33 protein-coding genes (2 of these 33 only partly in view) are annotated in these 57,671 nt (G+C 67.9%); 7 read left to right on the top strand and 26 right to left on the bottom strand.

Annotated features, from left to right (window positions below):
- The 3 genes in view from DFS13_RS08740 to DFS13_RS08730 are tightly spaced (at most 9 nt apart) and all read right to left on the bottom strand, a layout consistent with a single transcriptional unit that may run on beyond the window.
- On the bottom strand, positions 1-889 hold the 5' portion of the coding sequence (locus tag DFS13_RS08740; protein WP_046337228.1) for a GNAT family N-acetyltransferase. Its footprint begins 149 nt before the window's first position; 889 of the gene's 1,038 nt are visible here — the first part of the coding sequence; it begins with the start codon at positions 887-889; its stop codon lies off the left edge, out of view.
- Positions 879-5,888, bottom strand: coding sequence for a non-ribosomal peptide synthetase (locus DFS13_RS08735; RefSeq protein ID WP_111441638.1), 5,010 nt, complete (start codon positions 5,886-5,888; stop codon positions 879-881). Before DFS13_RS08735 ends, DFS13_RS08740 begins: the two co-directional genes overlap by 11 nt.
- Positions 5,889-5,897: 9 nt before the next feature.
- Positions 5,898-15,566, bottom strand: coding sequence for a non-ribosomal peptide synthetase (locus DFS13_RS08730; protein WP_111441637.1), 9,669 nt, complete (start codon positions 15,564-15,566; stop codon positions 5,898-5,900).
- Positions 15,567-15,840: 274 nt separating this feature from the next.
- Here DFS13_RS08730 and DFS13_RS08725 point away from each other — a divergent pair, with 274 nt between their 5' ends.
- On the top strand, positions 15,841-17,586 hold the full coding sequence (locus DFS13_RS08725; protein ID WP_006499077.1) for a cyclic peptide export ABC transporter: 1,746 nt from the start codon (positions 15,841-15,843) through the stop codon (positions 17,584-17,586).
- Positions 17,587-17,777: 191 nt separating this feature from the next.
- Here DFS13_RS08725 and DFS13_RS08720 read toward each other — a convergent pair whose 3' ends face one another.
- From DFS13_RS08720 to DFS13_RS08690, 7 genes are all read right to left on the bottom strand, one after another.
- Positions 17,778-18,806: an ABC transporter substrate-binding protein gene (locus DFS13_RS08720; protein ID WP_111441636.1), complete on the bottom strand. Its 1,029-nt coding sequence runs from the start codon at positions 18,804-18,806 to the stop codon at positions 17,778-17,780.
- On the bottom strand, positions 18,803-19,603 hold the full coding sequence (gene fhuF / locus DFS13_RS08715; protein WP_111441635.1) for a siderophore-iron reductase FhuF: 801 nt from the start codon (positions 19,601-19,603) through the stop codon (positions 18,803-18,805). Before fhuF ends, DFS13_RS08720 begins: the two co-directional genes overlap by 4 nt.
- Positions 19,600-21,690, bottom strand: coding sequence for a Fe(3+)-hydroxamate ABC transporter permease FhuB (fhuB, locus tag DFS13_RS08710; protein WP_048986560.1), 2,091 nt, complete (start codon positions 21,688-21,690; stop codon positions 19,600-19,602). The genes fhuF and fhuB overlap by 4 nt, the downstream gene beginning before the upstream one ends.
- A complete protein-coding gene (locus tag DFS13_RS08705) occupies positions 21,687-22,535 on the bottom strand; it encodes an ABC transporter ATP-binding protein (RefSeq protein ID WP_006486076.1) in 849 nt (282 codons plus the stop codon). Before DFS13_RS08705 ends, fhuB begins: the two co-directional genes overlap by 4 nt.
- A complete protein-coding gene (locus tag DFS13_RS08700; RefSeq protein WP_111441634.1) occupies positions 22,535-23,542 on the bottom strand; it encodes a TauD/TfdA family dioxygenase in 1,008 nt (335 codons plus the stop codon). The genes DFS13_RS08705 and DFS13_RS08700 overlap by 1 nt, the downstream gene beginning before the upstream one ends.
- Positions 23,543-23,587: 45 nt before the next feature.
- The gene (locus DFS13_RS08695) at positions 23,588-23,830 is read right to left on the bottom strand and encodes an MbtH family NRPS accessory protein (RefSeq protein ID WP_006476052.1); all 243 of its coding nucleotides are present in this window, start codon (positions 23,828-23,830) and stop codon (positions 23,588-23,590) included.
- Positions 23,831-23,915: 85 nt separating this feature from the next.
- On the bottom strand, positions 23,916-24,584 hold the full coding sequence (locus DFS13_RS08690) for an RNA polymerase factor sigma-70 (RefSeq protein ID WP_006486089.1): 669 nt from the start codon (positions 24,582-24,584) through the stop codon (positions 23,916-23,918).
- A gap of 293 nt (positions 24,585-24,877) precedes the next feature.
- Here DFS13_RS08690 and DFS13_RS08685 point away from each other — a divergent pair, with 293 nt between their 5' ends.
- Positions 24,878-25,123, top strand: coding sequence for a hypothetical protein (locus DFS13_RS08685; protein WP_006491479.1), 246 nt, complete (start codon positions 24,878-24,880; stop codon positions 25,121-25,123).
- A gap of 46 nt (positions 25,124-25,169) precedes the next feature.
- Positions 25,170-25,307 (top strand): HHHH-motif protein, encoded by a 138-nt coding sequence (locus DFS13_RS40260; protein WP_006486072.1) that lies wholly within the window; start codon positions 25,170-25,172, stop codon positions 25,305-25,307.
- 75 nt (positions 25,308-25,382) lie between these two features.
- Here DFS13_RS40260 and DFS13_RS08680 read toward each other — a convergent pair whose 3' ends face one another.
- Both DFS13_RS08680 and DFS13_RS08675 read right to left on the bottom strand, forming a co-directional pair.
- Positions 25,383-26,762, bottom strand: coding sequence for an ATP-binding protein (locus DFS13_RS08680; RefSeq protein ID WP_048986562.1), 1,380 nt, complete (start codon positions 26,760-26,762; stop codon positions 25,383-25,385).
- Complete coding sequence (locus DFS13_RS08675) at positions 26,759-27,424, bottom strand: response regulator transcription factor (RefSeq protein WP_006486077.1); 666 nt, start codon at positions 27,422-27,424, stop codon at positions 26,759-26,761. Before DFS13_RS08675 ends, DFS13_RS08680 begins: the two co-directional genes overlap by 4 nt.
- Positions 27,425-27,717: 293 nt before the next feature.
- Here DFS13_RS08675 and DFS13_RS08665 point away from each other — a divergent pair, with 293 nt between their 5' ends.
- Together DFS13_RS08665 and DFS13_RS08660 are read left to right on the top strand one after the other, a co-directional pair.
- Positions 27,718-28,245: a DedA family protein gene (locus DFS13_RS08665; RefSeq protein ID WP_034201948.1), complete on the top strand. Its 528-nt coding sequence runs from the start codon at positions 27,718-27,720 to the stop codon at positions 28,243-28,245.
- 42 nt (positions 28,246-28,287) lie between these two features.
- Positions 28,288-29,052, top strand: coding sequence for a class I SAM-dependent methyltransferase (locus DFS13_RS08660; protein WP_006499084.1), 765 nt, complete (start codon positions 28,288-28,290; stop codon positions 29,050-29,052).
- 178 nt (positions 29,053-29,230) lie between these two features.
- On the opposite strand, the gene DFS13_RS08650 is transcribed toward DFS13_RS08660, so the two are convergent.
- From DFS13_RS08650 to DFS13_RS08610, 9 genes are all read right to left on the bottom strand, one after another.
- The gene (locus DFS13_RS08650; RefSeq protein WP_111441633.1) at positions 29,231-30,580 is read right to left on the bottom strand and encodes a calcium-binding protein; all 1,350 of its coding nucleotides are present in this window, start codon (positions 30,578-30,580) and stop codon (positions 29,231-29,233) included.
- An 84-nt stretch (positions 30,581-30,664) separates the two neighbouring features.
- Positions 30,665-31,690 (bottom strand): fimbrial protein, encoded by a 1,026-nt coding sequence (locus DFS13_RS08645; protein WP_006486070.1) that lies wholly within the window; start codon positions 31,688-31,690, stop codon positions 30,665-30,667.
- On the bottom strand, positions 31,687-32,433 hold the full coding sequence (locus DFS13_RS08640; RefSeq protein ID WP_006486088.1) for a molecular chaperone: 747 nt from the start codon (positions 32,431-32,433) through the stop codon (positions 31,687-31,689). Before DFS13_RS08640 ends, DFS13_RS08645 begins: the two co-directional genes overlap by 4 nt.
- Before the next feature lie 15 nt (positions 32,434-32,448).
- Positions 32,449-34,902, bottom strand: a complete 2,454-nt coding sequence (locus tag DFS13_RS08635) for a fimbria/pilus outer membrane usher protein (RefSeq protein ID WP_111441632.1) — start codon at positions 34,900-34,902, stop codon at positions 32,449-32,451.
- Between the two features lie 122 nt (positions 34,903-35,024).
- Positions 35,025-35,537: a fimbrial protein gene (locus tag DFS13_RS08630; RefSeq protein ID WP_069352048.1), complete on the bottom strand. Its 513-nt coding sequence runs from the start codon at positions 35,535-35,537 to the stop codon at positions 35,025-35,027.
- A 523-nt stretch (positions 35,538-36,060) separates the two neighbouring features.
- A complete protein-coding gene (locus tag DFS13_RS40255; RefSeq protein WP_154641320.1) occupies positions 36,061-36,297 on the bottom strand; it encodes a hypothetical protein in 237 nt (78 codons plus the stop codon).
- Between the two features lie 102 nt (positions 36,298-36,399).
- Positions 36,400-37,860 (bottom strand): efflux transporter outer membrane subunit, encoded by a 1,461-nt coding sequence (locus tag DFS13_RS08620; protein ID WP_111441713.1) that lies wholly within the window; start codon positions 37,858-37,860, stop codon positions 36,400-36,402.
- Positions 37,860-41,000, bottom strand: coding sequence for a multidrug efflux RND transporter permease subunit (locus tag DFS13_RS08615; protein ID WP_006499092.1), 3,141 nt, complete (start codon positions 40,998-41,000; stop codon positions 37,860-37,862). The genes DFS13_RS08620 and DFS13_RS08615 overlap by 1 nt, the downstream gene beginning before the upstream one ends.
- A gap of 15 nt (positions 41,001-41,015) precedes the next feature.
- Positions 41,016-42,218, bottom strand: coding sequence for a MexX/AxyX family multidrug efflux RND transporter periplasmic adaptor subunit (locus DFS13_RS08610; protein ID WP_111441630.1), 1,203 nt, complete (start codon positions 42,216-42,218; stop codon positions 41,016-41,018).
- Positions 42,219-42,369: 151 nt separating this feature from the next.
- Between DFS13_RS08610 and DFS13_RS08605 the strand changes: the two genes are divergently transcribed.
- A complete protein-coding gene (locus tag DFS13_RS08605; protein ID WP_006499094.1) occupies positions 42,370-43,017 on the top strand; it encodes a TetR family transcriptional regulator in 648 nt (215 codons plus the stop codon).
- A gap of 337 nt (positions 43,018-43,354) precedes the next feature.
- Positions 43,355-44,626, top strand: coding sequence for a M23 family metallopeptidase (locus DFS13_RS08600; RefSeq protein ID WP_111441629.1), 1,272 nt, complete (start codon positions 43,355-43,357; stop codon positions 44,624-44,626).
- A 142-nt stretch (positions 44,627-44,768) separates the two neighbouring features.
- Here the strand turns inward: DFS13_RS08600 and DFS13_RS08595 are convergent, their stop codons facing one another.
- The 5 genes from DFS13_RS08595 to DFS13_RS08580 all read right to left on the bottom strand — a co-directional run.
- On the bottom strand, positions 44,769-46,511 hold the full coding sequence (locus DFS13_RS08595; RefSeq protein ID WP_111441628.1) for a ShlB/FhaC/HecB family hemolysin secretion/activation protein: 1,743 nt from the start codon (positions 46,509-46,511) through the stop codon (positions 44,769-44,771).
- Positions 46,512-46,543: 32 nt separating this feature from the next.
- The gene (locus DFS13_RS08590) at positions 46,544-47,044 is read right to left on the bottom strand and encodes a contact-dependent growth inhibition system immunity protein (RefSeq protein ID WP_111441627.1); all 501 of its coding nucleotides are present in this window, start codon (positions 47,042-47,044) and stop codon (positions 46,544-46,546) included.
- A 100-nt stretch (positions 47,045-47,144) separates the two neighbouring features.
- The gene (locus DFS13_RS39835; RefSeq protein ID WP_134163137.1) at positions 47,145-47,573 is read right to left on the bottom strand and encodes a hypothetical protein; all 429 of its coding nucleotides are present in this window, start codon (positions 47,571-47,573) and stop codon (positions 47,145-47,147) included.
- Between the two features lie 2 nt (positions 47,574-47,575).
- Positions 47,576-57,274 (bottom strand): hemagglutinin repeat-containing protein, encoded by a 9,699-nt coding sequence (locus DFS13_RS08585; RefSeq protein WP_111441626.1) that lies wholly within the window; start codon positions 57,272-57,274, stop codon positions 47,576-47,578.
- A 349-nt stretch (positions 57,275-57,623) separates the two neighbouring features.
- On the bottom strand, positions 57,624-57,671 hold the 3' end of the coding sequence (locus DFS13_RS08580; protein WP_060211526.1) for an amino acid ABC transporter permease. The gene runs 678 nt beyond the window's last position; only the last 48 of its 726 coding nucleotides appear in the window; the start codon falls outside the window, past its right edge — the gene reads right to left on this strand; its stop codon occupies positions 57,624-57,626.

Raw genomic sequence — 57,671 nt, 5'->3', positions numbered from 1 at the left:
CGACCGCTTCGGTACGCAGGTCGTCGAGAAACAGGTAATGCACGACGGACGGCAGCCAGCCGGCCACGCGGTGCGGGCCGCGCCAGCGCGACTCGCCGACCAGCATCCGCAGCCCGCGGTCGTAGTCGCACGCCGCGACGTGCGGCCCGAGCGCGTCCTCCTTCAGCCAGAACGCCTCGAAATACGCGAACGGCTCGCCGTCGAAACAGCCGATCAGCGGCGTCACATGCGGATCGGCTTCCTGCGGCTGCCGGTCTTCCGCGCCGCGTTGCGCGGGCGGTGCGCCCGGCCAGCCGTCGCGCACGCGCGGCTCGTCGAACCAGCGGGCGAGCCGCTCGGCGTCCTCCGCCGGCTGCCAGCCGCGCAGCGTGAAGCGCACGCCGAGCGCCGGCAGGTCGCGCGCGTAGACCTCGCCGCGCGGCGCGGGCGGCCGGCGCGGATGACGCCGGCCGTCGGTGATCGTCGGCAGCGTCGCGCACGGCAAATGCAGACCGACGCGCCACAGGTCGGCCTGTTGCGCCCAGCCATCGCGCAGGCAGCGGCCGCCGTCGGCGAGCACGCCGCTCGCACGCAGCGCGTCGAGCGCGACCGCCGGCCAGGCGGCCGGGTCGAGCCGGATCGCCGCGTGGCACGCGCTGTCCGAAAACGCCGCGGCCAGTGCGGCCAGCAGCGCCCGCCGCTGGTCGGCCGGCGCCGCGCGATGGTTGTAGGCGACGAGGCGCAGCGCGCCGTCGTCGCCGAGCTGCGCGCGCAGCAACTGCGCGCCGATGCCGTCGCCGTGCGCGACGCGGATTTCCGCGCCGTCGCGCACGGCGAACAGGCCGTCCGCGAACGCGAGGCGGTAGGTATCGAGCATCGTGAATCCGTCCGGACGGACTTCAGCCAGCATGGCGCGCCTCCTGTCCCGTTTCCGCCTGGGCATCGAGCCGCGCGCCGAGTGCCGCGAGCGTCGGCGCCGCGAACACGTCGGCGACCGTCAGCGCATGGCCGGCGCGGCCGGCCGCGTCGACGAAGCGCACGACGTCGAACGACGTCGCGCCGGCTTCGAACAGATCCGCATCGGGCTCGGGGGCGGCCGTCGCGAACGTGTCCGACCACAGCGCGGCGAGCACGGCGGCCGCATGCGACGGCATGGCGTCGGGCCGCGTTACCGCGTTGGCGTGGGCGCCGAACGCAGCCTGCGCGGCTGCACGGGCATCGGGCGCGCCGAGCGCCGCTTCCGACGCGCCGGCGAAACGCGCGACTTCGTCGTGGTACAGCTCGACGAGCGCCTCGACGAAGTCGCGCGCGAGCAGTTCGTCCGCATACGAGAACGCGGCGCTCACGCGGCCGTCCGGATGCTCGACGACGTCCAGCTCCAGCGTGAACACGACGCGATGGCGCACGTCGTCGAATTCGGTCAGCGACAGGCCGGCCCAGTCGCGTGCGGCGGCACCGGTCGGGCGCAGGTAGTTGAACATCACCTGGAACAGCGGATTGGCCTGCGCGGCGCGCGGCGCACGCAGCGCGGCCACGACGTCGGCGAACGGCACGTCGGCATGCGCATACGCGGCGAGCGCCATGTCGCGCACCTGCGCGAGCACGTCCGCGCGGCGCGCGGCCGGGTCGATCCGCGTGCGCACGACGACCGAGTTGATGAACAGGCCGAGCGCCGCGCGGGCCGCGTCGCCGGTGAGCTCGCGCGTCGACGCGAGCACGCCGACCGGCTGGTCGGCCACGCCCGTCGCGCGGAACAGCGCGGTGTTGAGCGCCGCGTGCAGCAGCATCGGCAACGTCGCGTGCGAGGCCGACGCGGCGTCGCGTGCCGCGCGAATCAGCTGCGCATCGAATTCGAACGCGATGCGGGCCGCGCGCCATTGCGGCACCGCCGGCGCGTCGGCGCGCTGTGGCAGCACGCGCGACGGCAGATCGGCGAGCGCATCGCGCCAGTACGCGACACGCGCCGGATGGCACGGCGCGGGGAGCACGAGCGGGACGGCCGGTTGGACGGCCAGTTGGACGGCCGGTTGATCGGCTTCGTCGGCCGGCACGGCGCTGCCTTGCACGCGGGCGACATAGCGGGCGCGCACCGCGTCGAGCCACAGCTCGATCGATTCGCCATCCGACACGATGTGGTGGATCGTCACCGACAGCACGTGATCGTCCGCCGCGAGCCGCAGCACGCGGGCGCGCCACAGCGGCGCGTCGGTCGCGAGGTCGAACGGCGCGAGCGCATCCTCATCGGTCAGCGCGGCCGCGCGGGCCAGTGCATCGGCTTGCGTCGACAGGTCGATCACCGGCAGCGCGACGGCAACGTCTGCGTCGATCCGCTGGCCCGGCAGCGCGCCGTCGCGGACGACGAGCCGTGCCCGCAGCGCCGGATGCCCGGCGGCCACCTCCGCGAACGCGGCGCGCAGCGCATCGACATCGAGCGGCCCGCGCACGCGCAACGCAACCGGAATGTTGTACGCGGCGCTGTCCGGCTGCGCGCGCCACAGGAACCACAGGCCGAGCTGCGCGGGCGACAGCGGCCACACGCCGTGGGCGTCCGGTTTGACCACGGCGACGCCTGGCGCCGTGGCGCCGGTATGCGCGGCGCGCGGCGCATCGGCCACCTGCCGCGCGTATTGCGCGAGCACGGGCGCCTCGAACAGCGCACGCACCGGCACGTCGCGGCCGAGCCGTTCGGCCACGCGCGTCGCGACACGCACGGCCGCGAGCGAATGGCCGCCGAGATCGAAGAAGTGATCGCCGCGGCCGACGCGTTCCAGGTTCAGCACGTCGCACCAGATCGCCGCGAGCGCGGCTTCGTCGCCGTCGTGCGGCGCCTCGTACGCGCGTTCGACACGCACCGGCGCCGGCAGCCGCGCACGGTCGACCTTGCTGTTCGCGTTGCGCGGCAGCGCATCGAGCACGATCAGTTGCGCGGGCACCATGTAATCGGGCAGCGTGCGGCGCAGGTGCGCGTCGAGCGTCGCGGCTTCGACCGGCTGCGCGGCCGCCTGCGCCTCCGCGGTCAATTCGACATACGCGACGAGCTGCGCGAGCGCGCCCTGCCCGTGCACGACCGCGCAGGCTTCGCGCACCGCGTCGTGCGCGGCGAGCTGCGCTTCGATTTCGCCGAGTTCGATGCGCAGGCCGCGCAGCTTCACCTGGTGATCGACGCGGCCGATGAAATCGAACACGCCGTCCGCGCGGCGCCGCACGAGGTCGCCGGTACGGTACAGCCGCGCGCCCGGCGCGCCGTACGGATCGGGCACGAAACGCTCGGCCGTCAGCGCCGGGCGATCGAGATAGCCGCGCGCGACGCCGATGCCCTCGCCGCCCAGGTACAGTTCGCCGATCACGCCGACCGGCAGCGGATGCAGCCGCGCGTCGAGCACGTGCGCGGTGCGCGCGCCGACCAGCGTGCCGATCGGCAGATACGCGGCATCGCCGAGTTTCGCGAGATCGTCGCCGGGCCGGAACATCCACAGCGTCGGCGTGATGACCGTTTCGGTCGGGCCGTAACCGTTGACCACGCGCACATTCGGCAGCGCGCGGCGCAGCATCGCGAACGCCTCGCGCGACGTCGCCTCGCCGCCGACGGTCAGCGAACGCAGCGTCGGCGGTGCGCCGTGCGCGAGCGCCCATTCGGCGAGCTGTGCCGCGCAGCCGGGCGGCACGTAGGTCATCGTCACGCCGTCGCGCATCATCATCGCGCAGGTCTGCGCGGGCGGCCACAGCACGTCGGCCGTCACCGACACCGCGGCGCCCGACATGTATTGCGAAAACCAGCCTTCGTGCGCGCCGTCGAAATTGACCGACTGAAACAGCAGGAACACGTCGTTCTCGCCCGCGCCGTAGCGCTCGGCGATCGCCGCGCAATGCAGGGCGAACGACGCGTGGTCGACGATCACGCCCTTCGGCTTGCCGGTCGAACCCGACGTGTAGATCGCATACGCCGCATGGCCGGGCAGCACGTCCGGCAGCGCGACGTGCGCGGCTTCGTCGAGCGTATCGATTGCGTCCGCGCGCCACACGCGCAGTTCCGGCAATTCGGGCAACGACGCGGCGCTCGCGCCGTCGGTCAGCACGTGCGCGATGTTCGCGTCGCCGACGATCTGCGCGAGCCGTTCGCGCGGATGCGCCGGATCGAGCGGCACGAACGCGGCGCCCGACTTCAGCACCGCGATCAGCGCGACGAGCAGGTCGACCGAACGCTGCAGCGCGACGCCGACGCGCATCTCGGGCCGCACGCCGGCCGCCACCAGATGGCGTGCGAGGCGCGCCGCGCGGGCATCGACTTCGCTGCGCGTCAACGCGCGATCGACGTCGGCGACGCCGCGTGCGTCGGGCCGTGCGTGCGCATGCGCGGCGATGCGTGCATGCACCGGCACGAACGGCTCGGCATCGGTCGCGCCGGCCGGCGCGTTCCATGCGAACAGCTGCGCACGTTCGTCGGCCGGCAGCCAGTCGAGATCGCCGATCGGCAGGTCGGGACGCGCGAGCGCATCGGTCAGCAGCGTGACGAAGCGCGCGGCCAGCCGTGCGATCGCGTCCGCATCGAACAGGTCGAGCGCGTAGATGAAGGCGGCGTCGAAGGTGCCGTCCGGCGTCGCTTCGACGGACAGCGTCAGGTCGAACTTCGCGGACGGCGTGCCGGACGGCAGCAACGCGGCCGACGCCGCGCCGAGCGCCGGCAGCGCGCGGCGTTCGCCATACGCGGCCATCACCTGGAACAGCGGATGGTGGCTCGCGCTGCGCGGCACGCCGAGCGCGTCGACCACCTGTTCGAACGGCACGTCCTGGTGCATCTGCGCGTCGACGAGCGCGCGCTGCGTGCGTTCGACCAGCGACGAGAAATCGCCGTGCGCGGGCACGTCGACGTCGATCGCCAGCGTGTTGACGAAGAAGCCGATCAGGCCGGCGACTTCCGCGCGCTCGCGGTTCGCGGCCGGCACGCCGACGCAGATCCGCGCGTCGCCGGTCGCGCGCGCCAGCAGCGCATCGAGCGCGGCGAGCAGCACCGCGAACGGCGTCGCGCCGGATGCGGCCGCGAACGCGCGCAGCTGCGCGCCGAGGCGCGCGTCGAGCGAAAACACATGACGCGCGCCGCGCGCACTGCGCCGGGCCGGCCGGGCGCTCGCGCCGGGCAGCGTCAGCACACCGCGCTGCGGATCGAGCCGTTCGCGCCAGAACGCGAGCTGACGGTCGCGCTCGCCGGCATCGAGCCAGCGGCGCTGCCACAGCGCGTAGTCGGCATACTGGATCGGCAACGGCGCGAGCGGCACCGGTTCGCCCGACGCATACGCACGATAGAACGCGGCGAGTTCGGACAGCATCACGCCCGACGACCAGCCGTCCGACACGATGTGATGGACGGTCAGCGCGAGCCAGTGATGCGTCGCGTCGAAGCGCACCAGATGCGCGCGCACGAGCGGCGCCGTGCCGAGATCGAACGGTTCGGCCTCGTCGGCCGTCGCGACGGCTTCCGCGCGCGCTACGCGTTGCGCGTCCGGCAACGCTTCGAGATCGGTTTCGCGCCACGGGCAGCGCAGCGGTGCGTGGATCGTCTGCGCGACGCCGTCCTGCGCTTCGTCGAAAGTCGTACGCAGCGCTTCATGGCGCGCGATCAGTGCGTCGCACGCGAGGCGCAGCGCATGTACGTCGAGCGGGCCCGTCAGCGCCAGGCGCTCGGTGATGTGATACGCGTCCGGCGCATCGATCAGCCGCGCGTGCAGCCACAGCCGCGTCTGCGCGAACGACGCCGGCACGCGGTCGGTACGCGGCGTGCGCGGCGGGATCGGCAGCACGCGAAAGTCGATGCCGGCCGCGCCGAGTTTGTCGATGAAGACCGCGCGCTGCGCGTCGGGCAGTTGCGCGAAACGCGTCGCGAGCGCGAGCCAGTCGGGTTGCACCTTCGTCATCCGTCGTCCTTATTGGGTTTCCAGTTCGCCGAGCAGCGCGTCGATCGCGCTCGCCGCATCGGTCGCGCCGCGTGCCGCGCAGGCCGCGTCGATCGCTTCCGCGCAGCGCGCCAGCGTGCGCGTGTCGAACAGCGTGCGCAGCGGCAGCGCCAGGCCCCAGTGCAGGTTGGCCTGCGCGTGGGCCTGCGTCGCGAGCAGCGAATGGCCGCCGAGCAGGAAGAAATCGCCGTCGCGGCCGATCGCGTCCACGTGCAGCACGCGTTGCCAGATGTCGGCGAGCGCGCGCTCGGTGTCGGTCGCGAGTTCGACGGCGTCGGCCGCTTCACGCACCGGCGCGGGTAGCGCATGGCGATCGCACTTGCCGTTCGGCGTGACCGGCAATGCGTCGAGCTCGATCAGCTGCGACGGCACCATGTACGCCGGCAGTTGCGCGCGCAGCGCGTCGAGCAGCGCCGCACGGTCGAGCGGGCCGGCCTCGCCGCGGGCGACATAGCCGATCAGTTGCTCGTCGCGCACGATCACGACCGCATCGTTGACGCCCGGCGCCGCGCGCAGCAGCGCCTCGATCTCGCCCGGCTCGATCCGCTGGCCGCGCAGCTTCACCTGCGTGTCGACCCGGCCGAGGTAGTCGAGCGCGCCGTCCGCGCGCCGGCGCGCGAGGTCGCCGGTGCGGTACATGCGGGCGCCCGGCACGAACGGATCGGGTACGAACCGCTCGGCGGTCAGCGCGGGACGGCCGAGATAGCCGCGCGCGAGGCCCGCGCCCGCGAGATACAGTTCGCCGGTCGCGCCGGCCGGCACCGGCTGCCACGCGGCATCCAGCACGTGCAGTTGCAGGTTCGCGATCGGATGGCCGATCGGCACCGCGACCGCTTGCGCGTCGTCGGGCCCGCAGGTCCAGTGCGACACGTCGATCGCGGCCTCGGTCGGCCCGTACAGGTTCACGAGCGTCGCGTTCGGCAACAGGCGCGCCATCTTCGCGACGAGCTCGGGCGCCAGCGCCTCCCCGCTCGCGACGATCAGGCGCACGCTGTCGCATTGCGCGGCGGCCGAGAAATCGTCGAGATGCGCGGCGAACGCGGCGAGCATCGACGGCACGAAATGCAGCACCGTCACGCCGTGCGCGTGGATCGCGGCAGCCAGACGGGCCGGATCGCGGTGGTCGCCGGGCGCGGCGATCGCGAGCTTCGCGCCGATCGCGAGCGGCCACACGAATTCCCACACCGACACGTCGAAGCCGAACGGCGTCTTGTGCAGCACGACGTCGTCGCGCGTCAGCCGGTACGCATGCTGCATCCACGCGATCCGGTTCGCGAGCGCGCCGTGCGTGTTGCCGGCGCCCTTCGGCTTGCCGGTCGAGCCGGACGTGTAGATCAGGTACGCGAGCTGCGCGTCGTCGATCGCCGCGGTTTCATCGGCGATATCGCCCGCTTCGTCGGCCAGCAGATCCGCGACCGTCAGCAGCTGTGTATCGGCGCCCTCGCCCAGCGCGGCCTCGACCTGCTCGCGCAGATGCGCCTGCGTGATCGCGACGGCCGGCCGCGCGTCGCGCAGCAGGTATGCGATGCGCTCGGCCGGATAGTCGGGATCGACCGGCAGGTACGCGGCGCCGGCCTTCAGCACGCCGACGAGCGCCATCACCATGTCGAACGAGCGCTCGACGCACAGCGCGACCGGTGTGTCGGGCCGCACGCCGCGCCGGCGCAGCGCGGCCGCGATGCGCGACGTGGCGGCGTCGAGTTCGCGATAGGTCGCGCGCTGCACGCGGCCGTGAGTGTCCGCGTACTCGAGTGCGATCGCGTCGGGCGTCGCGCGTGCCGCATCGACGAATTGCAGGTGCAGCGGCTGCCGTTGCCCGGGCGGCCAGGTCCGCGCGGTGTCCTGCACACGTACCAGCGCGTCGCGGGTCGCCTCATCGGCGATCGACAGCGTGCCGAGCCGCGCGTCCGGCGTACGGGCCAGCGCATCGAGCGCGCAGGCAAACGCGCGATGCCAGGTCTCGACTTGACGCGCATCGACACGTGCGGTGTCGTACCCGTAGTCGATCGTCAGTTCGGCGCCGCTCTCGATCACGAGCGTCAGCGCGAAATCGGTCGCTTCGATGCTGCGCACGCCGCTCAACGCCAGCGCGCGCGGATCGGCGTCGCGCACCGACTCGTCGACCGGATAGTTCTCGAACACGACCAGCGTGTCGAACAGTGCGCCGCCCGACCCGCGCGCCCAGCGCTGGATGTCGGCGAGCGGCGTGTGCGCGTGTTCGGCGGCGGCCGCGTTCTCGCGCTGCAGCGTGTGCAGCCAGTCGGCCGCACGTTGCTGCGGCGCCGGCGCGGTGATGACCGGCAGCGTGTTGATGAAAAGACCGAGCACCGAATCGACGTCCGCGAGCGCATCGGGACGGCCCGCGACGGTCGCGCCGAACGCGACGGCCGGCTGGTGCGTCATCCGTTGCAGCGCGAGCGCCCACGCGCCCTGCACCAGCGTGTTGACGGTCAGCTTCAGCGCGCGGGCGGTCTGCGCGACGCGCGTCATCGTGTCGGCATCGAGCGTCGCGCGCCACGTGACCATCTCGGCTTCGGCGCGGTCGGCCGTGCGTTCCGCGATCAGCGTCGGTGCGTCGAGCCGTGCCAGGCGCCCGGTCCAGAAGCGCTCGTCGGCATCGCGGTCACGCGTGCCGAGCCATGCGATGAAATCGCGATAGCGCAATGCCGGACGGCTCGCGAACGGCGACACGGCGTCCGGGTCGCGATAGTCGCGCAGCACGTCGGCGAGCAGGCGCGCGGTGCTCCAGCCGTCGAGCAATACGTGGTGACGCGTCCAGACGACCCGCCACGCGTCGTCCGTCACGCGGATCAGCGTGAGCCGCATCAGCGGCGGCTCGCGCCAGTCGAAGCCGCGCGTGCGGTCGGCCGCGAGCCAGGCGTCGAAATCGGCGTCGAGCGTGTCGCCGCGCGTGCGCCAGTCGAGCTGTTCGACCGGCATGCGCGCGTGACGATGCACGCACTGCAGCGGCGCGGCTTCGTCCGGCATCACGCTCGTGCGCAGGATGTCGTGACGCGCGATGGACGCGTCGAACGCGGCCGCGAGCCGGTCGGCGTCGAGCGCCGTCGCGGTCGCGACGAGCTGGTTCACGTAGCTCGCGTGGCCGGGCGCGAACAGCGCATGGAACAGGATGCCCTGCTGCATCGGCGACAGCGGATACACGTCGTCGATCGTGCGCCAGTCGAGCGGCGCGCGTTCGATCGCGCCCTGCGTGAGGCCGGCGGCCTGCGCGAGCGGGAAATCGCCCGGCGTCGCGCCGGCGCCGCGATGCGCGACGCGTGACGCGCAGGCGTCGACGAGTTCGCGCAGCGCGGCCGCGAAGCGTTCGGCGAATGCGTCGATCGTCGCGCGTTCGAATTGCGGCGCACCGTAGACCCAATGGACCTTCAGCGTGCGCGCGCCGTCGCCGTCCGTGTCGAGGTACGCATGGATCGCGAGCGTGTTGCCGAGCGGCCCTCGGGGATCGCGCTCGATGCCCGTGCCGCCGAAGCGCGGCACGAGCGTCGCATCGCGCGGCGCGTCGAACTGGCCGAGATAGTTGAACGTGACGCGCGGGCGCGGCACGGCGGCCAGCGCCGCGCGCGTGGCTGCATCGCCATAGTGTGCGAGCACGCCGAAGCCGAGCCCCTTGTGCGGCACCGCGCGCAGCGTGTCCTTGACCGCGCACAGCGTGTCGCGGGCCGTCGCTGCGACCGGCAGCGTCACCGGGTAATGGCTCGTCAGCCAGCCGATCGTGCGGCTGGCGTCCGCATCGTCGAACAGCGCTTCGCGGCCGTGTCCTTCCAGTTCGACCCGACACGATGCGGCGCCGCGCGCACCGGCCAGCGCCAGCGTGAGCGCCGCGCCGAGCAGCTCGATCGTCTGCGTGCGATAGGCCGCGTGCGCGTCGGTCAGCGCGGCGCGCGTCAATGCCGCGTCGATCGTCTGCACGACGACGGCCGCATCGGCGTTCGTCGCCGCCGCGTCGGGGTGATCGGCCACGATGTCGTCGCCCTGAGCCATGCCGGCCCAGTAGGCGGCTTCGGCCGCGAACGGCGACGCCAGTTCCGTTGCCGCGCGGGCGAGCCGTGCGGCCCAGGCGTCCGCACGCAGGCCCGGCTGCGACAGGCGAACCGGCGTGCGCTCGCATGCGGCGCGATAGGCGCTGTCCAGGTCGTCGAGCAGGATGCGCCACGACACGCCATCGACGATCGCGTGGTGAATCGCGAGATAAAGCCGGGTCGAACCGTCCGGCAGCCGTGCCGCGCACGCGCACGCGAGCGGCCCGTTGCCGAGGTCGAGACGGCGCTGCAGCGCGTCGAAGCGTGCCAGCGCGTCGGCTTCGTCGCGTGCGGCGACTTCCACGAACGGCAGCGCATCGTACGGTTTCGCCGCATCGCTCGCGTGCCACGTGCCGTCGGCGCCGCGTGCGAAGCGCTGGCGGAATGCATCGTGATGCGTGAGCACCGCGTCGAATGCGCGGGCGAATGCATCTGCATCGAACGCGCCCCGCACATCGAACGACACCGACTGGTTCCAGTGGCCGCGGTGCGGCATATCGAGCGCGAAGAAGCGCTGCTGCGCGGGCGTCAGGATCGCGGCGGCAGCCGGCGAGGCCGTGGCAGCCGCAGTCGCGGTCGGAACCGCGCTCGCCGGCTGCGCGGCAACGGCCGTGTCGTCGATTTTCGCCACGCGTGCGAGTTCGGCGACGGTCGGCCCGTCGAACAGTTGCTTCGGCGTGAAGCGCACGCCGCGCTTGCGCGCACGGGCGATCACCTGCAGCACGAGGATCGAATCGCCGCCGAGTTCGAAGAAGTTGTCGTCGCGGCCGACCTTCGGCGCCTTCAGCACGGCCTGCCAGACGTCGGCGAGCACCGTTTCGACCGCGCCCTGCGGCGCATCGCTGGATGCGACTACAACCGGCACGACTGCGAGTTCGCGCAACGCCGCGCGATCGATCTTGCCGTTCGCGGTCACCGGCAGGCGCGCCAGTGCGACGAACTGCGCGGGCACCATGTAGTCGGGCAGCTTCGCGGCGAGCGCGGCGCGCACCGCGGCTTCGTCGAATGCCGCGCCGTCGCGCATCACGACGAAGGTCGCGAGCCGCAGGCGGCCATCGTGCTCGATCGCGAGCGTTTCGGCCTGCGCGATCGGGCCGGCCGCACGCACGGCCGCACTCACCTCGCCCGGCTCGACGCGGTAGCCGCGGATCTTCACCTGATCGTCGATCCGGCCGAGGAACGCGAGGCGTCCGTCCGTACGCAGCCGTACGCGGTCGCCCGTGCGATACAGCCGTGCGCCGGGCGTGAACGGATCGGGCACGAAGCGCTCGGCGGTTTGCGCCGGGCGTCCGAGGTAGCCGCGCGCGACGCCCGGCCCGCCCAGATACAGCTCGCCCGTCGCGCCGGCCGGCACGCACGCGCCGAACGCGTCGAGCACCAACGCGCGCGCATTCGGCAGCGGCAGCCCGAGCGGCACGCCGCTCGCGGGATCGCGCGCGTCGGCGGCAATCGACGCCGTATCGCACGCGAGCGCGCCGACCGTCGCTTCGGTCGGCCCGTAATGGTTGATCACGCGGCACGCCGGCGCGAGCGCGGCCAGGCGCGCGACGAGCGCCCACGTGAGCGTTTCGCCGCCCGTCACGAGCGCGTGGCGCGGCAGCACGTCGGCCGGCACGCGCGCGTCGAGCAACGCCTGCAGATGGCTCGGCACGATCTTCAGCACGCCGACTTCACGGCGGCGCATTTCGTCGGCGAACAGATCCGGATCGAATGCGCAAGCGGCCGGCAGCAGATGGAGCGTACGGCCCGCGCACAATGCGCCGAACAGCGTGGTGTGGCCGAGATCGGCCGCGACCGTCGACACCATTGCGAACGACGCATCGGGCGCGAACGCGAGTTCGTCGAGCATCCCCTGCACATAGTCGGCCAGCGCGCCATGCGATACGACGACGCCCTTCGGCGTGCCGGTCGAGCCGGACGTATAGATCAGGTATGCACCCTGCTCCGGGTGCGGCGCAACGCGCACGCCGGCCGCATGAGCGCGCGTCGCGTCCTGCGCGAGCGCGTCGACGTCGAGCGGCTGCGCGTCGATGCCGGCCGGCCACGCGGCCGGTTCCGCGACGAGCGCCCAGCGCGCGCCGCAGTCGGCGGCAGCCGCGGCGAGACGCGCGGCGGGCTGGGCGGGATCGAGCAGCACGGCGAGCGCGCCGGCTTTCAGCGCGCCGAGCAGGCCGACGACGAACCGTGTCGAGCGCTCGATGCAGACCACGACGGCCGCTTCGGCGGCCACGCCGCGTTGCGCCAGTGCCCGCGCGATGCGGTTCGATGCGTCGTCGAGTTCCGCGAACGTCAGCGAAGTCGATGCGTCCGACAGCGCGACGCGATGCGGATAGGCAGCCGCCTGCCGCGCGAATGCGGCGACGATGTCGGCATGCTCGATACGCAGCGCGCGACCGTCGCGCGGCTGGCGCGATGCAGCCGACGCATCGCACGGCAGCGCGGCCGTCGTATGCTGCGGAGCGTGCGCGGCCGCGCCGACGAGCGCCGCATAGCTGTCGAGCCACGCACGCGCGGTATCGGCATCGATGCAGTCGGTCGCATAGGCCGCGACCAGTTCGATCCCGTTCGCATCGTCGGTGAAATCCAGCGCGAAGTCGAAGCGCGCGGCGAGATCGGGCCCCGGCGTCGCGACCGCCGTGGCGCGCGGCAGCACGCTGTCGTGCCGTGCGTCGAACTGCTGCGCGAATTTCACGCGCAGCCATTCGTCGCCGCGCTTGACGGGCGGCTTCACCGCATCGACGACGCGCTCGAACGGCACGTCCTGGTGCGCGACCGCATCGAGCGCCGCGGTGCGCGCCGCGTCGACGAGCGCGCGGAACGGCAGCGTCGGCGCCACGCGTACCCGCAGCGCGACCGTATTCAGGAACAGACCCAGCAATGCACGCGTTTCGGGGCGCTGGCGATGCGCGACCGGCACCGCGACGACGACGTCCGTTTCACCGGTCAGGCGCGACAGCCACGCGTCGAGCGCGGCCAGCAGCACCGTGAAGACGGTCGCCTGGGCGTCCCGTGCGAGTTGCCGCACGTCGGCCGCGACCGCATCGGGCAGGCGCACCGACACGCGGGCGCCCTGCAGCGTGCGCGTGGCGCCCGGCTGGCGGTCGACCGGCAACGCGAGGGGGCCCGGCACGTCGCGCAACGCGCCGCGCCAGTAGTCGAGCTGACGCTCGCCCTCGCCGCCGGCCAGCATGTCGCGCTGCCAGTCCGCGTAGTCGGCGTACTGGATCGGCAGATCGGGCAGCGACGGCTCGCGCCCTTCGGCATACGCGCAATACGCGGCCGACAGTTCGTCGAACGCGCAGCGCGAGCTCCAGCCGTCGGTGATCGCGTGATGCGCGGTCAGCAGCAGCCGGTGACGGTCGTCGGCGAGCACGACCAGCGTCGCGCGCAGCAGCGGGCCGCGTGCGAGGTCGAACGGCTCGGCCGCATCGCGCTCGGCCAGACGCGCGGCGTGCGCGTCGCGGGCGGCCGGCGGTTGATCGCGCAGGTCGACCGTGGCGATCGACACCGGCAAATGCGCATGAATCCGCTGCATCACGACGCCGTCGTCGTTGTCGACGAGCGTCGTGCGCCACGCTTCGTGACGGCCGATCACGTGATCGAGCGCGCGCTGCAGCGCGTCGCGGTCGAGCACGCCGTCGATCGTCCAGTGTGCGGCGATGTGATACGCGGCGCTTGCGTCGCGCGTTTGCGCGAGCACCCAGAAACGTTGCTGCGCGAGCGATGCCGCACGATCGACGTACGGCGCGGCCACGGCGGCCGGCGCACGGCGCGTGGTAATCGTGGCGAGCGGTTCGCCGGTCTCGCGTTCCGCACGGTCGACCGTGTCGGCCAGCTCGGCGAGCGCCGGATCGGCGAACAGCGTATCGAGCCGCAGATTCACACGAACGGCCGCACGAATCGCGGCCTGCAACTGCATCGCGGCGAGCGAATCGGCGCCCAGCGCGAAGAAACGATCGTCGCGCGACGGCATGACGTCGAGGCTCAGCAGCGTTTGCCAGAGACCGGCGATCTGCCGTTCGGTCGGCGTGCGCGGCGCATCGCCGGCGGCTTGCGTCGTATCGCGCGCGGCGGCAATCCGCTCGCGCAGCGCGGCACGGTCGAGCTTGCCGTTCAGCGTGTACGGCAGCGCGTCGCAACGCACGAACCGGTGCGGCTGCCATGCAGCCGGCAACTGCGCGGCCACGTGCGCCTTCAACGCGGCATCGTCGGCCGCCGCGCGCAGCGCGACGCATGCGATCAGCCGCGTCGGCCCGTTGGCGGTTTCGGTGATCACGGCCGCGTCCGCCACGGCCGGGTGCGAGCGCAGGCACGCGGCGATTTCCGCCGGCTCCACGCGCACGCCGCGCACCTGGACCTGATCGTCGAGGCGGCCCAGATAATCGTATGCGCCGTCGTCGCGCAAGCGTGCGAGGTCGCCGGTGCGATAAACGCGCGCGCCGGGCTCACCGTCCGCATCGGGAACGAAACGTTCGGCCGTGAGCGCCGGGCGGCCGTGATAACCGCGGGCGACGCACACACCGCCGAGCAGCAGCTCGCCCACGCCATCGGCTGCCGCGCCATCGATGCGTGCGACCCGCGGGCCGATCACGCTACCGATCGGCAACGACGCATACGCGTCGTCCGCGGCCAGCACCGGCGTCTCGCCCGGCTCGACCGGCCACAGCATCGGCGAGATCACGGCCTCGGTCGGCCCGTAACCGTTGATCAGGCGCACGGCCGGGAACGTGCGGCGCACGAATTCGAATGCCTGCTGCGGCAGCGCCTCGCCGCCGAACGCGAGCACGCGCAATGCCGGCGGCACGCCGTCGCGCGCGGCGACGGCCGCGAATTCACGCAGGTACGCAGGCGGAAACGCGGCGACGTTGACTGCTTCGCGCACCATCAGCGCATGCGCGTCGACCGGCGCGAACGGCTGCGGCGGCGCGACGACGATGCCGGCGCCGACCGCGAGCGGCGCGAGCCAGCATTCGTGCGCGGCGTCGAAGTTGACCGACGCGAAATGCAGCAGACGGTCGCCGGCCTCGATCGGCAGCGCGGCGGCAAGCGCGTCGCAGTGCGCGGCGAGCGGCCCGTGCTCGACGACCACCGCCTTCGGCGTGCCGGTCGAGCCCGACGTATAGATCATGTACGCGGCCGAACGCGGGTGCACGGCCACGGTGTCGTCATCGAACGCGTGATCCTGCGCGACGCCCGATGCGTCGGCGGTCGCGTCGAACGCGTGTTCGAACGGCGTGCCGAGCGCCGCGCGGCCGGCGGCGTCGACGATGCCGTGCCGCAGTTGCGCATCCTGCACGATCCAGTCGAGGCGCGCGGCCGGATGGCGCGGATCGAGCGGCACGAATACGCCGCCCGCCTTCAGCACGGCCAGCAGCGCGACGAACAGTTCGCCCGAACGCTCGACGCACACGCCGACCCGCACTTCGGCGCCGACGCCGGCCGCGCGCAGTTGCCGCGCGAGTTGCGATGCACGTGCGTCGAGCGCACCGCGCGACAGGCGCAGGTCGTTCTGGAAAGGCACCGCGATGGCGGGTGCGTCGGGCGCGAGGCGCGCCAGTTCGCGGATTCGGTGATGCAGCGCAGTCGGGAAACTCGTCATGTGCGTGAAGTCCTTCGGTCCGGCCGCTTCGGCCAAGTCTCGGGGCCGCTTGGGGGCGGCTTCACTGGTGTGACGAACGGCGCGGCCGATTTTTTACCGTTTTGCGTGCAAAGTGCGTGCGGCGGCTTTTTTTGACGATGGGGCTAAATATTTGCGCGGCCCGTTCGTCTATCAGGGAGGAAAGCCGCAAATGGGGCGCGCCCCCGCCCGCTGCTTTCGCGTCAGATTTGCCGTTTCCGCTTGATTGCCTGCCTTCCCTTTACCGACGTTGCCGATGACAGCCGCCCACGAGCCTTCTTCCCCGCCGTCCCTCGACGCTTCCCCCGGCCGCCCCGCGGCGCGCCTGATCCTTGCGCTGCTGCGCGAAAGCCGTGTGTCGCTCACGCTGGCGCTCACCGCCTGCGTGCTGAACGGCGTCGCGAGCGTGCTGCTCGTCGCGACGCTGAACCGTGCGCTGTCGCAACCGGGCGCCGCCGATGCGTCGCTCGCGTGGCGCTTCGCGCTGTGCGCGGTGATCGCGCTCGTCACGCGGATCGTGTCGGGCACGCTGTTCGCCCGCCTGTCGCAGGACACGATGGCGCGGCTGCGCGTGCATCTGGCGCGGCGCGTCGGCGCGGCCGAATTGCGCGACATCGAGCGGATCGGCGCCGCGCCCGTGCAGTCGGTGCTGACCGACGACGCGACCAACGTGTCGATGCTGTTCTTCGCGCTGCCGAACCTCGTCATGCACGGCTCGATCGTGTTCGGCTGCCTCGGCTATCTGGCGTGGCTGTCGTGGCCCGTGTGCCTGCTGGCGCTGGCCGCGATCATCGCCGGCTCGCTCGGCTATCACACCGGCGACCGCCGCGCGATCGCGTCGCTCGAAGCCGCCGGCCACGCGCAGGACCGCCTGTTCGGCTATCTCGGCTCGCTGTTCTCCGGCGCGAAGGAACTGAAGCTGCACGACGCGCGCGCCCGCCAGTTCGTCGACGGCCAGCTCGGCGCCGCGATCGGCGAAGTGCGCGACCACCGCCGCCGCGCGTTCAGCGCGTATGCGGTCGGGGTCGGCTGGATCATCTTCCTGTTCTACGTGTTCCTCGGCGTCGCGTCGTTCTGGCCGCAGCTCGGCGTGCATGCCGACCCGGCCGCGGCCGCCGGCTACGTCGTCGTGTTCCTGTTCATGCTGGTGCCGCTCGACGGCCTGCTGAACAACCTGCCGACCGTCAACGCGGCGCGCGTGTCGCTCACGCGGATCGAAGGCGTGATGGCCGAGTTCGGCGCGCTGCGCACGGTGCCGCCCGCGGCCGATGCGCCCGACGTGCCGCCGGCCGGCGCCGTCACGCTGCGCGGCGTCACGCACGCATACTTCCACGAACGCGACGAACGGATGTTCAGCATCGGGCCGATCGACCTGACGATCAAGCCGGGCGAGCTCGTGTTCATCGTCGGCGGCAACGGCAGCGGCAAGACCACGCTCGCGAAGGTGCTGACGGGGCTCTACGAGCCCGAGCAAGGCACGATCGAGGTCGACGGCCGCACGATCGGCTGGCGCGAGCGCGCGGCCTACCGGCAGCGCTTCAGCGCGGTGTTCAACGATTTCCACCTGTTCGATGCGCTGCTCGGCATCGTCGATCCCGACGATCCGTCGCGTGCGCAGGCCGATGCGCGAGCGAACGCGCTCGTCGCGAAACTCGCGCTCGATCACAAGGTGAAGGTGGTCGACGGCGCGTTCTCGACGCGCGCGCTGTCGACCGGGCAGCGCAAGCGGCTCGCGCTCGTCGTCGCGTACCTGGAAGATCGTCCGTTCTACCTGTTCGACGAATGGGCGGCCGACCAGGACCCGTCGTTCAAGGCGGTGTTCTACGAGCAACTGCTGCCGGAGCTGCGCGCGCGCGGCAAGGCCGTGATCGTGATCACGCACGACGACCGCTACTTCGATCTCGCCGACCGTCTGCTGAAGCTCGACAACGGGCGCATCGTCAGCGACACGCAACCGGCGCGCCTGCGTGCGCAGGATGGCGTCGATGCGCTGAGCGCGTAACACGACGACAGTCGATGAAAAAATCGCCGGCACGCTGCAGTGGCAGTGTGCCGGCGATGGTCGTTTCAGCGGGGAATTCAGCCGCTGACGTGTGGCGACCAAGAAAGGCGGACGCCATGCGTCGTCGGGCCGATCACAACGCCCTGCCCGTCAAACGTCGCATCGCCTGCGGCTCGACGCGCACCGCGCGCTCAACGCACGGCCGGCAGCTTCAGCATCGTATCGGTCATCACGTCGGCCAGCTTCAGCGCCGACATCGGCCCGCCGAACCCCCAGATGTTGCGTTCGATCAGCGCGATCCGATGGTCCTTCAACGCGGGCACGAAGCGCCACACCGGCGAATCGAGTTTGGACGACAACGGCACGTCCATCCCCGACGCGGTCACGAACAGCACGGCGAGGTCGCGCTGCCGCAGCAGATCGGCCGACGTCACGTACAGCGTGCCTTCCCGCGTCGGCTTCTTCGGCCACGGATCGAGCCCGAGCGCCCGCGCGAGGCCCGCCGACGTGCTGTTGCCCGTATACGCCCAGTAACGATCGGGCAAGCCGAGATCCTGCAGCAGCGCGACGCGCTCGCCGTGGCGGCCGGCGGCCGCGAGCCGCGCCGCGTTGCGCGCGATGCCGGCGTCGAGTTGCGCTTCGACTGCCTGCGCGCGCGCGTCGCGCCCCGTCACCGCACCGATCGTCCGGAAGATCTGCCGCATCCAGTCGAGCTGCGTGACCGGCACGCCGCCTTCCGACACGTTCGGGCTGAACTGGAACAGGATTGTCGGCGCGATCCGGTCGAGTGCGTCGAAGATCGGCGCATGCCGGAAGCCGACGCCGATGATGAGATCCGGCTTGACCGCCGCGATCGCCTCGAGTCCCGGCTCCTGCCGCGAGCCGATGTCGGTCACGTGCGCGAGCTGCTCGCTGCGGTAGCCGAGCCAGCCCGGGTAGAACGCCGTATCGGCCATCCCGGCCGGCACGAGGTCGAGCGCGATCACGCTTTCCGCGAACATGAAGTCGAGCGCGACCACGCGCTGCGGCCGCACGGGCATCTTCGCGCTGGCCTGCGACACGACGGGATTGCCGGCCAGCGACACGGCGCCCTGCGCACCGCGGGCATCCCCGGCCACGGAAACGGAACCGGCCGCCGCCGCGGAAAACGCACCGCAGCACACCGCGCCGAGTGCCGCCGCGAGCGCGCCGAGCGCATGCCGGCGGCCGGCGTGCGTCACCGGATCGCGTCCTGCTCGGCCAGCGCCGCGTCGTCCATCGTCAGTAGCAGGGGGCAGCTTCCACACAGTTGCGTTTCTCCAGGAATTTCGTAGCGCAGACAGCACACGCGGCGCGCGCGAAACGGCGTCGGCAGCAGCGGCGAGCGCGGCACGGCATCGCGCACGGGCATGCGCAGCGGATTCGATTCGCCACGCATGCAGGTCGAACCGAACAGCCAGTGCGCGTCGCCGACGGGATCGGCCGCGCACGGCCACGAACGACAGGTATCGAGCAGGTAGTCGAGCAGATTGCCCGCGTTGCTCCACAGCACGCGCGGCGTGACGCGGCCCATCGCCGCGAGCAGATCGATCACCGCGCCGAGATGCGCGATCAGCCCCGCATAGCGCGGCGCGGGATCGTCGCACGGCGCGCCGAGCGCATCCGCCGCGAAATACAGCGCGGCCGGCATCCCGTCGTCGAGCGCGACGAACGTGCGCTCGGGCGTCATGTCGAGCGGCCGGCCGAGCGTCAGCGCGGCGACGACACCGGCCGGCGCCGCGCGGCCGAAATAGTATTTGCTCCATTGCGACATCAGCGCGCGCGCATGCTGCGCCGGATCGCCGCCGTAATGGTCGACCATCGCGGCGAGCACGGCGTCGCGGTGCGCGGGCAACGCGCTGACGGGCACGACGACGCGGCCCGGCCCACGCGCGTCGTCGGGCATGCCGAGCCACACGACGTCGAGGTGTTCGGCGAACGGTGGCGGCGCGAACGCCGAAAAGCGCGTGGCGCGCGCGCCGTCGAGCGCCGGCGTCATCGTCCCGCGCGCCGGGCGCGGCGCCCCTCGAGAATCAGCAGCCCGAGCAGGTACGGCGCGCCGATCAGCGCGGTCAGCACGCCGGCCGGCACTTCGCGCGGCGCGACGACGGTGCGCGCCGCGAGATCCGCCAACCCGAGGATCAGCGCGCCGCACGCCGCCGCGAGCCAAAGCCGCGTGCGATGCCGGCGCGCACCGAGCATCGTCGCGACGTGCGGCGCCATCAGCCCGATGAAGCCGACCGGCCCGACCGCCGCGACGGCCGCGCACGCGGCGAGCGTCGCGATCGTCAGCGCGAGCGGTCGCAGCGCGGCCACCGGCAGGCCGAGCGCGGCCGCCTGGTCGTCACCGAGCGCGAGCATGTCGAGCGGTTTCGCGAGCCATGCGAACACCGGCACCGCGAGCACGCACCACGGCAGCAGCATCGACACCTCGCCCCAGCTGCGGCCGTACGTGCCGCCGACGAGCCACACGACGAAGCGCGCGGGCTGCACGCTTTCCTGCGTGATCAGCCATTGCGCGAGCGTGGTCCACAACGCGCCGATCACGATGCCGGTCAGCGCGACCGCGAGCGGCGCGTAGCGATGCCGGTGATTCAGCGCGAGCGTGATCGCGAGCGACAGCCCGCCGCCGATCAGCGCGGCGGCGGCCAGCGTCACGTGGCCCATCAGCGGCCACGTCGACAACGCGAACAGCGTGACGAGCCCCGCGCCCTGCGTGACGCCGAGCACTTCGGGGCCCGCGAGCGGATTGCGCACGACGCTCTGCATCGCGACGCCGCTGACCGCCAGCAACGCGCCGGCGAGCAGCGCGCACAGCAGGCGCGGCATGCGCAGGTCGATCAGCATGCGCGCGAGCGCATCGTGACCGGACAGTGCGGCGAACCAGCGCGCGGGCGACAGCCACTCGGGGCCGGCCGACACGCCGACCCACACCACCAGCACGCCCGCCACGACGAACAACGCGGTGCGCAGCGGCCAGCCGAGCCGTTCGAGCCAGCCGACGAGCCGCGTCGCGCCGCCGCCCGCCGCGCGTTCGGCATCCGCATGCAGCACGCCCGACCACGCGGCGCCGCGCCGGATCATCGCGAGCATCAGCGGCGTGCCGACCAGCGCGATCGCGACGCCGGTCGACAGCGTCGCGTCGAGGCCCGACGCGAGCACCGCGCTGTCGGTGACCAGCACCAGCGCGCCGCCGGCGAGCGCCGACAGCGGCACCAGCACGCCGAGCCGCGCCGCGCGCGCGCCGCGCACCTGGCGCAGCAGGTTCGGCGCGACGAGGCCGACGTACGATAGCGGGCCCGCGATGCTGACGGCCACGCTCGTGAACGCGACCGCGACGATCGTCGCGGCGAGCCGCGTCGCATCGACGCGCACGCCGGCCGCGGCCGCCGCATCGTCGCCGAGCGCGAGCGGATTCAACGGCCGGATCACGAACGGCAGCGCGGCGAGCGGCACGACGAGCCAGCGCGCGGCGAGCGCGAGGCCCGTCGCGCCCGGCTGGTACAGGCTGCCGTTGGTCCACAGCGCGGCGCCCGCGATGTTCTGTTCGAAGAACGCGAGCACGAGCGTCGACAGCGCGGCGAACAGCAGCATGCACACACTGCCGGCAAGCACGAGCCGCAACGGCGTCGCGCGCCAGCCACCCGCCGCGACGATCGCGCACGCGGCCGCCGCGAGCCCGCACACGAACAGCAGCGGCACCGACGCGACGCCGGCCAGCGCCGGCACCAGCATCGCCGCGAGCAGGCCGAGCTGGGCGCCGCCCGTCACGCCGAGCAGGTCGGGCGACGCGAGCGGATTGCGCGTGAGCGACTGGAACAGCGCGCCGGCGATGCCGAGGCAGCCGCCCGCGACGAGCGCGGCCGCGACGCGCGGCAGATTGAGGTCGAACAGGAACACGTGCGCAAGCGACGCGGCATCGCTGCCGGGCGCCGCGTCCCACCACACGCGCAGATCGGGAGCAATCCGCAGCGCCGCGAGCAGCGCGATCGACGCGACGAGGCCGCACGCAATCGCGCCGGCCCGCCCCGTCGTCGTCCCCTTGCCGGTCGCCGCGAGGCGCTTGCGCATCGCGAACGTCGTCATACCGCGAGATCCCGGTCGAAGACGGCGGACGCCTGCGGCGCGCCGTCGGTCGACGGTCCGTAGGCCGGTACGCACATCGGCGCACCCGTCTGCGGATGCGCGAGCTTCAGCATCTCGACGCCGAACGCCGCGCGCAACCGCGCCGGGTCGAGCATCGCGTCGGGCGTGCCCTGCGCGACGAGACGGCCCGCGCGCATCAGCACGATCTCGTCGCTGTACGCGGCCGCCTGGTTCAGGTCGTGCAGCACCCACACGATCGTCAGTCCGCGTGCGCGGTTCAGCGCACGCAGCGCATCGAGGATGTCGAGCTGGTGATGAATGTCGAGATAGGTCGTCGGCTCGTCGAGCAGCACGATCGGCGCCTGCTGCGCGAGCGCCATCGCGATCCACGCGCGCTGGCGTTCGCCGCCCGACAGCGCGCCGACGTCGCGCTCCGCATCGTCCGCGAGGCCGCTCGTGTCGAGCGCTTCGTCGATCGCCGCCTGATCAGCCCGCGACAGGCCGCGCAGGAAGCCGCCGTACGCATAGCGCCCGTACGCGACGAGCTCACGGACCGTGAGGCCCGACGGAATCTGGTTGAACTGCGCGAGCATCGTCAGCTCGCGCGCGAGCGCGCGACGGCGAAACGACGCGAGCGGTCGGCCGTTCACTTCGACATGGCCGGCACGCGCGGGTTGCAGGCCCGCCAGCGTGCGCAGCAGCGTGCTCTTGCCGCAGCCGTTCGGTCCGCACAGCGCGGTCACGCGGCCGGCCGCGATCGACAGGTCCAGCCCGTCGATCACGACATGGTCGCGATATCCCACCGACAGCCCGCGCGCGGCAAGCGCGGCGGTACTACGCGTCATCAATCCTCCGTTCGGTCGCGCGGGACCGTGTAACTCTGCGCCATCGCGACGACGACCTTGCGCGGCCCCTCGAACGGGTCGCGGGCATGCGCGGTCAGCATGTTGTCGAGCATCAGCACGTCGCCGGTGCGCCACGGGAACACGATGCGCTGCTGGTCGAGCACGCCGCGGATCTGCGCGAGCGCGTCGGCTTCCAGCGGTTCGCCGTCGCCGTAATACACGTTGCGCGGCACGTTCTCGAGCCCGACCGCGTCGACGAGCGCTTCCTGCATGTCGTCGTCGAGCGCCGACAGGTGAAACAGGTTCGCCTGGTTGAACCATACGCGGTCGCCGGTGCGCGGATGACGCGCGACAGCCTGGCAGCGTTCGCGCGTGCGCAGCAGCAGTTCGCCGTCATCGTCGGTGCGCCACGCGCATTCGATGCCGCGCGCCGCGCACATCCGCTCGACCTCGGCCGGCTCGTCGGTGCCGAACGACTGCTGCCACGGCAAGTCGAGCCCCTGCCCGAAATTGCGCACGTACAGCAGCTCGCGCTTCTCGAAGCGCGCGACGAGCGCCGGATCGAGCGCGCGGTACACGGCACGGCTGTCCGCGATCGGCGTCGCCCCGCCCTTCGGCGCGGCAAGCGCGCAGTGGAACCAGATCCGCAGCGGCCATTCGCGCGTGTACGACTGCTCGTTGTGCAGCGGAATCGCGCGGTGCGGCGGGTATTCGGTCGACGTGTAGACCGCGCCTTCGACCTGGCTGCGCGGCGTCGACGCGTATTCATAGCCGATCAGCGGATCGCCGAACGAGGCCGCGAATTGCTGGAACGCATCGATCGACGGCACGTGAAAGCCCGTGAACAGCACGCCGCCCGCCCGTTCGAGCGTGTCGGCCGCGATCTCGCGCGCCAGTGGCGCGACCTCGTCGATCGACATCCCGTCGTTGCCGCGCGGCGACACGACGGTGGGCAGCCCCGGCTCGATACGCAGGTCGTCGAGCGTCGGCAACGAAAGCAGGGTCATGCAACGTCCTCTTCAGGTGGCGCGCCGCACACGCGGCGCAGCAGATCACGACGCGCGCGTCGCGCGCTCGCCGTCCATCGCGCGGCGCAGGCTCGCGGGGCGCATGTCGGTCCAGACCGTCTCGATGTGCGCGAGACAGTCGGCCTTCGGGCCGCTCACGCCGACTTCGCGCCAGCCGGCCGGCACCGGCCGGAACGTCGGCCAGATCGAATACTGTTCTTCGTCGTTGATGACGACCGTATAGACGAGATCGTCGGTGTCGGCGGAAGGCGTCGGGGCTTGCGTCATGATCGGAAATCGCTGGGCGGTTGAAGGAGGCGAAGCGGCGGATTCGGCCGCTCCTGTCTGATAGACGGTTGGCCGGCGCGTTTTTTTACCGCCGCCGCGCACGGCCGCCCAGGAACACCGGACAGGCGACGCCGCGATGGCACGCGTCGAGGCATTCCGCGCAGTGGCGCTCCGCGTCGCGCACCATGAAATGCACGAGCGTCTGCGACACGTTCAGCGCGCGCGCCGCAGTCTGCAGCGTTTCCTCGCGCAGCCGCACCATCTCGAACGCCGCGCGGCTGCGCGCCGGCAGGTCGTCGAGGGCGGCCCACACGCGCCGCAGCGTGTCGCGCGTCATCAGCGCGGCTTCCGGCGTCGGCTCGGGCGACGGCACGTCGAAGCCGTCGTCCTCTTCCGTGTGATAGACGTTTTCGAGGTTTTGCCGACGGCACGCATCGATCGACGCGTTGCGCACCATCCGCGTCACATAGGCGACCGGCTGGCGCACCGCGTCCTGGTTCGGGAATTCGACGAGCTTCACGAACACGTCGTGCACGACGTCTTCCGCGCGGCTCGCGCAGCCGACGAAGCCGCGCGCGACGTTGACGAGCATCGCGCGATGCGAGATCAGCACGTCGAGCAGCGCGCCCTGCGCGCGGGGCTCGGACGCCCGGCGCGCACGCGGCGCGGCGCGCGGCGGCAGGTCCGGATAACTGCCGAGGAACGGGTTTGCCGCTGCCGCCGCCGGTCGGTCGAGCACTTCCGCCATGGCCATCGATCTGCTCCGTCAAATTCCGAGATAGCGCAATTTAACGTAAACGCAAATCATTCTCAATCCGATTACAGGATGACCCTTTCGGTTGTCAGGATTTGTCTGAACAATGATCCGAATCGTTGCCGGAGCGGACATGGGTGCGTCTGCGCCGCGCGGACGGTTCGCACGCCGCCGACGCATGCTTTCATGTTCCTGACGAACCGCCCGCCCGTGTCATCGGCGGTAGCAACTTCTTACCACGTGAAATTTTGGGGGCTCGTACGATCGACCTGCCGTTTCCAAGGGAGAACGACATGAAAGCCATCGTGTTATCCGCAGTCATGGTGGGCGCGCTGTCGAGCGTGATGCTCGCCGGGTGCGTCGCCTACCCCGGCCCTGCCGAAGTCACGATCGGCTGGCATGGCGATCGTTACTGGGACGGAAATCGCTACTGGGAGCGCCGCGACTGGGAAGCCCGGCATGCCGGCCCGCGTGACGACCGCGACCGCCGCGACGATCGCCCGGATGACCGCCGCGACGATCAGCGGCCGCAGTGGTGATGCCGCGACGCGCCCTTGATCCATCATTCGACGACAGGACCTCGACATGAAGACGCTACTGAAAACCCTTACCGCCGCCGCCATGGCCGCTGCCATACTCGCGCCGGCCATCGCCGAAGCGCATCCGCACCGCGTGTGTCACTTCGAGCATCACCATCACAAGGTGTGCCGCTGGGTGCGTTGAGCGTCGCGCCGCCGATGCGAACAAGCGCCGCTTGCCGGCGCTTTTTTCGTTGCGAACGCCAGGCGGCGTCCGCCGCTAATCCTGCCATCGCTCCGGCGCGAGCCAGATCGGGAACGACAGGATCACCGCGAGCCCGTGCCCGTCGATACCGGCCGTCACGTCGACGGCTCCGCCATGAGACTCGGCGATCCGCGCGACCAGCGACAGGCCAATGCCGCTTCCCGGCTGCGCAGTGCCCGGCACCCGGTAAAAGCGTTCGAAAATCCGCTCGCGCTGGTCGACCGGCACGCCCGGCCCGTCGTCCGCGATCCGCAGCCTGACCCGCCCCGCCTCCACGGCGCCATCGCACGTGATCTCGACCCGTCCGCCTTCACGGCCGTAACGCAGCGCGTTGTCGATCAGGTTGCGCACCGCGATCGCGATTTCGTCGAGATCGCCCCACACGCATACCGGCTCGATCGCCACCCGCACCGTCTGCCGGCGCGCATGCGCGGCCGCATCGAAGTCGCTCGCGATCAGCGCAACGAGCCGCGCCAGGTCGACCGGCCCATGCTGCTCCGCACGCGAGCCGGCATCCAGCCGCGCCAGTTCGAGCAATTGCGCCGACAGCCGCGCGCTGCGCTCCACGCCCGTTGCCAGCCGGCGCAGCGCGGCGTCCTTGTCCGCCGGACTGTCCGCCCGCAACGCCACTTCCGCCTGCGCCGACAATGCCGCCAGCGGAATGCGCAACTCGTGCGCCGCATCGCCGATGAAACGGCGCTCGGTATCGACGGCCTGACTCAGCCGCGCGAGCAGCCGATTGAACGATTCGACGAGCGGTCGAAGCTCGCGCGGCAGCGTCAGCAGCGGCAACGGCGAGAAATCGAATGCGGCCTTGTGCTGGATCGCCCGCTGAACGTCGCGCACCGGCCCGAACGACCAGCGGATCCCCCACCAGATCGCCACGCCCAGCATCGCGAGCATCACCGCCGTATTGAACAGGCCGAGCTGCACCGCATTGCTGGCCTTCTCCTGCCAGGTCGTGGCCGGCCCGCCGGTCTGCACGTGAATCCGGCCGGTCGGACCCGACAGCGAATAGACCCGCCAGGTCTCGTCGTGCGCGATCCCGCGCCCGGCGCTCACGCCGTAGCCGTCGCGCATGTCCGGCTTGAGCGCCGGCCCCGGCGCATCGGCGCTGTGCATGACGTTGCGGCCGTCGACCCAGATCTGGAACGCGACGTCGTATTTGCCGTATGCGGCTTTCGGCACCACCGCCTGCGCGCGCACTTCCGGCAGGCGATCGATCGTATCGGGCAACGACAACAGCAGCAGTTGCGCGGCGCCCTCGAGCAAGCCGTCGCGCCAGCCGCGCTGTTCGCGCCACAGGGCGATGCCGAGAAACGCGCCCCAGCCGGCCCAGAACACGACGACCGTCGCCATCACGGTCGCGAGCAGGCGGACACGCAGCGACCTCATGCTGTGCCCTCCCCGATGCGATAGCCGAAGCCGTGCACCGTCACGATCAGTTCGTCGCCGAGCTTGCGCCGCAGTTGATGGATGTACACCGCGATCGTGTTGCTTTCGATTGCGCCGTCGTTGCCGTACACGCGCTCCTCGAGCTGCGCGCGCGTGACGACTCGCCCTTGCCGCTCCATCAGCGCGAGCAGCGTCCGGTATTCGTGGATGCTCAGCGCGACCGGTTCGCCGGCGCGCGTGACTTCCCGGCGCGCCGGATCGACGTGGACATCGCGGCAAACGAGCCGCTCCGACACGCGGCCCTGGCTGCGGCGCGTCAGCGCGCGAAGCCGCGCATAAAGCTCGTCCAGCTGGAACGGCTTCACGAGATAGTCGTCGGCGCCGGCGTCGAGGCCGCGGATACGGTCGCTCAACTGATCGCGCGCGGTCACGATCAGCACCGGCGTCGCATCGTAGTTCGCGCGCATCGCGGCCAGCAGCGTGAAACCGGATGCGCCCGGCAGTTGCAGGTCCAGCAGCACCGCGTCGTAGTCGTGCCCGACGAGCGCGAGCCGTGCCGCCGGCACGTCGGCCGACCAGTCCGCGCGCCAGCCGTTCTGCGCGAGGCCAGCCCGCACGGCGTCGGCCAGCATCACATCGTCTTCCACCAGCAGGATATGCATCGGTATCGCTCCTCGAATGGCGAGGTCGCCAGCGTGACGGACCGCGATTAAAAACTTCTTAAAGCCGAAGGGCCACGATGCGTGTCGATCGCCGCATTGCCGGCGCCCTGCATCCGGCGCTTTCCCGAGAGGCCCGCCATGACCGTGTTCTGTTGTTCGATTCCGTTGCTGCGATGCAAGACGGCGCGGCGCACCCCCTTCGCGCCGGGCCGGTACGGGCCATTCTGGCATGGAAGACCGCACGCGTCGTGCACGTTCCGCGCGTCGTGCACGCGTCGCACGGGAGCGGTGCGATGAACCAGTTCGCCACGCTCGTTCCGTTCGGCCTCGCGCTGAGCCTGGCCAGCGCCAACAGCATCGTCTGCCTCGCCGGGCTGTCGCTGATCGAACGGCTGATTCCCGTGCTGCCGTCGCACGTGCTGCTCGCGATGATCGGCGTCGCCGGTGCGCAAGGTGCGTGGACCTTGCCGGAAGCGATCGTCGTCACGGTGCTCGGCAGTTTCGCCGGCTGCCTCTTTCATTACGCGCTCGGCAATCTGTGGCCGGAAGACGGCGTGCTGACCCTGCTGCGCCGCCTCGCGCCGCTGGGCAGGATGCAGCCCGCGCGAATCGACGCGCTGATCGAAGGGATCCGCGCGCGGCCCACGCGGCTCGCCCTGTGGTCGCAACTGGTGCCGTTCGTCCGGCTCGTCGCGCCGGCGCTCGCCGGATTGCTGGAAACGAGCTTCACGCGTTTCGCATCCGGCGCCGCGGCCGGCATCGCGCTATGGAACACGCTGTTCATCACGGCCGGCTATCTCGCCGCGCAAGCGGCCGCCTAGCCGCGCCCGTCATTGACCGATCGATCCACCAGGAGCCTGCCGATGCGAATCCCCGAATGGATGCTGTTTCTGCGTACGTGGTTGCGCCATCCGCGCCGGGTCGGCGCCCTCGCGCCATCCGGCCCGGCGCTCGCCGCGCTGATCACCGCGCATGTCCCGCGCGACGGCGCGTCCGTGATCGAACTCGGAGCGGGCACCGGCGTGTTCACGCGCGCGCTGCTCGCGCGCGGCGTCGCGAGCGACCGGCTGGTGCTCGTGGAAGCCGACCCTGCGTTCGCGAACGCGCTGCGGCATCAGTTTCCCGCGTTGCGGGTGATGCAGATGGACGCGGCCCAGCTCGGGATGACCGGCGACTTCTTCGGCGGGGAGCGCGCGCATGCGATCGTGAGCGGGTTGCCGCTCGTCGCGATGCCGGTCGAACGGGCCGTCGCGATCGTGCACGGCGCGTTCGTGCGCCACCTGGCTGCCGGTGGCGCGTTCTATCAGTTCACCTATGTGCCGCGCTGCCCGATTCCGGCGCGCTATCTGGAGGCGATGCGCATGCGCGCCGTCCGGATCGGCGTCGCGTGGATGAATTTTCCGCCGGCCTTCGTGTACCGGTTCGAACGGCTCGACGACGTGGCCGGCAGGCACCGGGCTCGTGCGCTGCCGTCGCTGGAGAGGGTTGTCGATGCAACGGCTTTGCGTGGTCGGGACGCGACCCGGCGCCCCGGCGCTGTGGTGCTGTCCCCGAGCGAGGGCCCGCGCGTTGGTTCGGGCCGTGCCGATTCGCATCGGCAGATAAACAGCCGAGCCGTCGAACTGTGAGCGCGGCCACCATGGCCGCCGCACTGCCCGCGCCGGCCATCGGGGAAGCGCAACCGCACTGCGTGTGCCGCAGCGAGCATCACGGGCACAAGGTGTGCCGCGGCGATGCGGTAAACAAAACGAGGCGCCGTAAAACGGCGCCTCGTTTCATCGCTTCACCTGCATGCGACCCTGCTCGCTAGCGCGCGGCCGGCAACAGCAGCCGGCACGACGCGAGCCGCGCCGGGATGACGGGCAGGCGGCAGGCGCTTCGCTGCATCGCTGCCTTCGGCCGCGCGGCCAGCATGCGCGACACCGCCATCGCCTTCGGCTGCGTCGCCCGCGCCCGCAACGCGTCGGCCCCCGGGCTCGCCGGCCGCAGCGCGCGCAGTGTCGCCGCATCGATGTGCACTTGCCAGAACTGCGGCCGGTAGTCGGGATCGCCGTCGCGATAACCCTGCCCCGTGATGGTCTGCCCGTCGGGGCTCACGCCGATCACGTTGACCAGGTTCAGCGTGCCGACCGACAGGCCGGCCGCTTCGAGCAACGCAACGAGGCTGCGCATGCCGCTTTGCGGCGTCCACACGAAGACGCGCGCGACACCGGTCTGCCGGTTGCTCGATTCGCCGATGACAACCCGCCCGTCCGTGCTGATCGACGACGCATGGCTATTGTCGTCGCCGTCGAGAAAACCGAGCCGCTGGATGTCGTCGCCGCCGTTCGTCCACAGCACGGCCTCCGAGTCGACCCGTTGCCCATCCGGCGTGACCACCAGGGTGCCGAGCGCGCCGGCGATCGTCCGTTCGTCCTCGGTCACGCCACGGGCCAGATCCATTCTGGCCACGCCCGCGTTGATCGTCGGCAACAGTCGTTCGCCGGCTCGTTCCGACCAAAGAAGCGCACGCGAGCCATACACGCCGTCGACATTGCCGGCGAACCCGACTGCCGCGTTCCCGGACGAGGTCATCGCGAGCAGGTGCACGAGATAGTCGCCGCCCGGCGGCAACTCGCGAAAACCCCTCGGCTGGTCCCACATGAACCGTGCATTCCGGCCGCCGGTCGTCGTCAGGCTGCCCGCCATCCTCGTGCCGGCGAGGTTCGCAACGTCAACCGATGCATCCCGGCCCGCCGTATCCGGAACGAGTTTCTGCGTGCGACCGTCGCCGGGCCATCGCACCGCCCATCGATCGAGGTTGCTGCTGTCCGTCTCGCGCGCACTGATCGACCCGCCGATCACCTGCCCATCGGCCGACACCGTCCGTGCCTGCGAGTCATAGGCATTCGCCGGCGCGGCCAGCCGCTGCCAGCCCGTCGCGGCCGACCACGAGAAGGCCATCGAGCCACCGGGCTGCGCTTCGCTCCAGTAGGAACCGATGATCGTCTTGCCGTCAGCGCTGACGGCATTGCCGTCGTACCGCACGTCGCGCGGCCCGCCCAGGTCGCCGATCACGGTCAGCGAATAACCGCCGGCCGATACCGTCTGCGCGTGAACCGCGCTCGTCGCCGACACGGCCAGCACGGCCGCGACGACATTGCGTCTCGGATGCATCCCCTTCTCCTCCGTCCGTACATCAATGAAAATCCGGTACAGGCAGCATGTTGCGCGGTGCACGCCGCTCATGCCGCACCACGCTCAATACAGGAAAATCCGGATCGTTGCGGCCGCGTCGAACGGCCCGATCTTCGGTGGTCCGAACGACTTGAGCACCGCATCGAGCATCACGGTCTGATTCGCAACGTTGGCCGCGAATTGCGTGAGCGTGAACTGCTTGTTGAAGTCGATCGGCTTGCCCTGGCTGTCCTCGAGACCGATTCCGAAGTTGCTGTCCTTCGCCGGCACCAGCAAACCGTTCTGCACGGCGCCCTTGGTCGCCTCGAAATAGCCGTCGACGCGAATCGGAATGCTGCATTTCTTCGACAGCGACAACGAGAACCGCCGACGCGGCACGGCAGGCAGGAAGCCGTTGCCGGTGGTCTGCACCTGACCGAAATTGACGATGCCGGGCTCGGGCGTCACCAGCACGTCGACGAGGCAGGGTGTCGGCTTCAGACGGGACAACCCGCTCAACCGGTACTGGAAACTCGATCGAGCCGCGTTGAGGCCGCCCTTGCCGTCGAACTGGAAGACCGCATAGATATCGTTCGGCGGCTGCATCCATTGGCCCTTCTTGCGCACCACCACCTGATAGGTGATGCTGAGCGGCACCTTCGGGCACAGCCCCCGGTCGAAGTTCCATTGCGAACACGTGCCGACGGTGGTGGTGGTTTCCACGCGCGCACCCGGTCCGCTGCCCAGGCCGAAATAGTCGCGGCCACCATAACGAATGCCGATCTCGAGCCCCCAGGCGGCGGGATCCTGCGATCTCGGGTTCGCGTAGAAGTAAACCTGTTCGGCAAAGTTCAGTGCGGCCCCGCCGTAGTCCTTGTAGCAGTATCCCGTCGTCGTGCGTGGCGGCGATACCCAGATCACGTATCCGTCCGGCGCATCCGTCGGATACGATGCGACGCCGCCGATCGGCTCGGTGAGCGAATCGGCGCCGCCGTCGGCCAGGCAGCGCAGCGCCCACGCCGGCTGCGCGACCGCGATCAGCATCGCGAGCACGGCCCAGCGCAGCCACGTCGCGAACGGCGACACGCGTTGTTTCGCGCCCCCGCTCATTTCTTCACGCTCTTGCACGCACCAGCCTCGCACGCATACTCGACCGCCACCTGGCCGCCGTAGTCGTCGATGTGCGTGACGAACAGCGTCGACGGCGTCGCGGCCTTGAACGGCACCTCGGCCGTGCTCATCGGGCTCACCATCGTCGGCTCGATCGGCACCGGCGTCTTCTGCGTGCCCGCGCTCACGTCGACCACCGTCACGTGGTAAGGCGTCGGGTTGTCGAACACCAGCTTGTGCGCGGCCGCATCGACCCGCAGCGTCATCGGCAGCGTCCAGTCCTCGTCGCGCGCGGGCTGCGCGGCCTTCGGCCGGTAGAACAGCTTCATCTGCGTATGCAGCGCGATCTGCAGCGTGTTCGGCGTGTCGGTCTTCGGCGGCACTTCGCGGATGTTCAGGTAGAACACCGTCTCGCGATCGGCCGGCAGTTGCGCACCGGGCAGCTTCGCGATCCGCAGCACGTTGCGCTCGTTCGCCTCGACCCGCTGCAGCGGCGGCACGACCATCAGCGGCGACGTGATCTTGTTGCCCTTCGCATCTTCGAGCCACGACTGCACGAGATACGGATACGTCGTGCTCTTGTTGGTGATCGTGACGATCGCGGCCTGCTCGCCTTCGTTGAAGATCACACGCGTGCGATCGGGCACGATCGCCGCCTGGGCGGCACCTGCCAGCATCGCGCCGACGGTCGCGAACACGCCCAGCGCGCGCCGCGGGAAAGAACGGGAAAAGGAATGCTTCATCGTGGATCCGTGAAATCATCGTTCGGCCCGCGCGGCCGCTGCATGCGACTCGCCGGGCGGCTGGCACGTCACCGGAATCGGCGTGCCTTCGAGTTGGAGCTGGTTCGGCAGTGCGGCGATCGTGCAGAGCGTGCGTTCGCCCGCCCGCACCGCCAGCGTGGATTTCGGCTGAACCTGGGTCAGGAACGCCGCGCCGGCTTCGCCGACGATGCCGAGTTCCTTGCCGTTCGCCGCGTCCTGCACCGACGCCCCGAACGGCAGCGGCTTGCCGGCCGCGTCGGTCAGCGTCAGGTACAGGTTGCTGCCGCGCGCGGCGGAGAACTTCACGAAGCCGATCGCGCCGTCGGTCAGCACCATGCGCTGGATCGGGTTCGTCACCTGCACTTCGAGCGGCAGCTTCTCGACGTTGACGGTCGCGTCGTACACGTTGTACGGCGAGATGCCGTCGAGCACCGCGTAGCCGCGCGAATCGGTATGCGTGAGCGTGCCGGACAGCGGCACGTCGGGCACGCCGTCGGTCGACACCAGCAGCCGCGTGTCGCCCGCATTGCCGTTGGCGTGCGCGGACACGCCGTACTGCGTCGCGACGAACGAGCCGTCGACTTCGAGCGACGCGGCCGCATACGCGTTGGCGAGCGTCGATGCCTGCGCGGTCAGCTGATACGCCGACGAGCGCTGGCGGTAGCTCGCGTTCGCCGACGCGCGTCCGTCGGTCGCGCCCGCGTTGATCTGGTAGGTGCGGCCATTCGGATCGTCGTAGATGTAGCCCGCGTTCACGCTCGTGCTGCCGCTGCCCGTCGTCAGGTTCGACGTGACGGTGTGACGCCCGCCGATCGGCAACGTCGCGGTGACCGAGACCTGGTTGCCGCTTGCGCCCGCGCTCTGCGTGCGGAAAGCCGACACGCTGACGTTCAGGTTGCGCAGCGTGCCGATCGAAAACGCGCGCGTCAGCGTGAGGCCGACGCGCTGCTCGTTCGCACGTTCCCAGTAGGTCGTCTGGTCGTAGGAAAAATAGGTCGACGTGTCGCCGAAACGCTTCGACAGCGTCGCCGAGTAGCGCTGCTTGCTGTTGGCGAGGCCGTATGCGGTCGGGTCGCCGGAGAACTGTGCGAAGTTCGTGTATTCGCGCTCGGAGAAGCGGTAGCCGAAGAAGCGCACGTCGGCATCGAGCCCGTCGAAGTGCTTCGAATAGTTGATGCGATACGAGTTGCCGTTGCGCGTCGCGCCGTTCCACCACAGCTTCGCCCGCGCATGCGTGACGTCGGCCGACACCGCGCCGAACGCGCCGAAATCGCGACCGACGCCGAGCGCGATCGACGTGTAGCCCGACGCGGCGATGAAACCGCCATACGCCGTGACGTCGAACGGCAGGCCGTACGCGATTTCGCCGAAGCCGAAGAACGGCGTGATGCCGGCGCCGCCGAACAGGCGCGGCTTGCCGACCGCGGCCTTGTAGCGCAACTGCCCGGCGCGCGCGAGGAACGGCACGGCGGCCGTCGTCACCTGGAAGCGCTGCACGCTGCCGTCTTCTTCCTCGACCGCCACGTCGAGCGTGCCCTGCACGCTCGTGTTGATGTTCTGCAGCGCGAACGCGCCCGGCGACACGCGCGTCACGTACAGCACGCGGCCGGCCTGCGACACCGTCACGGTCGCGTTGGTGCGCGCGACGCCCGAGATCAGCGGTGCATAGCCGCGCAGCGACGGCGGCAGCATGCGGTCGTCGCTGCGGATCGACGCGCCCGTCAGCGCGAACGTGTCGAAAATGTCGGAGGTCAGGTAGTCGTCGCCGAACGTCACCGTCGACTGGATCGATGGCAGCGCGCGAAACGCATACAGCCGGCTGAAGCGGAACGTCCGGTCCGCGTACGCCGTGTTACCCACGTTCGATTGCGCCTGATAGTCGCCGCGAAAGCGCCACGCATCCCAGTTCGCGCCCACCGTCCCGTAGGCCTGGATCGCATTCGTCTGTCCGCCGCCCGCACCGAAGTTGCGGTTCGTGTTCGCGATCACGCGGTAATCGAGCATCGCCCCCGGAATGCCTTCGGACCAGCGCGCCGGCGGCAGGTAGGTCGAATCGGTGAATTCGAGCGCGGTCTGCGGAATCGTGATCTTGAGCCGCCCGTCGCTTTTCAGGTAACGCACGGTCGCGCCCTCGATCGCGCCGAGGTCGACGCAACGCCCGCCCTGGAAGCGCGGCAGATCCTTCACGAGCGACGGCTTCAGCCCGAACTGCGCGACGAGCTCGGGCCGCAGGCACGGCTTGCCGGCGCCCGACGCGTCGACCGCGATGAATTCGATCGCTTGCAGCCCGTAGAACAGGTCGTTGACCTGCACGTCGAGCATGTACTCGCCGGGCAGCGTGAAGTCCGCCTGCGAGAACTGCGACAGGTCGACGTTGCTCGTTCCGTCGATGTCGAGGAACGACGAATTGAATTCCGTCGCCTGGCTCTGGCTGCCGACGACCAGCACGGAGACGCAAAGGAAGGAATGTCTGATTCGCACGCGGCGCTACCGAGAGTCCAGGGAGAAGGAAAACGGGAGGAAAGAGGAAGGAGGAAGGGATGCATGCATCCCTCCTCCGGTACGGACGCTTACTGGTAGCGGACCGTGAAGTTCGCGACGCCGTCGGCGGTACCCGGCGTCACGCCGGCTGCCGTCGCTTCGTACATCGCCGCGAAGCGTACGGTGTTCGTGCCGTTCTGCAGCAGCGTCGGCGCCTTCTGCTCGGCGCCGTTGTCGAGGTATTCGCCCGACGCGGCTTGCAGGCGGATGCCGACGTTGGTGGCCGAACCGATCGTGGCGAGCAGCTTCGGCTGGCCGGCGCTCGACGTGCCCGTGAACGTGAAGTACGCGTTCTGCGCGATGCTGGTGTCGCAGTCGGTCAGCTTGATGTCGAACGACACCGGGTCCGACTTGTCGCCGGCCTGCTTGAACTTGTTGGTCGGCACCTTGCCGAGCTGCACGGTCTGGTTGACCGAGTTCGAATCGATGCCGCATGCGCCCGCGACGATCTCGCCCGTGAAGTTGATCGTGCCGGTGCCCGCTGCGAAGGCCGAGGTGGACAGGGCCGCGAGTGCGACAGCGGTCAGGATGGATTTTTTCATGACGTTTCCCGTAAGGAGTGCAAATGGAATGGACGACGTGGCGGACACAAACGGCAGCGCATGGTGGCTCCCGTCCGACACGAGGCGGCATTATCGAGATAACCATGAAAGATTTCTGTAAATCATTGTCAAATGATTCTGACAATGTTCGATTCCGCACTCCAAAACAGCACTCTTTCTTTTGAATTTGCAATCCCAAAATTTTTATCCGCAGTCCTTTTTTATTTTCCGGAACCGATTGAAGATTAAAGGAATTTCTTGCCGATAATCGTCGCCACCCCCGCTCTCCCTTGCCGGCATTGGCTCGCGCGGAACCGCCACTCAAAAGACAAAACATTGTCCTGCGCCGCCATCGTTGCCCGATTGCAACGCGAATATCGACTCATTTTCAACTGACAGGAAATTAAAGACGGCATTTCATCAATACGGACTTATCGCGCAAACGATTGCGAAAAGCATACAAACGTTTTACCGCGACATTTTGCCGCCACCATTAATTCCAATGCATTGATTAATTCTTTCGTCAATTGCCGATCTTGAATCGCATGCATGTGCAGTCGCCGGAACGCGGCTGGCGTGCCGGATTGGACGGGATGAAAACGACGAAGCGCCGCGCATACGTTTGCGCCGGCAGATGACACGATCGACCCACGGATGCGGGACGCCGCGAAAGCAGCGCCGCCGCCCCGCCGAGCGATGAAAGAGCGGAGAGCGGGGGCGCCGAACAGCGAAAGGAAATGCCGACGATGATCGGCGGCATGGCGGGCACGGCACGCCCTGTTGAAATGGCGGCCGCACGTCGAATCGCGCGGCCGCCGTCGTGTTGCGTGGCACGCTGCCGTGCCACGCAACACATCGCCGACTACACGGAAGCCGCGGCCTCCGCCGTTGCCGGCGCCCAGCCGCCGCCGAGCGCACGGTACAGCGCGATCGCGTTCGCGAGCCTGAGCTGCCTGAGCCGGATCAGCTCCTGCCCCGACTCGTACGTGCTGCGCTGCGCGTCGAGCAGTTCGAGATACGTCGCGACGCCGCCCGCATAGCGACGCTCCGCGAGCTTCAGCCGCGCGCCGTCCGCCGCATACACGTGCTGCTGCGCGGCAAGCTGCCGGTCGATCCAGTCGCGCGCGGCGAACGCATCGGCCACTTCGCGAAACGCGGTCTGTACGGCCTTCTCGTATTCGGCGACCGCGATGTCCTTGCGCGCGTGCGCGACGTCGAGGTTCGCGCGATTGCGTCCGCCCGCGAAGATCGGCAGCGTGATGCGCGGCGCGAACGTCCACACGCTCGTGCCGGCCGCGAACAGGTTCGAGAACGCGTCGCTCACCGAGCCGTAGTCGGTCGTCAGCGCGATGCGCGGGAAGAACGCCGCACGCGCCGCGCCGATGTTCGCGTTCGCGGCCTTCAGCCGTGCCTCGGCCTGCCGGATGTCCGGCCGTCGTTCGAGCAATTGGCTCGGTGCGCCCGGCGCCACGGGCGCGATCGACAGCGTGTCGAGCGCGGTCGCGTCGTCGGGCACGTTGCGCGCGAAATCGCCCGCCAGCAATTGCAGCGCCCGTACGGCCTGCGCATGCTCGCGCTGCAGCGCGGCCTGCGACGCGCGCGCGGACGCCACCAGCATCTCGGCCGAGCGCAGCTCGATCGCGTCGCTCGTGCCCGCGGCATAGCGGCGTTGCGTGAGCGCGGCCATCCGCTCGCGGGCTTCGAGCGTACGCTGAGCGAGCGCCAGTTGCTCGTGCAACGATCGCTCGGAAACGTACGCGCCCGCCACTTCGGCGATCACGCCGATGCGGACCGTGCGCTGCGCGTCGGCCGTCGCGAAGTATTCGGCGAGCGCCGCGTCGGACAGGTTGCGCACGCGGCCGAACAGGTCGAGCTCGTACGCGCTGATGCCGACGCCCGCGCGATACAGCCCGCTGATCGCGCTTTCGCGCACGACCGGGTCGTACTGGCGCGCGCGTTCATAGCCGAGATTCGCATCGACCGACGGCATCCGGTCCGCGCGCTGCACGCCATACAGCGCGCGCGCTTCGTCGAGCCGGCCGGCCGCGATCCGCAGGTCGCGGTTGTTCGCGAGCGCCGCGTCGATCCACGCCTGCAGCGCCGGATCGGTGAAATACGCATGCCAGTCGTCGAGCAACGCGGCATCCTGCGCCGCGGGCGGTTCGGCCGCCGATGCCGTGCCGGCGTCGACCGGCGCATAGGTCGTCGGCACCGGCGCGGCCGGACGCTCGTAACGCGGCGCGAGCGAACAGCCGGCAAGCGCCAGCGCGGCGGCCAGCGCGACCTGAACCCGCAGCGCGCCGCGTGCATTCAGCGCAAACATCATGGTTGCGAACCCTCCATCGTCGTCGGCTGCGCGCCGCCGCGTCGGCGCGGGCCGACGTCGAACAGGCGGCCGACGATCACGAAAAACAGCGGGACGAGGAACACCGCGAGCACGGTCGCCGTGATCACGCCGCCGAGCACGCCGGTGCCGATCGCCATCTGCGCGCCGGACGCGGCGCCCGACGCGAACGCGAGCGGCAGCACGCCGACGCCGAACGCGAGCGACGTCATCACGATCGGCCGCAGCCGCAGGCGCGCGGCCTCGAGCGCGGCGTCGACGAGCGACATGCGCTGCGCGACCAGATCCTTCGCGACTTCGACGATCAGGATCGCGTTCTTCGCCGACAGCCCGATCGTCGCGATCAGCCCCACCTTGAAATAGATGTCGTTCGGCATCATCCGCAGCGTGACGCCGAGCACCGCGCCGATCACGCCGAGCGGGACGACCAGCATCACCGCGAACGGAATCGACCAGCTCTCGTAGAGCGCCGCGAGCGCGAGGAACACGACGAGCACCGACAGCGCGAACAGCATCGGCGCCTGCGCACCCGACAGCCGCTCCTCGAACGACTGCCCCGACCACGCATAGCCGATGCCGGCCGGCAGCTTCGCGGCGATCCGTTCGATCGCGCTCATCGCCTCGCCGCTGCTGTGGCCGGCCGCGGCCGAGCCGTTGATCGTGAACGACGGATAACCGTTGTAGCGCGTGAGCTGCGGCGGCCCGAGCGTCCAGTGCAGCGTCGTGAACGCCGCGAGCGGCACCATCTCGCCGCGCGCGTTGCGCACGCGCAGCTTCTTCACGTCGTCCGGATCGAGCCGGTGCAGCCCGTCGGCCTGCACCATCACGCGCCGCACCTGCGTGCCGTGCATGAAGTCGCCGATATAGTCGGAGCCGAACATCACCGCGAGCGTCGTGTTGATCTCGTCCATCGACACGCCGAGCGCGGACGCCTTCGCACGATCGATGTCGAGCTTCAGTTGCGGCGCGTCCTGCGTGCCCGCGAACATCAGGTCGGTGAGCGCGCGATCCTTGCCGCCCGCCGCGAGCAGTTGCTCGCGCGCGGCGCTGAACGTCGCGTAGTCGAGCCCGCCGCGGTTCTGCAGCCGGAAGTCGAAACCGCTCGACGAACCGAGATCGGGCAGCGCCGGCGAGTTCATCGCGAACACGGTCGTGTTCGGCGTGCCCGCGAAACGCTCGTTGATGCGCGCGACGATCGACTGCACGTGATCGCGCTCGGCCTTGCGCTCCTTCCAGTTCTTCAGCGTGACGAAGATCATCCCGCCGTTCGGCCCTTCGCCGTACAGGTTGAAGCCGCCGAGCGCATACGTGTAGGCGGTCGGCTCGTCGCGGCGGATGGCCGACTCGACTTCGCGCACGCTCTGCATCGTTTCCGCGAGCGGCGTGCCTTGCGGGCGAATCACCATCACCATGAAGTTGCCCTGGTCCTCGTCCGGCAGGAACGCGGTCGGCAGTTGCGTGAGCATCAGCGCGGCGGCCGCGGTCAGCGCGCCGTACACGACGAGCCAGCGCACCGGCTTCTTCAGCATCGTGCCGACCCGCGTCGCATAGCGCTGCGTCGCCCGCGCGACGAAACGGTTGAACCAGCCGAAGAAGCCGCCCTTCTCGTGATGGTCGCCGGACACCGGCTTGAGCAGCGTCGCGCACAGCGCGGGTGTCAGCGACAGCGCGAGGAAGGCCGAGAAGCCGATCGACACCGCGAGCGACAGCGCGAACTGCCGGTAGATGTTGCCCACCGCGCCGCCGAAGAACGCCATCGGCACGAACACCGACGTCAGCACCACGGTGATCCCGACGATCGCGCCGCTGATCTGTCGCATCGCCTTGACGGTCGCGTCGTACGGCCCGAGCCCTTCCTCGACCATCAGTCGCTCGACGTTCTCGACGACGACGATCGCGTCGTCGACGAGGATGCCGATCGCGAGCACCATGCCGAACATCGTCAGCACGTTGATCGAGAAGCCGGCCGCATACATCACGCCGAACGTGCCCGCGAGCGCGACCGGCACGACCAGCGTCGGAATCAGCGTCGCGCGCAGGTTCTGCATGAACAGGAACATCACGAGGAACACCAGCACGCCGGCCTCGATCAGCGTCGTGACGACCTTGTTCATCGATACGCGCACGAACGACGACGTCTCGTACGGGATCTGGTATTTCACGCCCGGCGGGAAGTACGCGGACAGCTCGTCCATCGTCGCGCGCACGCGCTTCTCGGTGGACACCGCGTTCGAGCCCGGCGCGAGCTTGATGCCCATTCCGGTCGCGACCTTGCCGTTCACGTACGACGGATAGTTGTAGTCGTTGCCGCCGAATTCGACGCGCGCGACGTCGCGCAGGAACAGCGCCGAGCCGTCGGGCCGCGCGCGCAGCGCGATCGCGCCGAAATCCGCCGGCGTCTTCAGCGGTGCGTCCGCGAACACGGTCGCCGCGATCGGCGCGCTGGCCGGCACCGCGCTGCGGCCGATATCGCCGATCGTCACGCGCGCGTTGTGCGCGCGCACGGCCGACGCGATGTCCGACGCGGTGAGGCCGTGCCCGGCCATCTTCACCGGGTCGGGCCAGATCCGCATCGCATATTCGGCGCCCCAGAACTGCACCTTGCCGACGCCCTCGACGCGGCGCAGCGCCTGCACGACGTTCGCCGACGCGTATTCGCCGAGCTGCACGTCGGTCATCCGGCCATCGTCGGACGTCAGCGACACGACGAGCTGGATGTTGTCGGCGGCCTTCTCGACCTGGATGCCGTCACGGCGCACGGGCTCGGGCAGGCGCGCATCGACGGTCTTCAGCCGGTTCTGCACTTCGACGGCCGCGAGATCGGCGTTCACGCCCTGCTTGAACGTCAGGTACAGCGACGCCGCGCCGGCGCTGCTCGTCGCGGACGTATACAGCAGCCCCGGCGCGCCGTTCATCTCGCGCTCGATCAGCGCGGTCACCGATTCCTCGACGACCTGCGCGGACGCGCCCGGGTACGTCGCATAGATGCTGACGACGGGCGGCGCGATGTCCGGATACTGCGCGACGGGCAGCGCGCGAATCGCGAACAGGCCGCCCAGCATGATGAAGATGGCGATCACCCACGCGAAGACGGGGCGATCGATGAAGAAACGTGCCATGTTGGTTTGAACCGGTCAGGTTTGACGGGCGGCCGCCTGCGAAGCGGCCGCGGGTGGCGCCGCCTTCGACGGCGGCGCTTTCTCGACGGGCTTGACGGCCGTATCGGGCGCGAACTGCGCGGCGTCGTCGACGATCACGCGCTCGCCGCCCGCGAGGCCGCGCGTGATGCGCCAGTCATGGCCGCTCATCTGGTCGGCCGTGACCTCGACGTCCTTGACCTTGCCGTTCGCGCCGACGACACGCACCGACGTGCGGTCGGCCGTGCGCAGCAGCGCGTCGCGCGGCACGAGGATCGCCCGCTGGTCGACCGCCGTGTCGAGCGCGATCCGCACATACGCACCCGGCAGCAGCTCGCGCTCCGGATTCGGGAACAGCGCGCGCATCGCGACGGTGTCCGTCGTCGGATCGACCGCAAGATCGCTGAACAGCAGCTTGCCCTTCAGCGGATACGCGGTGCCGTCGGCGCGCAGCAGCGTCACCGCGATGTCGTGCTGCGCGATGCCCGTCGCGCGCCCGCTCTTCACGGCGCGACGCAATGCGTCGACGTCGGCGGCCGGTTGCGAGAAGTTCACGTAGATCGGATCGAGCTGCTCGACGGTCGTGAGCGGGGTCGCCTGGTCCTGCCCGACGAGCGCGCCCTCGGTCACGAGCGCGCGCCGTGCGCGGCCCGCGATCGGCGCGGTGACGGTCGCGTAGTCGAGCTGCAGCTGCGCGCGCGCGAGTTCGGCTTTTGCCGATGCGACCTCGGCCTTCGCCTGCGTATCGGCCGCGACGGCCTCGGTGTGGTCGCGCTCGCTCACCGCGCGATCGCGCACGAGATCGTCGTAACGGCGGCGCTTGTCGGTCGCGGCGAGCGCGGCGGCCTGCGCCTTCGCGAGCGCGCCCTGCGCGGCGTCGCGTGCGGCCTTCAGCGGCGCGGGATCGATGCGGAACAGCACCGCGCCCTGCTTCACTTCCTGGCCTTCCTCGTAGGTACGGGCGGTGACGATGCCCGCGACCCGCGCGCGGACTTCCGCCTGCCGGTAGGCGTCGAGCCGGCCCGGCAGTTCGACGGTCATCGGCACGGCCGTCGGGCGCACCGTCACGACGGTGGCCTGCTTCGCGGTCTCCGGCGCGGCGTCCTTGTCGCCCTTTCCGCATCCGGCCACGGCCAGCAGGGCCGCGAGCGCGAACGGCGCCAGCCGCATGCGGCGCCACAGGGTGCGTTTGTTATTCATGTTCTGACCTCGGATCATTCGCCGCCGATACAATGCGGCGGCTCAGGGTGGCCGATTATAATCAGTCACGACTGATTAAATACATGCTGTTTCAATCTGACCGACACACTGTCTCAATAAAACGACAGCGAACTGTAAGGAATTTCACGACATGGCCCGCAAGACCCGGGAAGAATCGCTCGCCATCAAGCACCGGATCCTCGACGCCGCCGAGCTCGTGCTGCTCGAAAGAGGCGTCGCGCAGACCGCGATGGCGGACCTCGCCGAGGCCGCCGGGATGTCGCGGGGCGCCGTCTACGGCCACTACCGCAACAAGATGGAAGTGTGTCTGGCGATGTGCGACCGCGCGTTCGCGCGCACGTCGGAAGGCTTCGACGCGGGCGACGGCCTGCCGCCGTTCGCGACGCTGCGCCGCGCCGCGTCGCACTACCTGCAGGAATGCGGCGAGCCGGGGCCGATGCAGCGCGTGCTCGTGATTCTCTATACGAAGTGCGAGCAAAGCGAGGAGAACGGCGCGCTGCAGCGGCGCCGCATGCTGCTCGAGCTGCAGATGCTGCGGATCACGAAGGCGCTGCTGCGTCGCGCGATCGCCGCCGGCGAGCTCGCCGCCGATCTCGACGTGCATCTGGCCGCCGTTTATCTGGTGTCGCTGCTCGAAGGCGTGTTCGCGTCGATGATCTGGACCAACCGGCTGCGCGGCAACCTGTGGAACGACGCCGAGGCGATGCTCGACGCCGGCTTCGACGCCGTCCGGACCTCCGCCGCGCTGCGTGGGCGCGCGCAAAAATTGCCGGACTGACGAAAATCGTCGTAACAAATGCTGATTTAACCCGACTTACCGCACTGCGAAACGAATGAGCTGACCCTCTTTAAAATTTTTAACGTTTCACGGAACATCGGTAGACTGACGCTGTCATCTTTCTTTAGCGTCTTCGTGATAACCGGGTTCGACCCGGTAGGCACGCCGCCGTTCGAAGCGGGCACTGCCCGCAGGTTGGGTCGAACGGAAACGACACAGGCCCCTGGCGGGGCCTGTTTTGTTGCACGCCCGCCGCCCGCCCCGTCGCCGTTCGACGGTGTGCCGCCGGCGGCCCCCGCCCACACCCCTTTGAACCGCTTTCCTGGATGTGGACACCTTGGTCAAGTCTGTCGCAACCCCTGATGCCGTCGCGCCCGGTCGCGCGCAGCGCGCCGTGCGCGCGCTCGTGCCGGCCGCCGTGCTCGGCGCCCTCGCCGCATTCGGCCTCGCCGCCGCGCTGCCGGCCGTGTCGCAACTGCCGGGCGCCGTCGACTCGGGCACGGCCGCGCTGCCGCAGCGCGTGCTGTCCGATACGCCGTTTCCCACCGCGCAGCATTTCGTGACGAGCGAGCTCGCCCGCACGATCGGCGAGCGCAACGAACACCTCGATCGCAACGATCGCAGCCTGCAGCCGGGCCTGTTCGCGCCGCTCAGCGCGCATCGCAACGACATGCTCGGCTATGCGAGCCTGTTCCAGTTCGCGGCGCCCGACCACCAGCAAGGCATGCGCGCCGGCGACATCGAACTCACGCTGTCCGATACGCTGAACCGTCTCGACGTGCCGCCCGAGGTGCGCATCCAGCTCGGCGATCTCGTCACCGGCAAGGTCGCGATGCGCGCGAGTGCGCAGCGCGGCGACTATTACCGCGTCGCGTTCGACACGAACGACGGCACGCCGCGCCTCACCGCGCTCGAGCTACGCGTCGCCGGCCGCACGTTCGGCGCGATCTGGTTCCGCGCGCCGGGCGCCGAGCACGGTGCGTACTACACGCTCGACGGCTCGCCACTCGAAGCCGCCGCGTTCACGATGCCGGTCAAGTGGACGCGCATCAGCTCGTTCTTCGGCGAGCGCATCCATCCGCTGTCGCAGGCGATGGCGTTCCATACGGGCGTCGATCTCGCCGCGCCGAGCGGCACGCCGGTCGATGCGGCCGCCGACGGCGTCGTGTCGTTCGTCGGCACCGATCCGGGCGGCTATGGCCGCTATGTGATCGTCGATCATGCGGACGGCTATTCGACCTACTACGCGCACCTGTCCGCGTTCGCTCGCGGGCTCAAGACCGGCGAAACGGTGAAGCAGGGGCAACGTATCGGTTCGGTCGGGATGACGGGCGCGGCGACCGGCCCGCACCTGCATTTCGAGGTGCGGGTCGCGAACGATCCGGTCGATCCGCTCGTCACGCTGGCCAGCGCGCAGACGGCGCTGTCGGACATGCAACTCACCGCGTTCCGCCAGGAAGCCGCGCAATGGCGCTTGCGCCTCGCGTCGATCAATACGACGCCGTTCGCGTTCACGCAGAACGACGGGCCGCTGTGGGGCGATTTCGCGACCGGCCCATCGACGCTGCGCGCGGTTTTCGATACGCACTACTCGGCGGAACGAGGCTGATTCCGGGACACGAGATCCTGATTGCAGAAGAGCGGACGGTCAAAATGCGCCGGCGCTCTTCTCTACACCGTCAGTTGGTCGTGGGCTTGAACCAATGGCTTGCGACGTGTACGTGTCGGAGAAGTACCTTGTCTCATTGTCTTCAGAACTGAGCAGTCACCTGAAAACCGAGCGTCACTCGCGCAGTCGGAAAACCCGACGGCTTGTAGACAGGCGTACCCGCGAAGAGATCGTACGCAAAGGCTCCGAATCGCGTACCCACGCTGCCCTTTATGCCGATCACTGCGCCAGCCAACTGCGTCCCGACAAGGACGACAGGCTGCGGCCCCCATACGCGACCATAGTCGAGTCCCGCATACACTGCCTGCCCCGTCTGCCCGATCGGCGCCTGCAATTCGTTGCGCCAGTAGAAGCCGCGTGCTGCGGCGAGCATCGTCTCGCCATCGAAACCGCGCACTGTATAGCGACTGCCAATCGTCAAGTCGTCGATGTAATAAAGCGTGTTTCCGGTGTACTGGCCGTGGAATGTGCCGACATAGCGGAATGGCTGCTTACCGATCGCAAACGGCACCGACAAGTTCGCGTCGAGCACCGCCATCTTGAAGCGATAGGTCGGCCCGCCACCCACCGCCAACGTATCGTCCTGGGCGCCCAATCCACCGACACCTTGACGATATGCAAGTGAGCCGTCGAACTGCGCGCCGCCGAAGTAGTGGCGATCAGTCAGGCCGAGTTCGATCATCGTGTTATTGCGGCGCTGCTGCGAGATCTCAGTGTCTTCGATAAAGCTTTGTCCAAAACGGCGTGACAGGCGAGCGTAGGCGCCGAACACATCGTTCTGACTACGCGACAGCACGCGGGCCAGTTTGAAATCGACCGTCTTTGAATTGCCGCTCGCGACGAATGTCTGATTCACGCCAGCAATCTGCTGGTAGTACGTGTTCGTGTAAGCGGACAGCGTGGCCGTCCAGTAGCCCCACGGGATCGAATAGAAGCCGTTCCAGCCGTGCGAGCCGAGGCGCTTGTCACCAAATTCCAGATCCTGGCTCACGCCGACGTTGAAAATGTCGTTCAGGCCGAGCGGATTGTCGATGCCGAGCGACAGATTGCCTTGCAGCTTGCCAGTCGCACGCGTGCCGGAGTTGTCGACGGACGCGACGACGGTCCACGGTTTGCCTCGCTTCACGTCGAGTACGACATCGCTTTCGCCTGGCAGCTCGCCCGGAACGATTTGCATCGAAACGTCCTGGCTCGACACGCGTTTCATTTGCTCGAGACCCTGTTCGAGATCGCGCAGGTTCAGCAGTTCGCCGTCGCCCGTTGGAAATGCGGTCTTCCACGTGCCGCGCAGTTTCTCGTCGGCGAAGCGCACGTGGCGAACGACACCCGGGATCAGTGAAAACTTCAGGATACCGGTCGAGAGATCTTGTTCAGGAAGTAGCACACGCGTAGTAACGTACCCGCGCGCGAGGATCGCTTGCGACAGACCCTTGACGAGGATGTCGAGGCCCTGTTTTCCGATGCACTGGCCGGCGTAGTGCTCAAGCCATTCACGCGCGAACGCGAAGCGATCCATCGGCAATGTCGACGCGCCTTGCGATTTCACGGCCGTGGGTAGCGCATCGGGTACGTCGAGCGCAAAACGCTCGATCCGAAAGCAGGGCGTTTCCGACGGTAGCGTGGGATACCCAACACTCGCCACCACGCCCGATCGCACCCCGGGTGCGGAAACCGCCCGTTCACGCTGGCGCGCCTCTTCCTGCTGTCTGGACTGCTGATTGTTACCCGGAATGATCGTATGTTGCGGGATTTCCTGTGCAGCTACGCCTACTGTCACGGACAGCAGCGAGGCCGCAATGCAACTTCCCCGTCGGACAATGTTCATGGATGTTGTTCTTATCAATCGGGTTCGTCGATTTAAGGAATGCATCGGTCCAACGCGACTCGCAGAGCAGCGCCGATTTCTGCTTCTGAAGAATCGGATGGAAGGATGACTTTGGCGTCGTCGCCTAACCCTTCCCACGCTTCGAGCTTGTCATGACGGTTTGGATCAAGCGTTAGAACACCGTCAACTACTTTTGCATGACACAAGATCATTTTCTTGAACAGGGCTTGCTTGGTTTTGTACCCAAACCGTGTAAGAAGGCCATCGACCCACTTCTTATAGTTCTCTCCAACCAGCTGAAAATCGAAGAAAAGCTGATTTTTCGCACGTTGCTGTGGGGTAATGAAACGGCTTTTCAACAACGCATCGTTGAGACAACGACCGAGTGTTTCGTCATCAGCATCTGTGTCGAGGAAATGTGCACCGCCATCCGGATCTGCGATTGAAACGCTATATCCAGACTGCGTTCCAATTAAAATGAAATCTCGATTTCGATAAATGGCCGCACCGCGCCAAGGCTTAACGTCACTCAATTCACCCCCTTACAGATTTGCACGACGCCTCGCAGATCACCCGCCTCTTAAGGCAACCAAGCAATCCCCGCTATTGATCAGGCCAATTTCGAATCAGACCTCAATCATCCAACCAATCCCGATTTGGATTCCTTGGTCGTCGGAATACGTAATCCCCCCTTTCATCAACGTAGGCTGAAACCAGATCATGATTTATATCAACATCCACATACACACCAGAACCTCGATCGACTTCAACACTTAAACTTTCAGCCGTCATACAACAAGGATCACCAGAGGCAAACAAACCAACTAGCTTTACTCGATAAAATAATAATGACCAGCCACCCGCGAGACTAGGAATCGAATTGAGTATTGGATACATAATATTTCCATTATCTATTTTTACCCTAAACGGATACTCATAGTCCTCTGGATAATGATCACCAAGAACAAACAATCCATCATCAGTGTCGACCAGCCAACCGGAAACCTCCGTACGATCACCTGTTTTGAGCAAGGTTGACAGTAACATCTCACGAGCATCCATCGTTATCGCCCTATCACAATTGCGTTTACCCCATTCGACATGGCCGAATTCAGCGCGCTAGCCAACACGCCTCTAGGACCAATATATGGGTCTCTTGTCATATAGTATGAAACACCATTTACACTAACCTCACTGTCGACGATTATGAAATGCCCCCTTATATTAACTATAACCACCTGCCCTTTTGAAAGATTGGAGCTCAATTGCCCTGGCATCATCACCGTCTCAACAGTATTTTCCACGCCAGCCTTAGATATTACATTTGACAGTTCCGACGCATTAACGCCAGTCGGCCGAATTCCATTTTCGAAGCTCCCAATAACACTTTCAAGACTTACTGAATTACCTGTTCGATCTGAAATAACCATTGCTGCGCAAGCAGGACCGCATACAGGGGCCTCCCCTTGCAACACAACCGTCCCATTTGGTTGATATGGAATTTTCTTCGGGATTTCTGCGGCACCACCAGCACCATCCAGCGCTCCCAAAGCCCGCCCGTCCGTAACTGCACTCGTGCGACTGGCAAGCTCCATGCTATCAAGCACATCGCGACCAACGTTGATGCCAATTTTGGCAAGACCAATTCCAGCTTTAACCGCACCGCTCACACCGGCCACCACTGAACCGACCTGCCAGGTCAGTTCACCGATATTTTGACCGAGTTGCAGCGCCTGATCAGTCCCGCCGACGCGCAGCGCGGTCTGAATCTCTCCGATCTTGGTATTCAGGTTGTCAACGACGGCCTGTCCAAGCTGGTCGCGCATCTCCTTGCTGTTGATCAAGTCATACATCCCTTTCAGCCCGGTCACCGGGTCACTCAGGAATTCCGCCAACCCACGAACGTCGTTCCAGCCTGCCTGCGCAAGCCCCTTGCCAAATCCGGCCAGCGTCGCGGCATCCTGTACTGACGATACTGTTGCCCACTTTCCTGTTGTCTGAACAGCGCACATCAGATTCGTACAGGCCATCAACTCCTTCTGCGCCTGCACCTTCTGTTCAGTCGCAAGCCAATTGTTCTGCGCGGCCGCGGTAGCACTGGTCGTTGTCGTGGCCGCGCCCGAGGCGCCGCCCACCCCGGATTCAGCCGCCACGCCGGCCACGATGGACGAAATCAGATTCTGTTTCGCCTCCTTCTCCTGCTCCGTCATGTCAGGAGTCGGCGGCGCAAACAGATTCGTCAGCAGACTGGATGCCGCCGCGCCCATCGCGCCGGCGCCGCAGCTTTGGCTGCTAGCGGCCGCACCTGCACATCCAACAATCGCGTGCAGCGCAGCATGCAGCGGGCTACCTTCCGTCACCGTGCCATTTTCGACCAGCTTGCCGATGTACGACGCGCCTTGCTGCTGCAGGTAATTCACCACGCCGGCCTGCGCAAACTGGCCGGCGCCACCGGTCACGTTGCCGCCCGCAGCTGCGGTCAGTGCGGACAGCACTTGCCTGTACGTACCGCCTGGGCCCCATTCCGCCGTCAACTGGTCGGCCTGCTGCTGCGCCTGCAATCGTTGCTCGGGCGTCAAATTTGGATTCTTGGCGGCAGCCTGTGCCGCGTCCGCTTCCTTCAATCGATTGTCGACGAAGGTTCCGACCTGATTGATAAACTGACTCGTGATGTCGAACCCGGCCTGAATCTTGTCCTTGTCGAAGATCGGCGCGAGCGCGCTGCTCGTGTTCGACGTGTCGCGATTGATGTTCGCTACCGCTTCGGCGGCAGTTTCGCCTGTCAGTTGCTGCTGCTTCGCGCCATCAGTAATCGTGACCGTACCACCGCTCACACCGCTCTTTGTGGTCGAGCTCGCATCACCCGATGCGCCCATCACCACCGGTGGCGCAACTGATACCCCGCCCTTACTCGGCACACTGGTCCCAGGCACCGGATTCACGTTATCCGCTGTACCTTTCTGATCCTTGCCGATGGTGCCACCATAGCCACCCGAGAGCCCGACCGACGATGCGTCGTACGATGCGTGGTTCTCGATGTCGCTATGGGTAAGGGTGCCGGTCGTCAGTTTGTTCAGGTTGTCCTGCACGGCCTTGTCGCTGCTCGCGATCACACCGCCCTTGAGATCAGTATTGCCCTTCACGTCGATCTGGAAGCCGCCATCACCCGCCTTGATCCCCGATTGCTCGATCACGCTTGCGTAATCGCTGTTCATCTTGGTCTGGCCGACGCTGCCGGCCACGCTCGACTTCCCGGCGCAAAGCGGCGGCGCACACACGCTCGCCGAAATACCGGCGCTTTGCTGCTTCGAATCGTAGTGATCCTTGTCCTGCAGGCTCTCGATGTTCAGGTTACCGCCGACATCGGCAACCACCTGTTTGCCTGACACGACCGCGCCCTTCAGATTCGTATCGCCGCCCGACTGGATTGCAAGCTGGTTGCCCGCGGTCACGTGCGTATTCGTCCACGTCGACGAATCTCCATCCGCGTTGCCTCGATTGCCGGCAACGCCCGCCGTGAAGGCTATCCCCGACTTGTCGCCAACGGTGAACGACACCCCCACCGAGGCGCTCGATCCGCTGTTCGTACCGTGCTGGCTGCTCGTGTTTTCCGCAGCCTGCAGATTCACGTTGCCTTCGGCCGCCAACTTCGCGTTGTTGCCTGCCGAAATCGTGCTGCCGATCACGTCGACATTGCTGTCCTTGCCAGCGCCAGCGGCCGCAATCGTTACGTTGCGGCCAGCCGAGACGGTACTCCCCACCGCCGTGCTCGACTGAGCCTGCATCTGGCTGTCGCTCTTGCTCGCGCCGACCGATACGTTGATCCCGACGCTTGTCGCGGCTTTCACCGGATCCCCGCCCATCTGCTTCAGCGAGTCATAGGTGTTCTTCGCCGCAAGACCCGTCGTAGCCGCTGCCAGCGCGATCAAGCGTGGATCGCCACTTACGCTTTGTGCCGCGTTCGCCATCTGCCGACCAGTCTGTACCGCCGCGACCACCGGATTCGTGACCCCCACCGTCACGCCGGCCTGACGGAACTGCTGTTGCTCGGCGAAGCTGGATGTATCCGTCGCGGCATCGATCTTCACGGTCTTGCCGGCCAGATTCACGTCATTGCCCGCATGCAGGATGCTTCCGGTCGCGTGCAGATCGTTACCCGCACGCACGGTCAGGTTGCCGTTCAGCGCGCCGATCGCACTGCCGTTGTTCGTCACGGATGAAGACTGCTGCTTGTCGGAGTTCGAACGTGAGCCCACGGATACCGACAAGCCGCCGTTCGACATGAGGCCGGTTTCCTTCTTGTCGAAATAGGTCGACGATCGGATCGTATCCTGCGAAGTCTTGATGTTCACGTCCCGCGCGGCAGACAGCGACACATCGCTTGTGCCGACGATATTACTGCCCGTCACGTTGATGTCCCGACCGCTCGTAACGGTCACGCCATCCGCCGAAATCGTGCTGCCCTGGCTATAGATCGCGGTCTGATCGATCCCGCTCGCAACTTTCACGCCGCTCACCACATTGCTGTGGCTATGCGTTTCGTGCGAATTCAGCACGTGCGTTTCTGTTGCCGCGCCGACATTCACGTCGCCAGCCGCCAGCAGGTTCGCGTTGCCCTTGTCGAGGCTGATTGCGCTGCCGGACAGCGTCATGTCCTTGCCCGACACGATGTTCACCGTGTCGCCTCCCCTGAGCGTGGTGCCTGTGAGCGCCTGATCGGACGTGTGCAGCCTATCCGCGTAGCTGCCGTGACTATCGCTGCCCGAACTGTTGCTGTTCACCGTCGATGTCGTGCTCGCCGCGCCGAGCGTCACGTTGCCCTTGGCCGCGATCGTCCCGCCCTGGCCGAGGTCGATCTGCGCGCCCTTGGCCGTCAGGTCTCCGCCGACGCCGATGCTCGACTGCCCCCCGACCGTCACCGAGCTACCGGTGACCTTGTTGATGTCGGTATTCGACACGCCGTTCGCCCGCTGCACGATCTTGTGCTCGCCCGTCTGCACCGCACCGAGATCCCAGTTGCCGCCGACGTTCATCCCGAGATTGCCACCAACCGACAGATTGCCCGCGTTCTGCTGGAAGTTACCGCCGGTGACGATCGACGCATTGCCCGCGACATCCAGCTTCGCGGTCGGCTCGAGCGTGGTGACCACGCTTGTCGCACCGTCCCGGCTCACGCGCGTGTTCGTCTTCGTCGCCGTATCGAGAATCAGGTCTTTCCCGGCGTCCAGCTGCAGACTGCCCGCCTTGACGCTCGCCGACGTCAGGTCGATGTTGTTCTCGGTCTTCAGCGACATCAGCCCACCGCTTTGCAGCGCGCCGAACGCGTTGTCGATCTGCTTGCCCTGAATCGCCAGCGTGTTGTCCGCCTTGATCGTGCCGCTGTTCGTGAACGACTGCGCGTTCTGGAAATCGATGTTCGTCGCGCTGATCAACGGGCCGTTGACATTCTGCTGGCTGGCCTTGGCGAGATACACGACCGGCACGAGCACCGACTGGCCGTCGATCACGCGCGTTTCCATCATGATCACGTTGCCGGTCAGCTTCGACACCTGCTCCGCCGACAGGCTCGCGCCCATCGGCAGATCGAGCGACTTCGACAAATCCGCACCCGCCGTCATCAACGACTGGTACATCGTCTGCAGATCCGCGTACGGTCCCAGCACCGCCTTGCCGGTGAGCGCCGTCACCTGATTGCGCACCAACTGCTGTTCATAGAAGCCGTCGCCAAGACGCTTCGGAATATGCGTGAGATCGATGCCGAGCTGGCCGAAGAAGTAATCGCTCGAAATGAAGTTCTTCTGGTTCGTGAACGCCGGGTTCGTCTCGATCACGTAGTTCGCATTCGGCGCGGTAGTCGGCCGGTACAACCCGCCCTGCGGAATCGTGAGGTTGTTCAGCACGTTCAGCGCCGTCGCGCTGTCGATGATCGGATCGACCGGCGCCGGCGGACCGCCGTGCACGGACGATGCACCCGATTTCGCGCCGCTCGCGTTACCGCTCAAATTGGTCGGTGTGAGACCCGGCACCGACTGTCCCGGCAGCAAGCCGAGCGACGGAATCGATGCGTTGGCCGCCGTGTTGCTGACGCTGACGCCCGTGCCGGAAATCGTGCCGTTCGAACTCATCGTCGAAAAATAGCCCGGCAGCGTGTAATCCTTGATCGACGCGGGTGCCGCCTGCGTGTAGCCACCCGGATGCCCGGTCACGAATGGCGCATTGCCGAACGGCAGTTGCCAGTCGTGTTCGGTGTTGTCGTAGTTGTTGTAGTGATATTGCCCCGAGTACGAGACCGTCACGCCCGGCAGTTTCTGGCCGGATGCCGCCCAGCCAGCGGCGTCGTAGTGGGCCGGCATGTCGATGTCGCCGACCGCCGCGATGTTGCTCCAGTAGTTTTGCAGCGTGCCGACCGACGACGCATCGATCCTGCCGCCCGACACGATCTGCGCGGCCGGGCTGATGTCCGTTACCGTCGTTGCCGTCGCGCTGTCCGCGTAGTAGGTCGTCTTCTGGTAGTTGCTGTTCCACTGCCCGCCATGCGGCGGATCGGTCGGCACCCCGCCCACGAAATCCAGAAAAAGTTCACGTACTGCGGGGTCGCGAAGGTCGACCCCACCCACGTCCCGACCCGCGCAGGCTTCCATGTGGACCGCCACGCATCCGGACATGCTGATGCCGAACTGCGCGAGCAATGCCGGATCGATCTGACTGGTGGACGTCTTCATCACGCGGCGCGTGCTCGTCACCTTGTCCGCATGCAGCTTCATGTCGCTGCCGGACTGGATCAACGCCGATACGTTGTTGACGAGTCCCGCGTTCGTGTAGTTGCCGCTCGCGTCCTTGCCGCCTCCCAGTACGACTTTGCCCACCCCGAAGATGGCGGTCGTCGCCATCGAATCGGTCGCGGTCGTGTCGTCACGGTTTTCGATGTCGCGCGCGAGGATTTCGAGCGTGCCGTTGTTGTCCGATGCACCGATCAGCGCGGTCGGCCCGAGGTTCGAGATCGTGTTCGTCGCGTTGAGCGAGGCACTGGCGCCCACGAGCGCACCCGTATTCGTCAGATTGATCGATTGCGTGTGCAGCAGGCCGCCGGCAGTCAAGGCGCCCACGTTGATGATGTTGCCTGCGTGCACGCTCAGGTTGTTGACCGACTGCAGGTTCGCGTTGTTCGTGAAGGTGCCGGGCAACGTGAAGGCGAGATCGTGACCGACGTTGAACTGCGTATCGGATGCCGCCGTGTAATCGCCCTGCAGGCTCACGTTGGCATCGTGCGTTGCGCTGTAGGTGCCGCCGCCCCGCAGCGTGGCCGCCGCGACCGACAGGTCGTGCGTCGAGCTGATCTGGCCGTTCGTATTGGTGATCGCGCCGATCGTCGTGACGTCCACGTCGCCGTTCGAATTCGTGACGTTGCCGATCGTGCCGCCGCTGTTGTCCAAGGCGCTGCCTTGAACATGAAGCGATGCGCCGCTGAGCTGACCGCCCTGCGTGTTGCTGATCGACGCTGCGCTGACCGTCACATCGCCGTTGCCGGTAATCGCGCCCATGCCCGCTACGCCGCCGGCGTGGCTGTTGGCGATCTGGCTGCCGCCTTGCACCGTCATCTTGCCGGCACCGAGGTCGACAATCGCGCCGTCCGCGTTGTCGATCGAGGCCGATTGAACGGCGAGCGTGCTGGTGTCGCCCGCAACCGATTGCCCTGCCTGGATGTGGCCGCCTCGGTTCGACAGCGCACCGCCGTTCTTCAACGACAGCGATGCGTCAGATCGCAGCAGACCCTGTGCGTTGTTCACGTCACCCGCGATCGTGGCGTTGATGCCGCGCTGCGCGGCAAGAATACCGCTTGCGTTGTTCCAGGCGGCCGCGTTGACGATCGCTTGCCCCTTCGTCACGATGGTGCCCGACGCGTTGTTCAGCGCGCTGACTCCATTGCCCGGCGCAATCGTCAGCGTGCCGGTGCCGGCATGCGTAATGGTGCCGCCTGCGTTGTTCAGCTCGGCCGGCGTGAGCGTCAGGTCCGTGGCATTGGTCTGGATCACGCCAGCCGCCGAGTTGTCGAGCGTGCCGCTGACGTTCATCCCCATCGCCGACGATCCGTACTGCGTGATCGTACCGCCGTGGTTCACGAGGTTCGCGGCCGCCAGCGCAAGCTGATTGGCCTCGAGCTTGCCGCCGCTGTTGTCCAGCGTCGAATTGGCGGTAACCGACAGGTTCGGCCCGACGATCGAACCGCCCTGGTTCGTCATCGAGTCCGTGTGGATCGTCGCGTTCGTGCTCGCGCCGATCTGGCCGCCGTCGTTCGCCAGCGTACCGCTCGCGACGCTGAGATCCGTGTTCGACAACAGCTTGCCGTTCGCGTTGTTCAGCGTGCCGCCGACGGTTGCCGTCAGTCCGTTCTGCGCGTTGATCGAGCCCGCCGTGTTGTTCAGCGTGCCGGTTTGCGCGACGACGCGCCCGTTGCTGGCGATCGCGCCACCGACGTTCGACACCGAACCCGTACCGCCGCCAAGCGTCAGCGTGCCGTTGCCCGCATGCGTGATCGTCCCGCCATCGTTGACGAGCACGGCAAGCGCAAGCGTCAGGTCAGTACTATTGGTTTGCAGCGTGCCGCCATTCGAGTTGTCGAGCGTGCCCGACACGTTCACGCTCATCGCGCCCGCGCCGGTCTGCGTGATCGTGCCGCCGTGATTCACGAGGTCGGTCGCGTTCAACGACACCTGGTTGGCCTGCACGGCACCCGCGCTATTGTCGAGGGTCGTGCCAGTCAGCGCGGCTGTCTGGCCGACGATCGAGCCGCCGTTGTTGATCAGGCGCGCGCCCGCATCGACAGCCACCTTTTGCGCAGCCTGCAGCGAGCCGCCACCGTTGTCGATCGACTGGCCCGATACCCGCAGATTCGTGTTGGACGTGATCGCGCCGCGATTGACAACGTTTGCGCCTTGGACCGACACATCGCCGTTGCCGCCGATTACGCCGCCTTGTGCACCGTTCGCGGTAGTACCCGCCGCATTGGTCAATTGACCGCTCGTCGTCACCGACAGACCATCGCCGTTGAGCGACGTGATCCGACCCGCCGTGTTGTCCAGCGACGTGCCGGCCACCGTCATGCCAGCCGTACTTTGAAGGGTGCCCTGGTTGTTCGCGATGGCACCGCCCCGCACGTCCGCCGTGCTTTCGGATACCAGTTCGCCGGACTGGTTGGCGATTTGGCCGGCGACATTCACCGCCAGCGGGCCTTGTGACGATACCTTGCCACCCTGGTTCGACAGGTTACCGCCGGTCACCGTCGTACCGCCGCCGCTCGACAGGCTGCCGTGATCGTTGATCACGGTGCCCGATGCGTTCGCCTGAATGGCGCCTTGTGCGCTCGTCGTCGCGTTCGACAGGTTCACGTCGCCGGCCGTCGCGTTCAGCGACAGATTGCCGTTCGCGGCGGTCTGGCTGCCGGCGAGATTCACGCGGGCACCCGTCAGCGACGCATTGCCGCCCGCCACATTCTGGCCGGTCGCGGTCAGTTGGCCCGACGCCGTCAGGTTGAGGTCGCCACTGTGTGCGACGGAGCCGTCGTTGTTCACGCCCGCGCCGAGCGTGCCGGTCGAATTGATGCTCCCGGCGTTCACCGTCGTATTTTGCTGCGCCGCGAGCGTGCCGCTATTCGTGAGATCGGCACTTGTGCTGGCCGACAACGACTGCTGGGCATACGTGGTGCCGGTATTCTGGATGCCGCCCGCGGCCGACAGCGCCATATCGCCGCTTGCCGTGGTCTTGCCGGTAAGCACGAGCCGGCCGTTCGATTGCAACGTCAGATCGCCTGCCTGCGCGGCGATCGTCCCGGCGTTCGCGACACCCACGCCTGCGGAGTTGCCAACCAAAAAGACCCTGTTGGCATACATGCCGCCTAACTGAGCCACGTCAATCGCGACAGCAGGGGCAGGACCGTCACCGGCGATCTGTGTCGCGACAAGCGTATCGTGATTAACCTGGTTCGTACCGGCAATTACATTGAGATTCTTCGCATAGATCGCGGCATTAGCCTGGACAGCGCGAGCGATGATGTCAGTCTGATCGACACTCGAAGTATCGAGGCCCGCACCTTGCACGGTTACAAGGCCACGATTGACATTGAAGCCCGTCAGCGATCCGTCCGCGCCAAACTGCGGCACGCCCGTTGTCAGGAGCGCCCGCGAGGTATTGATGAACCCGCCACCGTCCACGACGATACCGGCGGGGTTGGCCAGCACGATCTCCGCGCGGCTGCCCGCGATCTCCACATACCCCTTGATCTGACTGGCCGCCGTGCTGTTGACCTGGTTGACGATGATGCGCGCCGTCTGCCCCGCACCCAGGTTTGGGTTTCCGTTGATATAGCCCGCTTGCTGCGTGTTGACGATCGTCGGCGAGTTGTTCAGGATCGCGCCAGCATGCGACACGTCAAACTGGTTGTAGGTGTTCAGCGAAACGCCAGCGCCGCCCGGCTTGTTGATATTCACTTGCGGCAGGCCGTTGGGCGTCTGGATTACCGATGGTGCATTCGGCCCCGCACCGACGATTTGTGCGTGCGCCCACAGCGGTATCGCGCCTGCGGCAATCAGCGCGCCGAATGCGGCAAGCCGCAACGCGAACTGCGTCACTACCTGCACACCGCTGCGATTGAGGGTACGCCGCGTTTCACCTGCGCTTGCTTTCCCCGCCGAGCTGGCCGTTTCTTCCGCTGCGACCAACATACCGTGCACGCGGCTGAACACCAGCCGATAATGGTTTTTATTCATACCTTGGTCTACTCGCGATTTTCGTTCGATCCGCCCTCACGGCCTCGAACATCGCAGCAATCTAATTGAAACCGTGAAAAGGCAGCGTCAAAGAGTGTCAATCGTTGCCGAGATACGACGGACGAAACAACTCGATACGTCGCTCAATGACTGCCACGCCAATCCGACTATCTTGATATTTTGGATAACGACATACTCCGCCGACTGCAAATATCGACGGTATTGTTAATCGCAATCTGCGCGAATCTTATCTCACGCATCATCTCAAAAAAATCCCTGACAGAATTGCCAGGTTGAATCGGCACGCGCCCCGTAATCAGATTTCTTTCAACTACTTATAGGGGTTACGTTATCGCAGGGATTTGACCTGTTCGACCGCCGTATCCTCGACGCTCCG

This window comes from Burkholderia sp. 28_3 (assembly GCF_003253915.1).
In the GTDB taxonomy this organism is placed as follows: Bacteria; Pseudomonadota; Gammaproteobacteria; order Burkholderiales; family Burkholderiaceae; genus Burkholderia; species Burkholderia cenocepacia.
Note: the sequence above shows the minus strand (reverse complement) of the source record. Positions and strands in the feature narration are given on the sequence as shown.

Excerpts from the sequence above, each read along its gene's own strand:
- DFS13_RS08705 (WP_006486076.1), bottom strand. The coding sequence starts at position 22,535 with ATGACGCGTAGTACCGCCGCGCTTGCCGCGCGCGGGCTGTCGGTGGGA.
- DFS13_RS08615 (WP_006499092.1), bottom strand. The coding sequence starts at position 41,000 with ATGGCACGTTTCTTCATCGATCGCCCCGTCTTCGCGTGGGTGATCGCC.
- DFS13_RS08620 (WP_111441713.1), bottom strand. The coding sequence starts at position 37,860 with ATGTTTGCGCTGAATGCACGCGGCGCGCTGCGGGTTCAGGTCGCGCTG.
- DFS13_RS08700 (WP_111441634.1), bottom strand. The coding sequence starts at position 23,542 with ATGACCCTGCTTTCGTTGCCGACGCTCGACGACCTGCGTATCGAGCCG.
- DFS13_RS08730 (WP_111441637.1), bottom strand. The coding sequence starts at position 15,566 with ATGACGAGTTTCCCGACTGCGCTGCATCACCGAATCCGCGAACTGGCG.
- DFS13_RS08640 (WP_006486088.1), bottom strand. The coding sequence starts at position 32,433 with ATGAAGCATTCCTTTTCCCGTTCTTTCCCGCGGCGCGCGCTGGGCGTG.
- DFS13_RS08675 (WP_006486077.1), bottom strand. The coding sequence starts at position 27,424 with ATGCATATCCTGCTGGTGGAAGACGATGTGATGCTGGCCGACGCCGTG.
- DFS13_RS08630 (WP_069352048.1), bottom strand. The coding sequence starts at position 35,537 with ATGAAAAAATCCATCCTGACCGCTGTCGCACTCGCGGCCCTGTCCACC.
- DFS13_RS08585 (WP_111441626.1), bottom strand. The coding sequence starts at position 57,274 with ATGAATAAAAACCATTATCGGCTGGTGTTCAGCCGCGTGCACGGTATG.
- DFS13_RS08690 (WP_006486089.1), bottom strand. The coding sequence starts at position 24,584 with ATGGCCATGGCGGAAGTGCTCGACCGACCGGCGGCGGCAGCGGCAAAC.
- DFS13_RS08610 (WP_111441630.1), bottom strand. The coding sequence starts at position 42,218 with ATGAATAACAAACGCACCCTGTGGCGCCGCATGCGGCTGGCGCCGTTC.
- DFS13_RS08725 (WP_006499077.1), top strand. The coding sequence starts at position 15,841 with ATGACAGCCGCCCACGAGCCTTCTTCCCCGCCGTCCCTCGACGCTTCC.
- DFS13_RS08665 (WP_034201948.1), top strand. The coding sequence starts at position 27,718 with ATGAACCAGTTCGCCACGCTCGTTCCGTTCGGCCTCGCGCTGAGCCTG.
- DFS13_RS08685 (WP_006491479.1), top strand. The coding sequence starts at position 24,878 with ATGAAAGCCATCGTGTTATCCGCAGTCATGGTGGGCGCGCTGTCGAGC.
- DFS13_RS08645 (WP_006486070.1), bottom strand. The coding sequence starts at position 31,690 with ATGAGCGGGGGCGCGAAACAACGCGTGTCGCCGTTCGCGACGTGGCTG.
- DFS13_RS40255 (WP_154641320.1), bottom strand. The coding sequence starts at position 36,297 with ATGCCGCCGATCATCGTCGGCATTTCCTTTCGCTGTTCGGCGCCCCCG.
- DFS13_RS08605 (WP_006499094.1), top strand. The coding sequence starts at position 42,370 with ATGGCCCGCAAGACCCGGGAAGAATCGCTCGCCATCAAGCACCGGATC.
- fhuF (WP_111441635.1), bottom strand. The coding sequence starts at position 19,603 with ATGACGCCGGCGCTCGACGGCGCGCGCGCCACGCGCTTTTCGGCGTTC.
- DFS13_RS08735 (WP_111441638.1), bottom strand. The coding sequence starts at position 5,888 with ATGACGAAGGTGCAACCCGACTGGCTCGCGCTCGCGACGCGTTTCGCG.
- DFS13_RS08680 (WP_048986562.1), bottom strand. The coding sequence starts at position 26,762 with ATGAGGTCGCTGCGTGTCCGCCTGCTCGCGACCGTGATGGCGACGGTC.
- fhuB (WP_048986560.1), bottom strand. The coding sequence starts at position 21,690 with ATGACGACGTTCGCGATGCGCAAGCGCCTCGCGGCGACCGGCAAGGGG.
- DFS13_RS40260 (WP_006486072.1), top strand. The coding sequence starts at position 25,170 with ATGAAGACGCTACTGAAAACCCTTACCGCCGCCGCCATGGCCGCTGCC.
- DFS13_RS08660 (WP_006499084.1), top strand. The coding sequence starts at position 28,288 with ATGCGAATCCCCGAATGGATGCTGTTTCTGCGTACGTGGTTGCGCCAT.
- DFS13_RS08595 (WP_111441628.1), bottom strand. The coding sequence starts at position 46,511 with ATGAACATTGTCCGACGGGGAAGTTGCATTGCGGCCTCGCTGCTGTCC.
- DFS13_RS39835 (WP_134163137.1), bottom strand. The coding sequence starts at position 47,573 with ATGGATGCTCGTGAGATGTTACTGTCAACCTTGCTCAAAACAGGTGAT.
- DFS13_RS08695 (WP_006476052.1), bottom strand. The coding sequence starts at position 23,830 with ATGACGCAAGCCCCGACGCCTTCCGCCGACACCGACGATCTCGTCTAT.
- DFS13_RS08650 (WP_111441633.1), bottom strand. The coding sequence starts at position 30,580 with ATGCATCCGAGACGCAATGTCGTCGCGGCCGTGCTGGCCGTGTCGGCG.